Here is a 56,410-nt window from a genome sequence, read left to right on the forward strand (position 1 = left end):
ATCCATAAAAGTCCGTTTGGAGTTTATCCAACCGGGCTTTTATTTATTTTACCGCAAATAGCGGAGATCACGCATCATGATTCAGCTATGAATAAAAAAACAAAGAGCCAGCATGAGCGTAATACAGCCCCGTTCTCGCTGGCTCTTTGTCTTGCTTAAGGCGTTCGAACACTCATTTCCCCCAAACTTTTGAACACATAACCTTGCCGACGCGCTTCATCGATAATGCTGGCCAACGCATCCGTGTTATCTTTGGAAATCGAATGAAGCAAGATAACCGCTCCAGGATGAAGCTGCGAAGTTACTTTATCATAGGCGTATTTCGCCCCTCTCTGATCCTTCGTGTCCCAATCCTTGTAGGCGATCGACCAGAATACGTTGATATAGCCGAGCTGTTTGCTTACATCCAACGTCCGTTCGTTAAATATACCCCGTGGGGTACGTAAATATCGCATTTCCTGTTGCCCTGTTACGGCGGTAACCTCTGTCTTGACCTTCGTTAATTCCTCACGAATGCGGTCCGCAGAAATTTGACTCATGTCGGGATGATGCCAAGAATGATTACCGATCAGATGACCTTCTTGCACCATCCGCTTCAGCAGCTCGGGTTGACTTGTGACGTAGTGGCCTGTGACAAAGAAAATGGCGGGCACCTGCTTTTGTTTCAGCACGTCCAGAATTCGGGACGTATACCCATTCTCATAGCCGTTATCAAAAGTTAAATATAATTCTTTTTGGGAAGTATCTCCGGTGAAGATCGCTTCATATTTTTGCAGCAATGATTTAAAGCCTTCTTCATCGATGGAGGGTAACTGGCCGTTTACGCTTTTTTTAAATCCGAAATGATAGGGTCCGTCAGCATAGGCTGGAATGGCTGAGATCGAGAACTGGCTAACCAGGGCCAGTGCCACAGTGAGGACGAAGTAGCAGATCCGTTTCAAAATAGGTTCACTCCTTACGGTCAGATTAGCAACGTAGACAAAGCTGCCACGCCGTTCATACACTGTATTGTGCCACCGTCTGGAACGGATATGTGTTATCCGCTAAAGGTGCCGAGGGGGTGTAGTGGTTGATTTCCCATAGTCTGGGTATTGCTGAGGGGGGATCGAAGGTTGAACCACCCTGGTAATCAGATGACGGAAATAGATGTGGATAGCCGATTTGAGTCCTTGATGTATATCGTGGAGAGCCATGTAAATAATGAAAACATAATCCCACTGAATTTAAACATAATAACTGTAGATCGATGAGGTCCGAAATGAGGTCAGAATATGCATCAGCGCATGAGGTTTAAGGCGTTAGGGAATAGTTGCATTCTTGTGTAAATCTGCTATAATGTTTTTAAAGTCAAAGAAAGTCAAAGTCAGAAACAAGACTAAACCTTTGACGTTTTCTTCAACTTTAGTCGTGGAGGTCAAATGGATGCGCAATGTTTCAGAAGTCATTGAACAGTATCTGAAGCAAATTTTGCAGCAGAGCCCCGACGGCGTGGTCGAGATCCAGCGCAATGAACTGGCCGATCAATTCAATTGCGTTCCATCGCAAATCAATTATGTGATCAGTACCCGCTTTACCTTGGAGAAAGGTTACGTTGTCGAAAGCAAGCGCGGCGGCGGAGGGTACATACGCATTCAGAAAATCGGGCTGCATTCGCAGGGTACGGTGCTCGACTTTATTTTCCAGAATATAGGCACGCACATCGACCAGACCGCATCTGAAGGGCTCTTGTATCAACTCGAGGAAGGCAAGTACATTACCCGGCGGGAAGCATGCTTGATGAAAGCGGCGATGGCCCGTGAAGTGTTGGCCTTAAAGCTGCCGCTGCGGGACGAAATTCGCGCCAAGCTGTTGAAAGCGATGCTGATATCGCTGCTGGGCAAATAATTAACCTTCAATTCATGAACTGAAGGAGGGGCCGTCTTGATCTGTCAGGAATGCGGAAAGAAACAAGCGACGCTTCACTTTACGAAAATACTGAATGGCGAGAAAACCGAATTTCACATTTGCGAAACATGCGCCAGAGAGAAGGGGGAGCTCATTCCGGGCACTCCGAACGGATTTTCAATCCACAACCTGCTGAGCGGGCTTCTTGATTTCGAGCCGTCTTCGCACAATGCGTCTGCTTCTAAAATTCAACCTACACGCTGCGAACACTGCGGCTTGACGTACAGTCAGTTCAGCAAAGTCGGAAGATTCGGCTGCAGCGAGTGTTACAAGCATTTTACAGAGAAACTGGATCCGTTGTTCAAGCGGGTTCACGGCAATATTGTGCACACGGGCAAGGTTCCGAAACGATCAGGCGGGTTAATTCAATATAAACGCGAAATCGACTCGCTGAAGAAAGAACTGCTTGTGCGCATTGAGAAAGAAGAATTTGAGCAAGCGGCAAAGATCCGAGATCAAATTCGGGAATTGGAACGAAAAATATCAGAAGCTTAAACGATGGACGATAGAGAGGAGGATTCCTAATGGCGGAAGTGCACCGCTTTACGGAAAATGCGTTAAGCGATTGGATGAAGGGAGATGGCCCGGACTCGGATATCGTCATCAGCAGCCGAATCCGTATCGCCCGCAACGTGAGAGCGTACCCGTTCCCTATGCTGGCGACGAACCAACAATCCAAGGAAGTGCTCGATAAAGTATCCGAAGTGCTTGGGAACGAAGAACTCGATACGATCAGCCGGTTTACGCTGCTCCCGTTGTCCGAATTGGATGAGTTGAAGCGAAGGGTGCTCGTGGAGAAACACTTGATCAGTCCGGCGCTCGCTAACGAGTCGCGGAACGGCGCGGTCATTTTGTCCGACAACGAATCGATCAGCATCATGGTGAATGAAGAGGACCATCTTCGAATACAATGCTTGTGCCCCGGTTTTCAGATTAAGGAAGCGTGGGACTTGGCGAATCAGATCGACGATTTGTTCGAAAGCCATCTGGAGTACGCGTTTGATGAGAAACGGGGCTACATGACAAGCTGTCCGACTAACGTGGGAACCGGCATTCGAGCCTCGGTCATGATTCATTTGCCGGCGCTTGTGCTAACGCAGCAAATTAACCGGATTTTGTCGGCCATCACACAGGTGGGGCTGGCGGTGAGAGGACTGTACGGGGAAGGCAGCGAGGCACTGGGCAATTTATTCCAAATTTCGAATCAAATTACGCTGGGTCAATCGGAAGAAGAAATTATCGATAACCTGCACAGTGTCGTCCGGCAAATCATTGAGCATGAACGGGCGGCACGCCAAAAGCTGGCGCAAGAAAGCAGAGCGAAGCTGCTCGACCGGGTAAGCCGTTCTTTCGGAATTTTATCGTATGCGGCTATTATGGATTCCAAGGAAGCGGCCCAGCGGCTTTCAGATGTGCGGCTAGGCATTGATATGGGCTTTATCAAGAAAGTGTCTCCTCAGGCTCTGAATGAACTGCTGGTGATGACGCAACCAGGTTTTTTGCAGCAAACAGCAGGAGAAAAGCTATCGCCTGAAGAAAGAGACATTAGAAGAGCGCAGCTGATCCGGGATAAAATGTCCGAATCGGATGAAGCTCGCTGACATCAGGATAAGCCTCGTCTTGTGGATAACGCAGCATAAATAAAATGTATACCAATCTTGGAGGTGTTACTCATGATGTTTGGCAGATTTACGGAACGTGCGCAGAAAGTGCTCTCTTTGGCTCAAGAGGAAGCAGTCCGATTGGGTCATAACAATATCGGAACCGAGCATATTTTACTCGGACTGATTCGCGAAGGCGAAGGGATCGCGGCTAAAGCTTTGATCGCGCTCGGCCTCGGCCTGGAGAAAATTCAAGACGAAGTCGAATCGCTCATCGGCCGCGGTCAAGAACAACCTACCAATATCGCCTACACGCCTCGTGCGAAAAAGGTAATTGAGCTGTCGATGGACGAAGCCCGCAAACTCGGCCATACGTATGTCGGCACCGAACACATTCTGCTCGGCCTGATTCGCGAAGGCGAGGGCGTGGCGGCGCGCGTGCTTAACAACCTCGGCGTCAGCCTTAACAAGGCGCGTCAGCAAGTGCTGCAGCTGCTGGGCAGCAGCGAGGTCGTATCGCCGAGCCACGGCAATCCCGTTAACGTGAATACGCCGACGCTGGATGGCCTAGCGCGTGATTTGACGGCTTACGCGAAGGAAGGCAATCTGGATCCGGTTATCGGCCGGAGCAAAGAGATTGAGCGCGTCATCCAAGTGCTGAGCCGCCGGACCAAGAACAACCCGGTCTTGATCGGGGAGCCCGGGGTGGGTAAAACGGCGATTGCCGAAGGCCTCGCGCAAAAAATAGTGGCTAATGAAATTCCGGAGACACTGCGAGACAAACGCGTCATGACCCTTGACATGGGTTCGGTGGTGGCCGGAACGAAATACCGCGGTGAATTTGAAGATCGCCTTAAAAAAATCATGGACGAAATTCGTCAAGCCGGGAACATCATTCTGTTCATCGACGAGCTGCATACGCTCATCGGCGCAGGAGGTGCAGAAGGCGCGATCGACGCTTCCAACATCCTGAAGCCGGCGCTGGCTCGCGGCGAGCTGCAATGCATCGGCGCGACGACGCTTGACGAGTATCGCAAATATATCGAGAAGGACGCGGCGCTTGAAAGACGCTTCCAGCCGATTACGGTCGATCAGCCGTCGCCGGAAGAAGCGATCCAAATCCTGCACGGTTTGCGCGATCGCTATGAAGCGCATCACCGCGTGAAAATTACGGACGAAGCCATTGAGCAAGCGGTCAAACTGTCCGATCGTTACATTACGGACCGGTTCTTACCGGACAAAGCAATCGACTTGATTGACGAAGCGAGCTCCAAAGTAAGACTTCGCTCATACACGGTACCGCCGGATTTGAAAAATATGGAAAATAGGCTCGAGGATATCCGCAAAGAGAAGGATGCTGCGGTGCAAAGCCAAGAGTTCGAGAAGGCGGCATCCCTCCGCGATACCGAGCAAAAGCTGCGCGAAGAGCTCGATTCCACGAAGAACGAGTGGAAAGAGAAGCAAGGCCGCACCGATTCCGAGGTAACGCCGGAGGATATTGCACAGGTGGTCGCCAGCTGGACCGGCATCCCGGTAGTCAAATTGGCCGAAGAGGAAACGGAACGCCTGCTCAAAATGGAATCGATTCTGCATGACCGCGTTATCGGTCAAGACGAAGCGGTGAAAGCCGTCAGCCGTGCGATCCGCCGTGCGAGAGCCGGTCTGAAAGACCCGAAACGCCCGATGGGCTCGTTCATCTTCCTTGGCCCGACCGGGGTCGGGAAAACAGAGCTGGCGCGTGCGCTGGCCGAGTCCCTCTTCGGCGACGAGAACGCGGTAATCCGGATCGACATGTCCGAGTACATGGAGAAGCACTCGACATCCCGTCTGGTCGGCGCGCCTCCGGGATATGTCGGTTATGAGGAAGGCGGCCAGTTGACCGAGAAGGTCCGCCGCAAGCCGTACTCGGTTGTCCTGCTCGACGAGATCGAGAAGGCGCACCCGGAAGTGTTCAACATCCTGCTTCAAGTGCTCGAGGACGGCCGTCTGACCGATTCCAAAGGCCGTACGGTCGACTTCCGCAATACGTTGATTATTATGACCTCCAACGTCGGCGCGGACGTCATTAAGAAAAATTCGACGCTGGGCTTTACCGCGGCGCACGATGCGGGCAGAGACTACAATAACATGAAAGACAAAGTGATGGGCGAGCTGAAGAAAAGCTTCCGTCCGGAATTCTTGAACCGGATCGACGAAATCATCGTCTTCCATTCGCTCGACGAAACGCATATCGCGCAAATCGTAACCTTGATGGCCGACGAGCTGCGTAAACGTCTTAAGGAGCAGGACGTCGACTTCGTGCTGACGGACTCCGCGAAGGCGTTCTTGGCTAAAGAGGGCTTCGATCCGAGCTTTGGAGCCAGACCGCTGCGCCGGGCCATTCAGAAGCATATCGAGGACCGCTTGTCCGAAGAGCTGCTTCGCGGAAACATCTCGAAAGGCGATACATTAACGATTGATGAGAAGGATGGCGAACTTGTCGTTCAACGAAATCAAAGCGTAGGCACGGAAGCCTAGGAAACAGATTTTCCCGCTGTCGGGTATACCGGCAGCGGGTTTTTTCTTTATTTGCATACAGCTTTGGACGAAAGCTTTTTTTATTTTGCCTGACAAGGCTATAAGGGTTTTCAAGGATTCTTAGGCATGGTAAACTTTGTAATGGAACTTAAGTCGGGAGAAGAAATATGAGCAAAACGAAAACGAAATTTTATTGCCAGCAATGCGGGTATGAATCGCCGAAATGGCTGGGCAAGTGTCCTGGCTGTGAAGCATGGAATACGTTCGTCGAAGAAGTGGAGACGGTCAGCAAGAGCAGGGGCTCGCACACTTCGATTACCAATAAGAAAGAAAAAGCGATTTCGATCATAGACATAGAAAGCAGTGAAGAAGCCAGGATTGTCACGCGGAACAAGGAGTTGAACCGGGTGCTCGGCGGAGGCTTGGTGCCGGGCTCGTTAATTTTGGTCGGAGGCGATCCGGGTATCGGGAAATCGACGCTGCTGCTTCAAACCTCGCATGAGCTCACGGCGCAGATGTTAAAGGTGCTGTACATCTCGGGCGAGGAATCGGTACGGCAGACCAAGCTGCGCGCGGATCGCCTGCAGGCGGTATCGCCCCTTCTGTTCGTGCTGAGCGAGACGAATGTGGAATTTATCGAGGCGGCGATCGAAGAGGTGCAGCCCGATTTTATCGTTATCGATTCGATTCAGACCGTGTACCATCCGGCCGTGGCGTCAGCACCGGGAAGCGTCTCCCAAGTTCGCGAGTGCACCGGGCATTTTATGCGGATCGCCAAGGTTAAAGGTATCGCAACCGTACTTGTTGGCCATGTTACTAAGGAAGGGGCTATCGCTGGGCCTCGTCTCCTCGAACATATGGTCGATTGCGTTCTGTATTTTGAAGGAGAGCGGCATCATTCATACCGGGTGCTTCGGGCCGTTAAGAATCGATTCGGCTCGACGAACGAAATCGGGATTTTCGAAATGCGCGAAAGCGGGTTGGTCGAAGTCGACAATCCGTCCGAGCTGTTCTTGTCCGAGCGCCCGCTCGGCGTTGCCGGCTCGACGGTCGTCGCCAGCATGGAGGGGACCCGGCCTGTGCTTGTGGAGCTGCAGGCGTTGATTTCAACGACGAACTTTCCGTCCCCGAGGCGTATGGCGACCGGATATGATCACAACCGGCTCTCGTTAATTATAGCCGTACTGGAGAAGCGGATGGGCATGTTTCTCCAAAATCAAGACGCATATCTGAACGTGGCGGGCGGGGTGAAGCTGGATGAGCCGGCCGTCGATTTGGCGGTTGCCGTCAGCATCGCATCAAGTTTTCGCGATCAGCCTACCCAGCCGTTCGATGTTGTATTCGGTGAAGTGGGATTGACCGGGGAAGTGCGCGGCGTGTCCCGCGTCGATCAGCGCGTCCGTGAAGCTCAGAAGCTTGGCTTCAAACGGGTCATTATGCCTCAGAAAAGTTTAAAAGGTTGGACACCCCCGAAGGGGATCGAAATCATTGGCGTGCAGACCGTTGCGGAAGCGCTGTCCGCCGCTTTAGTTTAGTCGTCAGGAGGGACATCTTTGAGCAAGGAAGATCTAAAACGCGACGTAATGAGCCAATTATTGCAACTGGTGTCGCCGGGCACCCCGTTTCGGGACGGACTCGAGAATGTGCTGCGCGCCAAAACGGGCGGGTTGATCGTAGTCGGCTACAGTCCGGAGGTCATGGAAATTGTGGATGGGGGATTTTCCATTAACTGTGATTTTTCCCCGAATTATTTATATGAATTGGCTAAAATGGATGGCGCGATCATTCTCAGCGAGGACTTGAAACGTATTTTGTATGCCAACACGCAGCTTATCCCCGATTCCTCGATTTCCTCTTCGGAAACCGGGATCCGGCATCGTACGGCCGAACGGGTAGCGAAGCAAACCTCGAAGCTCGTCGTGTCCATTTCCCAGCGGCGTAATGTCATTACGTTGTACCAAGGAAATCTTCGGTATGCGTTGAAGGACATCGGCGTCATACTAACGAAGGCCAACCAGGCGATCCAAACGCTTGAGAAATATAAGTCTGTGCTCGATCAGGATATGACGAATCTGGGAGCTTCCGAATTCGAGGAGCTCGTTACGCTGCACGACGTCACCAGCGTCATCCAACGGATTGAAATGGTGCTGCGGATTAAAGCGGAGATTAATCGATATATCAACGAACTCGGCAACGAGGGGCGTTTGATCAGCATGCAGCTCGAGGAATTGGTAGGCAATACAGAACGCGAGGCTTATTTGCTCGTCAAAGATTATATTAAGGAATGCAACGAAGAGAAGGTCAGGGACGTGTTCGCACAGTTGAAACGGCTTGCCAGCGATGAAATTCTCGATCATGCGCAGATCTCAAGATTGCTCGGCTATCCGCATATTTCCGCCGGCGCGGAAGAAATCGTGTCGCCGCGCGGCTACCGCGTGTTGAACAAAATTCCTCGGCTGCCGTCGATTATCATCAATAATCTGATTGAACGCTTCCGGCAGCTTCCGCACCTTATGATGGCGACCATCGATGAGCTGGATGAAGTGGACGGGATCGGCGAAGTGCGGGCCCGGACCATAAAAGAAGGCTTGAAGCGTATCCAAGATCAGGTACTCATTGACAGACATATCTAACTTGCATACAATCATAAGGTGGCCTCATATACATATTGGTATTGGGGCACAGTAAAACCAGAGGTGGATCAAATACATGATAGCAAAATCTCTCCCGAACCTGTTCACGATTGGGAATCTTTTTCTGGGTATTATCGCGATTATCTCCGTATTTAACAATAAACCTGAGCTTGCGGCTATCATGGTGATCGTGGCGATGCTGCTTGACGGTTTGGACGGTCGCGTAGCAAGGGCGCTTAATGCGCAAAGCGAATTCGGCAAAGAACTGGATTCGTTGTCCGATGTCATCTCGTTCGGCGTTGCCCCGGCATTCATTATGTATGTCGTCGCTTTCACGGAGCTGAATGCAGCTGCCGCTTGGATCGTCACCGCCATCTTCCCCATTTGCGGGGCTTTGCGTCTCGCTCGCTTCAATGTAGTTGCCGGAACGCCGGGTTACTTTATCGGCTTGCCGATTCCAGCTGCAGGCGGCGTTCTGTGTACGCTTGCGCTGTTTCACCAAGAACTGAATACGATCGTGCTTGCGTTGTCGACGCTGCTCTTGTCCTATTTAATGATCAGCACCGTGAAGTATCCGAACTTTAAGAAAATCGGTATCCCGAAAGCGGCGATTTGGATTACGCCGGTCGTCGTGATTGCCGCCGTCGTCCTGGCGATTCAATTCCCGGGTACCTTATCCAAGATGATCTTCGTACCGCTGCTGTTATATGCGCTGTACGGGCTAAAAAAAAACGTTGATCGAGTCTTCTTCTTCCTCCGCCGCAAACGAAAAAAAGCGGTAGATGAGCCGGAGTCCAAGACCACGGCCATCTAAACGGAACAAAGCGAAAATGAAAAGCATTTATTTTCCGAAAGGGAAATAAATGCTTTTTTGCATTTTCTTACCTAGGCTACGATTAGGCAGAGAGCTTTTGGTTCATAATTGTAACTAGAATGCAAAATAGGATTTTATGGAGGTGAAGACTATGATGAAAAAATGGTTCCAGCTCTTGTTTGCCGTCGTCGGGGGAGCATTGGGGAACGGGTGGAGTGATACGTTAGGTAAACCTTTTTTTGAAGTCATAGCATCAGTCATCGGGATAGAAACGATCCAAGGACAAGCCGTTTGGATGTTCGCGATCGGCGCGCTTGTGTTTTATTCCGTAAGCGGATGGACGCTCGCATATTTGCTGCGGATGATCCGCAGCGGAGAAGAGCGTGTCGCTCACGTGCCGGTTACCGATTTGTTAGCCGGTACGACCGGTATGGGCGTAGGACTGCTCGTGTCTTCGCTGATCTTGCAGCCGCTTGAGCGCTCGGGCTTTTCCAATCCGCTCTTGCATATGCTGTGTATCGGCGTGCTGGCGTACGCCGGCTATAGGCTGGGGACGGTCAAAAAAGAAGAGCTCGTGGCTATGCTGGAAAAGCGCGCCGGGGATCGGACACGCCGGGCCCCTGGTGAAGTGAAAGGTTTTGAGGAACACAAAATTTTAGATACGAGCGTCATCATCGATGGGCGAATCGCCGACATCTGCAAGACCGGTTTTATTGAGGGGACGTTGGTCATACCCGAATTCGTACTGGAGGAACTGCAGCATATTGCCGATTCCTCCGATTTGCTGAAGCGCAACCGGGGACGCCGAGGGCTTGATATTTTGAACAAAATTCAAAAGGAGCTCGACGTTAAGGTATTGATCTATGAAGGAGACTTCGAAGAAATCTCCGAAGTGGACAGCAAGCTGGTGAAGCTGGCGAAAGTGCTGCAGGGCAAAGTGATTACGAACGATTTCAACCTGAATAAGGTGTGCGAGCTTCAGGGCGTCTCGGTGCTGAACATTAACGACTTGGCCAATGCGGTCAAGCCGGTCGTGCTGCCGGGCGAGGAGATTCTCGTTCAGGTGATTAAGGACGGTAAAGAGCACGGTCAAGGCGTCGCTTATTTGGATGACGGCACGATGATTGTCGTGGAAGGCGGACGCGATTTTATCGGAACGACGCTGGATGTGCTGGTGACAAGCGTGCTGCAGACGTCGGCAGGCCGGATGATTTTCGCCAAACCGAAACTATTGGAAAAAGCGCTCTAAAGCGTTATGATAGAGAGGATGCGTTTTTCCGGGGTAAGCAGATGAAGCGAGAATGCGGGCTGCGAGGAAAACGCCAGACGGTTTGGGCAGGTGGACGGTTTGAACACAGGCGTTGGCGTCGTCATTGTGGCGGCCGGTAAAGGTACGCGCATGGGCACGCGGGAAAGCAAACAATATTTGCAGTTAGACGACAAGCCGATTCTGGTTCATACATTATCGGCGTTCGATCGGATGCCGTTCGTGGACGAAATCGTGCTGGTGACGGGAGCGGGCGATGTAGACCGCTGCCGGTCTTATGTGAGGGCATACGGTCTCTCTAAAGTAACCGCAATCCTCGCAGGCGGGAAGGAACGCCAGGATTCCGTCTGTCAAGGGCTGTCGGCGCTGGGGGACCGCGTCGAATGGGTGCTCGTTCACGATGGCGTGCGCCCGTTTGCAGCGGAAACGCATGTTCGGGCTTGCTTGCGGCAAGCCGAATTGACGGAAGCGGCGGTGCTTGCCGTACCGGTGAAGGATACGATCAAAATCGTGAACAGAGAAGGCGTCATAGAGGCGACGCCGGACCGCAGCAGCTTGTGGGCGATTCAAACCCCGCAAGCTTTTCGTCTTGCCTTGCTGTTGGAGGCGCATGCGAAAGCGCGAGAAGAAGGCTTCACGGGTACGGACGACGCGATGCTGGTGGAACGGCTCGGGCGGCAGGTATCGGTTGTCGAAAGTGATTATTATAACATTAAGATTACGACGCCGGAGGATTTGCCTTGGGCGGCGTGGATACTACGAAACGTCAGGGGAGAGGGAAGCCAATGATTCGCGTAGGGCAAGGGTTTGATGTGCACCAATTGGTCGAGGGCCGCAAATGCATCATCGGAGGCGTCGAAATTCCTTATGAGAAAGGACTGCTCGGTCATTCCGATGCGGATGTGCTGCTGCATGCGTTAAGCGACGCTATTCTCGGCGCTCTGGCGATGGGGGATATCGGCAAGCATTTTCCGGATACGGATGCGGAATTCAAGGATGCGGACAGCTACAAGCTGCTGCTGCACATATGGAAGCTGGCGACGGAAGCGGGGTATCGGCTCGGCAACGCGGATTGTACGATCATCGCGCAGAAGCCGAAGATGGCTCCATACATTCCGGCTATGGTGGAACGGATTGCCGCTGCGCTCGGCGCGGAAGCGTCGCAGGTGAACGTCAAGGCGACGACCACCGAGCAGCTCGGCTTTACCGGACGAGGGGAAGGCATCGCCGCGCAGGCGATTGTCTGTCTGGTTCAAGGTGTGCTATCATAACGAGTATTAGTTTCAAGGGAGACGGAAGGAGAATGGGGTCATGGCAAATATTCGCGTAAGGTATGCGCCGAGTCCGACCGGACATTTACATATCGGGGGCGCCCGTACCGCATTGTTCGACTATTTATATGCCCGCAAGCATGAGGGGCAGTTCATTATACGCTTCGAGGATACCGATCAGAGTCGGCACGTGGAGTCCGGTGTGGATAGTCAGTTGGAAGGCCTGCGCTGGCTCGGCATCGATTGGGACGAGAGCGTCGACATCGGCGGACCGTACGGGCCTTACCGGCAGACCGAACGGCTCGATCTGTATCAACCGTTCGTGGAGCAGCTGCTGCGCGAAGGGAACGCCTATCCTTGCTTCTGTACGGAGGCCGAGCTGGAGGCGGAGCGCGCCGAGCAGGAAGCGGCCGGCCATACGCCGATGTATTCGGGCAAATGCCGTCACTTGACAGCGGAGCAAGCGGAAGCTTACCGGGCCGAAGGGCGCAAGCCGTCCATCCGTTTTCGCGTGCCGGCCAATAAAGTGATTGCGTTCGAAGATCGCATCCGGGAGCATGTCGAGTTCGAGTCCGCGGGTATCGGCGACTTTATTATCGTCCGCCCGGACGGGATTCCGACCTATAACTTTGCCGTGATCCTGGACGATCACTTGATGAAAATCACGCTCGTCATCCGCGGCGAGGAGCATCTGACGAATACGCCGCGTCAAATTATGATGTACGAAGCGCTTGGACTTCCGACGCCGGAATTCGCGCATTTATCGCTCATTCTGAACCAGGACCGCAAGAAAATGAGCAAGCGCGACGAGTCGATCATTCAATTCATCGAGCAGTACAAAGCGCTCGGCTACCTGCCGGAAGCGGTGATGAACTTTATCGCGCTGTTGGGCTGGTCCCCGAAAGGCGAAGAGGAAATTTTCAGCAAGGACGAGCTGATTGCCCAGTTCGACTTGGACCGTGTGTCCAAAAGCCCGGCCGTGTTCGATATGGATAAGCTTAACTGGATGAATAATTTATATATTAAAAAAGCCGATCCGGAGAGAATCGTAACGCTTGCGCTGCCGCATCTGCAGCAGGCCGGACGGTTGCCTGCGACGCTGAGCGACGAACAGACCGAGTGGGTCCGCGCGTTGGTGGGGCTGTATCAGGATCAACTTCGGTACGCGGCGGAAATCGTACCGGTCTCCGAGCTGTTCTTCCGCGAGGACGTGCAGCTGGATGACGAGGCGAAGGCTATGCTCGCCGAAGAACACGCCCCGATCGTGCTCGGCAGCTTCCAGAAGCAGGTGGAAGGCGCATCTGACTTCAGTGTGGACACGATTAAAGCCTTGGTCAAAGCGGTCCAGACGGAAACCGGCTATAAAGGCAAACCTCTCTTTATGACGATCCGCGTCGCTTTGACCGGCCAAATGCACGGTCCGGACCTGAATATGACGATCCGTCTTCTGGGCCGGGATACCGTGCTTGCACGTCTGAAGAAGTTATTGTAATGCGTCTAGTTTTCTGCTAACATCTTAAACAATACCATATGCCAACGGCGACGAACGGGAAAGTACGCAGATATGAGGATTCCCAGAGAGGACGACCGGCTTAGACGGCCGGCTGCGAGTTGTCCATTCCTTATTCGGCGGAAGTGCACCCGGGAGCCGTAAAGACGATCTGACTTTCAGCGGAGACCAGGGTTATCCGCTGTCGCTCATCAGGGTAGTTTTTACCGTAGCGTTCACGATACGAACGATGAAGATGGGAGTGACGGGCCGCGCGAAGCTGCGGGTTCGTTCAACCAAGCAGAGTGGAACCGCGAAGAACAACGCCTCTGCAGCCGAATCGGGCTGCAGGGGTTTTTTGTTATCGCGGCATTTTATCAAGGTTCAGGGGAAGTGGGGTCCCAGCTATGTTCAGCAGAATGAAAGAAGACATCGATACGATATTTGAGAATGACCCTGCCGCGCGAGGCTGGTTCGAGGTTGTATTTACTTACTCCGGTTTGCATGCGCTATGGGCGCACCGGGTGGGGCATTGGTTTTATAAGAAGCGCTGGTTTACGATCGCACGAATCATTTCTCAAGTCAGCCGCTTCATGACAGGCATAGAGATTCATCCGGGGGCGAAGATCGGCAGAAGGTTTTTCATCGACCACGGCATGGGTGTGGTGATCGGGGAAACGTGCGAGATCGGGGACGACGTGCTGCTGTATCACGGGGTGACGCTCGGGGGTACGGGGAAAGAGAAGGGCAAACGGCATCCGACACTCGGTAACAATGTCGTCATCTCGGCCGGAGCCAAGGTTCTGGGCTCCTTCACGGTCGGAGAAAATTCAAGGATCGGCTCGAACGCGGTCGTGCTGTCGGAAGTGCCGCCGAACAGTACGGTGGTCGGCATCCCGGGACGGATCGTGAAGCGGGACGGGGTGCGCGTCGGACGGCTGGAGCACAACAATTTGCCGGATCCGGTCATCGAGATGTTCCGCCAACTGCAGGAGCAGGTCGATGAACTGAAAACGAAAGTGACGCACCTGGAATCGGAACGAAAGAACGGAGGAAGCGAATCTCATGACGCTTAAGATTTACAATACGTTAACCCGCAACAAGGATGAGTTTAAGCCGCTCACAGCGGGACAAGTAAACATGTACGTATGCGGGCCGACGGTTTACGACTATATTCATATCGGCAATGCACGGCCGGTCATCTTCTTCGACGTGGTGCGTCGATATCTCGAATCGATCGGGTACAACGTGAAGTATGTCGTTAATTTTACGGATGTGGACGATAAGCTGATTAAGAAGGCGGCAGAAATGGGAACGACGGTTCCTGAAGTAGCCGACTTGTTCGTGCAAAAGTATTATGAAGATACGAAAGGGCTCGGCGTTCGTGAAGCGACCGTGCATCCGCGAGTGACCCAAAATATGGGCGAGATTATCGCGTTCATCTCGGGCCTTGAAGCCAAAGGGCTTGCCTATGAAGCGGGAGGCGACGTATTCTTCCGCACGTCGAAGTTTGCGGAATACGGCAAGCTGTCGCAGCAAAATCTCGACGAACTGCAGTTCGGTATCCGTGTCGATGTCGATCAGCGCAAAGAGAACCCGCAAGATTTCGTGCTCTGGAAAGCGGCGAAGCCCGGTGAAATCAGCTGGTCGAGCCCTTGGGGCGACGGCCGCCCCGGGTGGCACATCGAGTGTTCCGCCATGGTTCGCAAATATTTGGGCGAGACGATCGATATTCACGGCGGGGGACAGGATTTGACATTCCCGCACCACGAATGCGAAATCGCGCAATCCGAAGGTTTAACCGGGCATCAGATGGCTAATTACTGGATGCATAACGGGTTCGTCAATATCAATAATGAGAAAATGTCGAAATCGCTCGGCAACGGCATAACCGTACACCAGCTCTTGAAGACGATTCCCGCGCAAGTCATTCGTTATTTCATGCTGTCGGGCCATTACCGCAACCCGCTCAATTTCAGCGACGAGGCCGTGGAGCAGGCCAAAGGCAGCTTAGCCCGCATTGAAAACTGTATCTCCGCGCTGAAGCATCGCCTGAAATCCGCAGCGGCGGAAACGGGGGGCGCTCCCGCTGCAGCGGATCCCGCGATTGCAGTAGCGGTTCAGGACGTGAAGGCGCAATTCGAAGCGAAAATGAACGACGACTTCAATACGCCGGATGCGATTACCGCCGTATTCGAATTAGTCAATGTGGCCAACCCTTACGCTAACCGCGAGGAAGTGAATGCGGCTACGCTGGAGCTTTTGCTGCAGCAGTTTGCGGCGATGGACGATGTGCTCGGCATTCTGGCGCCCGAAGCGGACGATTTGCTTGACGAAGAAATCGAGCAGCTGATCGCCGACCGTACCGAAGCCCGCAAAAGCAAGAACTGGGCTCGTGCGGATGAAATTCGCGATCTATTGACTGAACGCGGCATCGTGCTGGAAGATACGGCTCAGGGCATTCGTTGGCGGCGCAAATGACGGGGAATGGACGAGACGAGTTGAAGCCTGAAGTTGGAAGTGAATCGAGAAGTAACACTGAATCGAAACGTGATCCAGGACCGGAACCGGATCCATTCGGCGTTAACCTGTTTGCGTTTCCGCCGGCCCGCGAGCCGCGGCTGTTGAACCCTCTGGTGCTCGCGTACATGGGAGACGCCGTGTACGAGGTGTTTATCCGGCAATATGTGGTGTCGCAAACGAACCACAAGCCGAATCATTTGCATCGGCTCGCGACTCGGTACGTATCGGCCAAAGCGCAGGCCAAATCGTTAACGCGGTGGCTTCCTCTGTTGACGGAGGAGGAGACGGACATCGTGAAGCGCGGCCGCAACGCCAAGTCCGCTACGAAGGCGAAGAACGCGGACGTGCTCGAATACCGGCACAGCACCGCGTTCGAATGCTTGATCGGTTATTTATATTACATGCGCCGTTGGGAACGGCTGCTGTTCTTGCTGAACTTGTCGTTGGAGCGGGAAGAAGAAGCTGAACTCAAGAAATCTAAACTATAACGAGAGGACGACCTGCATGGAAGAAATCATTGGGGGCAAGCATTCCGTGTTGGAAGCGCTGCGTTCCGGCCGCACGATCAATAAAATATGGGTGGCCGAGCAGGCGCAAAAACAGCTGACGCAGCCGATCATCGCGGAGGCTAAGCAGCAAGGGGTTATCGTCCAGTTCGCCGATAAGCGGAAGCTGGATCAAATGGCCGGGGACATTCAGCATCAGGGCGTCGTCGCGCAGGTGGCTGCGTACGACTACGTAGACGTCGAGGATTTGCTTGCGCGCGCGGCGGAGAAGAATGAGACGCCGTTCCTGCTCATTTTGGACGAAATCGAAGATCCGCACAATCTCGGTTCGATTCTGCGGACGGCCGACTGCACGGGCGTACATGGCGTGATTATTCCGAAGCGGCGGTCCGTCGGATTGACAGCGACCGTCTCCAAGACATCGGCCGGCGCCGTTGAATACGTGCCGGTTGCGCGGGTCACGAACTTGGCGCAGACGATCGAGCAGTTGAAGCAGCAGGGCGTCTGGATCGCCGGTGCGGACGTGGGCGCCAAGGCTCCGCTTTACCAGACGAACTTAAATTTGCCGCTGGCGATCGTGATCGGCAACGAGGGCAAAGGCATTGGCCGGCTCATTCGGGAAAAGTGCGACTTTCTTCTGCAGCTGCCGATGTTCGGTCAAATCAATTCACTGAACGCGTCGGTTGCCGCTTCCGTCTTTATGTACGAAGTGGTGCGCCAACGGCTTGCGGCACAGTGAGCGGCCACAGCCGGTTTGATCTCGGCGGGTGGTCGGCATGATCCAAGAAATTTTGATTGTGGACGGGTACAACATTATCGGAGCGTGGCCGGAGCTGCAGAAGCTGAAGGAAATCCGGCTCGAAGAAGCGCGGGACCGGTTGATTCAGATCATGGCGGAATACCAGTCGTACTCCGGGATGAAGGTCATTCTCGTCTTTGATGCTTACTTTGTACCCGGGCTGGGCGGTAAATACACACAGAGCAAGCTCCCCATCTATTTTACGAAAGAGAAAGAAACGGCGGACGAGCTGATTGAAAGATTAGTGGTCACCCATATCGGGCGGCGTAAGCAGATTTATGTAGCGACTTCGGATATGACCGAGCAGCACGTCATCTTCGGCAAGGGAGCCTACCGGGTTCCGGCCAGCGAGCTGCTGGTGAAGGTTCGCCTTGCGCGTCAGGAAATCCGGCGTAAGATCAAGGATGAGGCCGAAACCAAGCGAAATACGTTCGACAGCCGCTTAAGCGACGAGCAGCGCAAACGGCTCGAGGATTGGCGGCGTGAGCGATAAAATAGCGTAAGGCCGTGGGCTTTGAAGCTTTTGCTAGCGCGAATTTTATTGACGATGTTAGGTTACATAATGTATACTAATCCTATCTTTCAAGCGCAGGCCGGAGGGATTGTGGTGAGTGTCGACTTCAAAGAATTGAGAATGTACGAATACGACCTCAAGGCAGACGAAGATGTAGTCGAAGCGGTCCGCGAAGGCGATAGCGATGCGCTGGAATACTTGATTAACAAGTATCGAAACTTCGTACGCGCCAAGGCACGATCTTATTTTTTGATCGGAGCCGATCGAGAAGATATCGTACAGGAAGGCATGATCGGGCTGTACAAGTCCATTCGCGACTTCCGCGGCGATAAGCTTGCCTCTTTCAAAGCATTTGCCGAGCTCTGCATTACCCGTCAGATCATCACGGCTATCAAGACAGCCACCCGCCAGAAGCATATCCCACTTAACTCTTACGTTTCCTTGGACAAGCCGATCTACGATGAAGATTCAGATCGAACGTTGCTGGATGTCATTTGCGGTTCCCGCGTATCCGATCCGGAAGAACTGATTATTAATCAAGAGGAATTCAGCGGTCTGGAAGACAAGATGGGCGAGATTTTGAGCGATCTCGAGCGCAAAGTGCTGATGCTGTATTTGGACGGAAGATCCTATCAAGAAATTGCTGTAGATTTGGATCGCCATGTCAAGTCTATTGACAACGCCCTGCAGCGCGTTAAACGCAAATTGGAGAGATATTTGGAAGTTCGCGACGCATAAAGTAGGCACCTTTCCTCTACCCGAGAAGGTGCCCTTTTTTGTGCCGTTGACCGCTGCGGGTGGTTTAACAGCCCCGTTGACGGTCCATACTGGTAATAACGAGCATGACAGGTGTAATCCTTTTTCCTTGACATGAAGTATGCCGTGTGCTAAAGTGTTCAGGTAGCCTTAAAACGAGTAGGCGTTTTTTTGCTGGTCGCATAAGGTTGTAAATCAAAGGCTGGTCCGTAGGAGGTGTACATCATGCGGGTGATCATCACGTTAGCGTGCACAAACTGCAAGCAGAGAAACTATACGTCTTCCAAAAATAAGCGCAACCATCCTGACCGCATGGAGCTCAAGAAATATTGCAAATTTTGCAATGAACAAACGGCTCATCGCGAAACTCGCTAGTTTTTTGGAGGTGTAGTTGTGTCCTTTTTAGCTAAAGTGAAGCAGGGATTCGGCAGCACGTTTTCTTTTTTTGGGGACGCTTGGTCCGAGTTGAAAAAAGTGAAATGGCCCAGCCGTAAAGAGCTGATTAGTTACACGCTGGTCGTGTTGTTTACGGTCATCTTCGTGACGGTGTACTTCTACGTTCTGGACTTAGGGATTTCTGAGCTGCTTCGCCTCGTGTTTCAATAATTCAGGCTGATTGGTGGCGCTAATGGGAATGGAAAAAAGATGGTACGTCGTACATACCTATTCCGGGTATGAAAACAAGGTGAAGGCCAATTTAGAAAAACGTGTGGAATCCATGGACATGAAGGACAAGATCTTTCGCGTGCTCGTGCCTATGGAAGAAGAGCTTGTGAACAAAGACGGTAAGAAAAAGACCGTAATGCGTAAAGTATACCCGGGATACGTGCTGGTGGAGATGATCCAAACGGACGATTCCTGGTATGTTGTGCGCAATACGCCTGGCGTTACCGGCTTTGTCGGGTCGACCGGTTCCGGTTCGAAACCGACGGCTTTGCTTCCTGAAGAAGTAGAGTCGATTCTCAAGCATATGGGCATGGAAGAACCGAAACCGAAGATCGATTTCGAACTGAAAGAGACGGTTCGCGTGAAGGTCGGTCCGTTCGCCAACTTCGTTGGGTCCGTGGAAGAAATTCTGGTCGACAAAAGCAAGCTGAAGGTGCACGTCAATATGTTTGGCAGGGAAACGCCGTTGGAGCTTGACTACCATCAGGTGGAAAAGCTGTAACATGATCGTCTGTCATACTACGAACGAGGAGGTGTCACACAATGGCAAAAAAAGTTATCAAAATGGTAAAACTGCAAGTTCCAGCAGGTAAAGCGAATCCGGCGCCGCCGATCGGTCCGGCACTCGGTCAAGCAGGCGTTAACATCATGGCGTTCTGCAAAGAGTTCAACGCTCGTACCGCAGATCAAGCAGGTTTGATCATTCCGGTCGTAATCACGGTTTTCGAAGACCGTTCTTTCACGTTCGAGACAAAAACGCCTCCGGCTGCCGTTCTTTTGCGCGTAGCTGCAAAGATCGAAAAAGGATCCGGCGAACCGAACAAGAAGAAAGTCGCAACCGTAAAACGCTCGCAAGTGCGCGAAATCGCCGAGCAAAAAATGCCTGACCTGAACGCTGCATCCGTCGAGGCTGCTATGCGTATGATCGAAGGTACGGCTCGCAGCATGGGCGTAGTCATCGAGGACTAATCGAAGGCTGCCATGCTTAAGTTTTCCTCGTCGGAGGAGAACTTCAACCAGTGGGAGGATATTCCGCTAATACCACATAGGAGGACTGCAAAGTGGCTAAACACGGCAAAAAATACTTGGAAGCTTCCAAGTTGATCGACGCCGACACGTTCTATGAGCCGCTCGAAGCTATCGAGTTGGTTAAGAAGACGGCGGTAGCCAAATTCGACGAAACCGTCGAAGTGGCTGTGCGCTTGGGCGTAGACCCGAGAAAACAAGACCAAGCTGTTCGCGGCGTGGTTGTATTGCCTCACGGTACAGGTAAAACCAAACGTGTTCTTGTATTCGCAAAAGGCGAAAAAGCTAAAGAAGCGGAAGCGGCTGGCGCTGATTTCGTAGGCGATCAAGACATGATCAATAAAATCCAACAAGGTTGGTTCGACTTCGATGTCTGCGTAGCTACGCCGGACATGATGAGTGAAGTCGGTAAACTCGGTCGTATCTTGGGTGGTAAAGGTTTGATGCCTAACCCTAAAGCGGGCACTGTTACGTTTGACGTAGCGAAAGCCGTTCAGGAAATCAAGGCTGGTAAAATCGAATACCGTCTGGATAAAGCCGGACAAATCCATGCTCCGATCGGGAAAGTTTCCTTCGACGCCGAGAAGCTCGCAGAAAACTTCAAAGCCCTGATCGACGCGTTGAACAGAGCGAAACCGGCAGCTGCCAAAGGGGTATACCTGAAGAACATCGCGGTATCCTCGACGATGGGTCCGAGCGCTCGCATCAACGTAGCGAACCAACGATAAGGAACAGCTTGCCAGTTGACTTTCAAGGTCAGGCGTGCTAACCTAATTAGGTTCAATAACAAGTGAATATGCTTACCGTAGACAGCAGGTGCTCGGATGCTCCAAGCTTAATCTCCTGCCGAGGTGTTATGATAAACGTTCGATATTCGAAGCTTTACGGCTAGTGAATATGGGAATCATCATGCCTTCGCGTTGTCTGCGAAGGCATTTTCGTTTTCAGGCGAAGATGTTTTCGACAGACGCTCGGCTAGTGCGGACGATGTTTACGATAAGTTTCGGGTTACAAGGAGAATGCTTAGGAAGACGGTTACGGTTTTCTATCGAAAACTTGGCAGATGCTTTCGAAGCAGTTTTCTGACGAAAACTTGTAGGAGGTGCAAAAATGGCAAACGCAAAAATCATTGAGCAAAAAGCGGCTCAGGTGACGGAAGTATCCGAAAAACTGAAAGCAAGCTCCTGCGCGATTGTTGCGGACTACCGCGGTTTGAACGTAGCTCAAGTGACTGAGCTTCGTAAACAATTGCGTGAAGCCGGCATTGAGTTCCAAGTATTGAAAAATACGTTGGTACGCCGCGCGACAGCAACTGCAGAATTGACGGAACTGGACTCGTTCTTGAGCGGTCCTACCGCAATTGCATTCAGCAAAGACGACATTATCGCTCCTGCCAAAATCCTGACGGATTTTGCTAAGAAGAACGATAAATTGGAAGTTAAAGCAGGCGTGGTTGAAGGCAAAGTTGTAGACTTCAATCAAATCAAAGCATTGGCTGAACTGCCTTCCCGCGAAGGTCTTCTGTCCATGTTGCTCAGCGTGCTCCAAGCTCCAGTGCGCAACTTCGCCCTTGCGGTTAAAGCTGTCGCTGAGAAGCAAGAAGGCGGCGCGCAAGCGTAATACAAGCCGTACCTGTGCAAGACCACAAACTAAAACATCTTAATTAAGATAATGGAGGTTTAACCATGAGCAAAGAGCAAATCTTGGAAGCCATTAAAGGCATGACAGTATTGGAACTGAACGACCTGGTTAAAGCAATCGAAGAAGAATTCGGCGTAACTGCAGCAGCTCCAGTAGCTGTCGTTGCAGGCGCTGGCGCAGCAGCAGTCGAAGAGCAAACTGAATTCGACGTCATCTTGAACAACGCTGGTGCATCCAAAATCAACGTTATCAAAGTTGTTCGCGAAATCACAGGCCTCGGCTTGAAAGAAGCAAAAGATCTCGTAGACAACGCTCCGAAAGCGTTGAAAGAGAAAGTATCCAAAGAAGAAGCAGAAGCTGTAAAAGCAAAATTGGAAGAAGCAGGCGCTTCCGTAGAAGTGAAGTAATTAACTTCCAAACGCACCCCTTGTTCGAGGACGACCTCTGCAAGGGGTTTTGCTTTTGTCTGCAAAAAAGAATGGGAGGATTCGCGCATGGCGGAACACTATTACACGTCTAAGCCAAGTGTAGAGCATGATTTGCATCGGATTGAGGAGACGCTGCGCGGGCATAAGTTTGTATTTATGACGGATGCGGGCGTATTTTCCAAAAAAGGTGTCGATTTCGGATCGAAGCTTCTCGTGGAGACGGTTGAATTGACGCCCCAAGCTAAAGTGCTGGATGTTGGATGCGGATACGGGCCGATAGGTCTAGCCGCTGCTTGGATCGCGGCGCAAGGTCATGTCACGATGCTGGATATCAACGAACGAGCGATATCTTTGGCTAGAAGGAATGCGGAGCATAACCGCATTGCCAATGTGACGATTGTACAAAGCGATCTGCTTGCCGCGGTGAAAGGCCAGTTTTTCGATGCGGTGCTTACGAATCCTCCGATTCGTGCAGGAAAAGAGACGGTGCATCGCATATTCGAGCAAGCGCATGAAGCCTTGCTGGAAGGCGGGGCGCTATGGGTCGTCATTCAGAAGAAGCAGGGCGCGCCTTCGGCTTACGCGAAGCTCGAATCTCTCTTTTCGCAAGTGGAAGAAGTGGAACGGGACCGCGGCTATTGGATCATCAAGGCGACGAAATAGCGATAGAACGAGCTGGTGCAATCGCATCTTTCCGTTTTTCGCCGATGATGGGAATTATGTTGACTTGTATTTTGCACTGTGTTATTATAGTAAAATGTCAGCATTATGATTGGGTAATTTGTCTTTAGTTCACTAAAATGTCAAGAAGTTTTTTATGCCTCGGTTGAATAAAATTTAAACATCTGACGTATAATGTTTAGATTTTACGTAAACCCTACAAGGTATGTAGAAAATTGTGGTAACAATGAAGTGAAAAAAAGGTCTATTAATTTGCATCAGGATTAGAAGCTTCTACAAGAAGTTTGACTTCGCGAGTGCTTGAGTCGAGAAGGCTTCCCGCAGAGGCTTTTATTTTGTTCTATTGAGTAGACATGAGGGGTGAATCTAAGTTGGCGGGTCATCTTGTTCAATTAGGTCGACGTAAACGCAGGTCTTACGCTCGGATTCATGAGGTTTTGGAAGTGCCAAACCTTATTGAAATTCAACAAAAATCATATCAATGGTTTTTGGATGAGGGATTGCGCGAAATGTTTCAAGATATTTCCCCGATTCAGGATTTTACGGGGAATTTGGTGTTGGAATTTATCGACTATTCTCTCGGAGAGCCGAAGTATTCGGTGGATGAGTCCAAGGAACGTGATGTGACCTTCGCAGCGCCGCTTCGAGTGAAAGTGCGCCTGATCAACAAAGAAACCGGAGAGGTTAAAGAACAGGAAGTGTTCATGGGAGACTTCCCTCTGATGACCGAAACGGGAACTTTCATTATTAACGGTGCGGAACGGGTTATCGTCAGTCAGCTGGTTCGATCCCCCAGCGTCTATTTCAGCACCAAGGTCGACAAAAACGGGAAGAAAACCTATACGGCTACAGTCATTCCGAACCGCGGCGCATGGCTCGAGCTCGAGACGGATGCCAAGGACATTATTTATGTTCGGATCGATCGTACGCGGAAAATTCCGGTTACCGTATTGCTTCGCGCACTCGGCTTTGGAACGGATGCGGAAATTATCGATTTGCTCGGCGACGATGAATATATTCGCAACACCTTGGATAAAGACAATACGGACTCTACCGACAAGGCTCTGATCGAAATTTATGAGCGTCTTCGTCCGGGTGAGCCGCCTACGCTCGATAACGCCAGAAGCTTGCTGGTCGCGCGTTTCTTCGACCCGAAGCGATACGATCTGGCTAACGTAGGCCGTTACAAAATTAATAAGAAGCTTCATATTAAAAATCGCTTGTTCAATCAGCGTTTAGCTGAAACGCTCGTTGACCCGGGCACAGGCGAAATCATTGCGGAAGCCGGTCAGTTGATCGATCGACGATTGCTCGACACGATTCTTCCATTCCTGGAAGATAGCGTAGGCTTCAAAGAGTACAACATCACGAATGGCGTGGTGGAGAATGATCGAATCCCGCTGCAGTGCATCAATGTTTACTCGCCGATCGAAGACGGCAAAGTCGTGAAAGTGATTGCTAACGGTAAAATCGACAAAACCGTCAAGCACATTACACCTGCCGACATCATTGCGTCTATTAATTACTTTATGGACTTGCTGCATGGAATCGGCAGCACCGACGATATCGACCATCTCGGGAACCGTCGTCTCCGCTCCGTAGGCGAGCTGCTCCAGAACCAATTCCGGATCGGTTTGTCCCGGATGGAGCGTGTCGTTCGTGAACGGATGTCCATTCAAGACGTCAACACGATTACCCCGCAGCAGCTGATCAACATTCGTCCGGTCATTGCGTCGATTAAAGAGTTTTTCGGAAGCTCGCAGTTGTCCCAGTTTATGGACCAAACGAATCCGTTGGCCGAACTGACGCATAAACGGCGCTTATCCGCTCTCGGACCAGGTGGTTTGACCCGTGAGCGCGCAGGCTTTGAAGTCCGCGACGTGCATCACTCCCATTATGGACGGATGTGCCCGATCGAGACGCCAGAGGGTCCGAACATCGGTTTGATCAACTCCTTGTCGACGTTCGCGCGCGTGAATGAGTTTGGATTTATCGAGGCGCCTTATCGTCGCGTCGATCCCAACACGGGAGTCGTTACGGATGAGATTTCGTATTTGACAGCCGATGAAGAGGATAACTACGTTGTCGCTCAGGCGAATGCCGAACTGACCGAAGACGGCAAGTTTGCCAACGATACGGTCATTGTTCGTTACAAAGACGATAACTTGAGAATTGCCAAAGACCGCGTCGACTATATGGACGTTTCTCCGAAACAGGTCGTATCCGTCGCGACGGCGCTCATTCCGTTCTTGGAGAACGATGACTCGAACCGTGCCCTCATGGGATCGAACATGCAGCGTCAGGCCGTACCTTTGCTCATTCCGAAGGCGCCGCTCGTCGGGACGGGAATGGAGCATAAGTCGGCGAAAGATTCCGGTGTATGTATCGTTTCCAAAGTGAACGGGGTTGTAGAGAAGGTTTCCGCCAACGAGATCTGGGTGCGCCGTCAGGAAATTGTAGATGGCCGCGTCGTTAATGGCGATATCATTAAACATAAATTGCATAAATTTTTACGTTCTAACCAAGGGACTTGCATCAACCAACGTCCGATTTGCCATAAAGGCGAGCAAGTCCGTGTCGGCGACATTCTAGCCGACGGGCCTTCGACGGAACAAGGCGAATTGGCGCTTGGCCGCAACGTGGTCGTAGCCTTCATGACATGGGAAGGGTACAACTACGAGGATGCGATTTTGCTGAGCGAACGACTGGTGAAGGAAGATGTGTATACTTCCATTCACATTGAAGAATACGAATCCGAAGCGCGTGATACGAAGCTCGGACCGGAAGAAATTACGCGCGATATCCCGAACGTCGGGGAAGATGCGTTGAAGAACCTTGACGAACGCGGAATTATCCGTGTCGGCGCGGAAATCGCCGCAGGCGATATCCTGGTCGGTAAAGTAACGCCGAAAGGCGTGACCGAGCTGACGGCGGAAGAACGTTTGCTTCATGCGATCTTCGGCGAGAAGGCGCGTGAAGTTCGCGACACGTCCCTCCGCGTGCCGCATGGTACGGATGGTATCGTCGTTGACGTGAAGGTGTTTACCCGCGAGAACGGAGACGAGCTGCCGCCGGGCGTCAATCAACTGGTTCGTGTCTATATTGCCCAAAAACGGAAAATTTCCGAGGGCGATAAGATGGCCGGTCGTCACGGCAACAAAGGTGTCGTTGCCCGCATCTTACCGGAAGAGGACATGCCGTTCCTTCCGGACGGTACGCCTGTTGAAGTTGTTTTGAACCCGCTCGGCGTTCCTTCGCGGATGAACATCGGTCAAGTTCTTGAGGTTCACTTGGGCATGGCTGCGAGATATCTCGGCATCCATACCGCTACGCCTGTATTCGACGGCGCTCGCGAATACGACGTGTTCGATACGATGGAAGAAGCCGGCATGCAGCGCAACGGTAAGACGCTTCTGTTTGACGGCCGCACCGGCGATCCGTTCGAACGGGAAGTTACCGTCGGCGTCATGTATATGATCAAGCTTGCGCACATGGTTGACGATAAAATCCATGCGCGCTCCACAGGTCCATACTCGCTCGTTACGCAACAGCCGCTTGGCGGTAAGGCCCAGTTCGGCGGCCAGCGTTTCGGGGAGATGGAAGTATGGGCGCTTGAGGCCTATGGTGCCGCCTATACGCTGCAGGAAATATTGACCGTTAAATCCGATGACGTCGTCGGCCGCGTGAAAACGTACGAATCGATCGTCAAGGGCGAGAATGTGCCGGAACCTGGCGTACCGGAGTCGTTCAAGGTTTTGATCAAGGAACTTCAAAGCTTGGGGATGGACGTGAAGATTCTCTCCGAGAACGAAGAAGAGATCGAAATGAAAGAAATGGACGACGAAGACGAAGTGACAAGCGACAAGCTGAACTTGAATTTAGAAGGCGCAGAGATGGGTGTAGAGTAAGCTCTGCCAGCAGAATAAGCATTGTGCCTTGGGTGCTAACCGGCATCTAAGGCACATATCGATACGGCGCATGCGTCCGATAGCGTTTTGACAGACAAAACATGGAGGAGGGTTGCTCCTTGATCGACGTCAACAATTTTGAGTTCATGAAAATCGGTTTGGCTTCCCCGGACAAGATCCGTTCGTGGTCCCGCGGCGAAGTGAAGAAGCCGGAGACAATCAACTATAGAACTTTGAAGCCGGAAAAAGAAGGTCTGTTTTGCGAGAAAATTTTCGGACCGACCAAGGACTGGGAATGTCATTGCGGTAAGTACAAACGTGTCCGTTACAAAGGGGTCGTGTGCGATCGCTGCGGCGTTGAAGTGACGCGCCAGAAAGTTCGCCGCGAGCGGATGGGGCATATCGAACTTGCCGCTCCAGTATCGCATATTTGGTACTTCAAAGGTATTCCTAGCCGTATGGGGCTTGCGCTCGATATGTCTCCGCGTTCCTTGGAAGAAATCATTTACTTCGCTTCCTATGTGGTCACCGATCCGGGTGATACGCCGCTGGAGAAAAAACAGCTGTTGTCTGAGAAGGAATACCGCAGCTATCGCGAGAAATACGGCTACGCCTTCCAAGCCGGTATGGGCGCGGAAGCCGTTAAGAAGCTGCTGCAGGATATCGATATCGAGAAAGAAGTCGATATGCTGAAGGAAGAGCTTAAGACGGCCCAAGGTCAACGCCGTAACCGTGCGATTAAGCGTCTTGAAGTCATGGAGGCGTTCCGGAATTCCAAAAATATGCCGGAGTGGATGGTGCTCGACGTACTGCCGGTCATCCCGCCGGAGCTTCGTCCGATGGTTCAGTTGGACGGCGGCCGCTTTGCGACCTCCGACTTGAACGATTTGTATCGCCGCGTGATTAACCGGAACAACCGGTTGAAGCGTCTGCTCGATCTCGGCGCGCCGGACATCATCGTGCAGAACGAGAAACGGATGCTCCAGGAAGCCGTTGACGCTTTGATCGACAACGGCCGCCGCGGCCGTCCGGTAACGGGTCCGGGGAACCGGCCGTTGAAATCCCTCAGTCATATGCTGAAAGGGAAGCAAGGACGTTTCCGTCAAAACCTGCTCGGTAAACGGGTAGACTATTCCGGTCGTTCCGTTATCGTAGTTGGGCCGAGCCTGAAGATGTACCAGTGCGGTCTTCCTAAGGAAATGGCACTTGAATTGTTTAAGCCCTTCGTCATGAAGGAGCTTGTTAATAAAGGTCTTGCGCATAACATCAAGAGCGCGAAGCGCAAAGTGGAACGCGTAAGTCCGGAAGTTTGGGACGTGCTCGAAGAAGTCATTAAAGAGCATCCGGTTCTGTTGAACCGTGCCCCTACCCTTCACCGTTTGGGCATTCAGGCGTTCGAACCGATTCTGGTCGAAGGCCGCGCCATTAAGCTTCACCCGCTCGTCTGTACGGCATACAATGCCGACTTCGACGGCGACCAAATGGCGGTGCACGTGCCGTTGTCGGCGGAAGCGCAGGCCGAAGCCCGCGTACTGATGCTGGCGTCCGGGAACATCTTGAACCCGAAAGACGGTAAGCCGGTTGTTACGCCTTCGCAGGATATGGTTCTCGGAAGCTTCTATCTGACAACGGAGAACAAAAACTCTAAGGGCTCACTAACGATCATTCGTACGGTAGCGGAAGCGGTGTCGATGTATCATCGCGGCGACGCTTCGCTTCATGCCCGTGTTGCGATCCCGGCGAAAGCGCTGGGTAAAACCAGCTTTACGCCAGAGCAGCAGGAAGCGATATTGATTACTACGGTCGGTAAAATCATTTTCAATGAGATTTATCCGAAAGATTTCCCGTATATCAACGAAGCGACGAAAGCGAACTTGTTGAACGGTGTATCCGACAACTATTTCGTGTTCGAGAAGGGCGGAGACATCCGCGCCAAGATGGAAGAGCTGCCGGAGACGAAAGCCGTAGGTAAAGACTACCTCGGTACGATCATCGCAGAATGCTTCCGTCGATATCATACGACCCAAACATCGATCATTCTCGACAATATTAAACAGCTTGGGTTCACGTACTCGACGCGTGCGGGGATTACGATCGCGGTAGCCGACGTTACGGTACCTACCGAGAAGGATCAGATTCTGGCTGAGTCCGACGAGAAAGTCAAAGTCGTGACGAACCAGTACCGCCGCGGTTTGATCACCGATGACGAGCGTTATGACCGTGTCATCGCGATCTGGAGCAAGGCGAAGGACGAAATTACCGATATTCTGATGAAATCGCTCGACAAATACAATTCCATCAACATGATGGTGGAATCCAAAGCACGGGGTAACAAATCGCAGATCACCCAGCTGGGCGGTATGCGCGGTCTGATGGCGAATCCGTCGGGTAAAATCATGGAGTTGCCGATCAAATCGAACTTCCGCGAAGGCCTGACCGTCTTGGAGTACTTTATCTCCACGCACGGAGCGCGTAAAGGTTTGGCGGATACGGCGCTTCGTACGGCGGATTCCGGTTACCTGACGCGTCGTCTAGTCGACGTGGCGCAGGACGTTATCGTTCGCGATGAAGACTGCGGTACGGACAAAGGTTTCATGGTCAGCACGATTCGCGACGGGAAAGAGATCATTGAAGATCTGTACGACCGGATTGAAGGCCGTTATTCCTTTGAAACGGTTCGCCATCCGCAAACCGGCGAAATCCTGGTATCCCGCAATGAGCTGATCGAAGCCTCGATCGCTGATAAAATCATCGCGGCGAACGTAGAACGTATTCAAATTCGTTCCGTACTGAGCTGCCGTTCCAAGCATGGCGTATGTAAAAAATGTTACGGACGCAACCTGGCTACGGGTCAACACGTTGAAATCGGGGAAGCGGTCGGTATTATTGCCGCCCAATCCATCGGCGAACCGGGTACCCAGCTCACGATGCGTACGTTCCATACCGGCGGCGTTGCCGGCGACGATATTACACAAGGTTTGCCACGGATTCAGGAGTTGTTCGAGGCTCGGAATCCGAAGGGGCAAGCGATCATTTCGGAGATCGACGGCGTGGTTAAGGAAATTCGCGAAGCGAAAGACCGCCGCGAGATTGAAGTGCAGGGCGAAGCCGAATCCAAAACGTATGCGGTGCCGTACGGCTCTCGGATTCGCGTGACCGTGAACCAGAACGTAGAAGCCGGCGACGAGCTGACAGAAGGCTCCATCGACCCGAAAGAAATGCTGCGCATCAAAGGGATTCGCGGTGTGCAAAACTATATCCTGCAAGAGGTTCAACGCGTTTACCGGAATCAAGGGGTAGAAATCAACGACAAGCACGTTGAGGTTATGATCCGTCAGATGCTGCGCAAAATTCGCATCGTAGATGCCGGTAATACCACGCTGCTTCCAGGTTCGTTCGTCGATATTCATGAATATGAAGAAGCGAACAAGGTGGCGCTCTTTGCAGGCGAAGAACCGGCTGTAGCCAAACCCGTATTGCTCGGGATTACGAAAGCGTCGCTCGAAACCGACTCCTTCTTGTCGGCCGCATCTTTCCAAGAGACGACTCGCGTACTTACGGACGCTGCCATCAAAGGGAAGGTCGACCAGTTGCTCGGCTTGAAAGAGAACGTCATTATCGGCAAACTGATTCCGGCAGGTACGGGAATGAGCCGTTACCGCAATATTCGGATCACCGATCCGAATGCCGAGCCGGAGGATGAACAGACCGACGAGGCGCCGGAAGCAGTAACTGTTGAATAGAATATGAATTGAAATGCGCCGTTTGCTTTCTTGCCATCTGTAAAAATTGCGAGAAAGCGAGCGGCGATTCTTGACACGATATAAGCGAAGTGCTAATATATCAAAGTGTGCCATTTTACATGCCTCGTCACCTGTCATTCGGAGGGGATTCAACCTGAGTCTCGATAAAGTAAAGCAGGCTGCGAAATTGACAATAGGCACCAAGCAAGCGATGAAGCTGGTGGAGCTAGGAGAGGCCACGGAAGTTTTTATTGCTAAAGATGCAGATCCGCGGATCACGATAAAAATGGTTAACCTCTGCAAGAAAATGGGGGTTAAAGTCACTTACGTGGAATCCATGAATATGTTAGGTAAAGCGTGTGGCATCGAAGTAGGCGCCGCTATGGCGGCTGTAGTGAATGAATAAAGAGCCGACGTTTTTGTTCGGGAAAATGCAACAAACTCCCGGGCAAAAACGTTTCCTATGTTCATTTACGATTCGCCTGGATCTGTGGGCTTGAAAAAACGGAAGAACATTCATTTTGAAGGAGGTGGCCACAATGCCAACAATTAACCAGCTCGTTCGTAAAGGACGCCAAGCGAAAGTAGTTAAATCCAAATCCCCAGCTCTTCAAAGAGGCTTCAACGCTTTGAAAAGAGAGCAAACGGATATCAGCTCCCCTCAAAAACGCGGTGTATGTACTCGTGTAGGTACAATGACACCGAAAAAACCGAACTCCGCACTTCGTAAATATGCGCGTGTTCGTTTGACTAACCGTGTTGAGGTAACAGCTTACATCCCGGGTATCGGACACAACCTGCAAGAGCACAGCGTCGTTCTGATCCGCGGCGGTCGGGTAAAAGACCTTCCAGGGGTACGTTACCACATCGTTCGCGGCGCGCTCGATACTGCAGGCGTGAACAACCGTAAGCAAGCTCGTTCCAAGTACGGCGCGAAACGCCCGAAAGTGAAAAAGTAATTTTTTATTTTAAAAAATCGAATGCACTTTTTGAGAAAGGGGGATAACTATGCCTCGTAAAGGTCCAGTTACTCGCAGAGACGTATTGCCAGATCCGGTATACAACAGCAAATTGGTTACTCGTTTGATCAACCGCATCATGATTGACGGTAAAAGAGGAGTAGCACAATCTATTCTGTACAATGCCTTCAATCTGATTCAAGAGCGTACAGGTAAAGATCCGATGGAAGTGTTTGAACAAGCCATCAAGAACATCATGCCTGTCCTCGAAGTCAAAGCTCGCCGTGTGGGGGGCGCCAACTATCAAGTTCCGATCGAAGTTCGTCCGGAGCGCCGCTCCACTTTGGGACTTCGTTGGCTCGTCAACTACTCCCGTCTTCGCGGTGAGAAGACGATGGAAGAAAGATTGGCTGCCGAAATCATGGATGCCAGCAACAACACTGGTGCTTCCGTGAAAAAACGTGAAGATACGCACAAAATGGCTGAAGCCAACAAAGCGTTCGCACACTATCGTTGGTAAAATACAATTCCTATTTTTAGGAAGGAGACAACCTGATGGCTAGACAGTTCTCCTTGAAAGATACGCGTAACATCGGGATTATGGCGCATATCGATGCTGGTAAGACGACTACAACTGAGCGTATCTTGTTCTATACAGGCCGCGTGCACAAAATCGGTGAAGTTCACGAAGGTGCAGCTACGATGGACTGGATGGAGCAAGAGCAAGAGCGCGGAATCACGATTACTTCCGCTGCTACAACAGCTCAATGGAAAGATCACCGCATCAATATTATCGACACCCCGGGACACGTTGACTTCACAGTTGAGGTTGAGCGTTCCCTCCGCGTATTGGACGGAGCAGTAGGCGTATTCAGTGCCAAAGAAGGCGTTGAGCCGCAATCGGAAACCGTTTGGAGACAAGCGGACCGTTATGGTGTTCCACGGATTGCTTATGTCAATAAAATGGACATCATCGGCGCAGACTTCTTGCAAGTTATCGAATCGATGCGCGCGAAGCTTGGTGCGAACGCAGTTGCTATCCAACTGCCGATCGGTGCCGAGAATGATTTCAAAGGCGTTATCGATTTGATCGAGCGTAGAGCCTATGTGTACAAAGACGATTTGGGTAAAGATCCTATTGAGTCTGATGTACCTGCGGAATACGCAGATAAAGTCGAGGAGCTTCGCTCTGAGCTTGTCGAGAAAGTTGCAGAACTGGACGAAGAGCTTATGATGAAATACCTCGAAGGCGAAGAGCTGACGATCGAAGAAATTAAAGGTGCATTGCGCAAAGGCGTTTGTTCCGTTAGTATCTTCCCGGTCATCTGCGGCTCGTCTTACCGTAACAAAGGCGTTCAAATGATGCTGGATGCAGTTATTGATTACCTGCCGTCTCCACTCGATGTACCGGACATCAAAGGTACGCTGGACGACGGTACGGAAGTTGTTCGCAAATCCTCTGACGATCAACCGTTTGCGGCACTTGCGTTCAAAATCATGACGGATCCGTTTGTCGGTAAATTGACGTTCTTCCGCGTATATTCCGGTGTATTGAACTCCGGTTCCTACGTATTGAACGCAACGAAAGGCAAACGTGAACGGATCGGCCGTATTCTCCAAATGCACGCGAACAGCCGCCAAGAGATCAGCGAAGTTTACTCCGGTGATATCGCAGCTGCCGTTGGCCTGAAGGATACCGTTACCGGCGATACGCTGTGTGATGAGAAAAACCCGGTCGTTCTCGAATCCATGAACTTCCCAGAGCCGGTTATCCAGCTCGCAGTTGAGCCGAAAACAAAAGCCGACCAAGATAAAATGGGCGTTGCTTTGGCCAAGCTCTCCGAGGAAGATCCGACTTTCCGCGCACACACGGACGAAGAAACAGGCCAAACGATTATATCCGGTATGGGTGAGCTTCACCTTGAGATTATCGTTGACCGTATGCTTCGCGAGTTCAAGGTAGAAACTAACGTGGGTAAACCGCAGGTTGCTTACCGTGAAACGTTCCGTCAACCGGCTAGAGTCGAAGGCAAGTTCGTTCGCCAATCCGGTGGCCGTGGTCAATACGGACATTGTTGGGTGGAGTTCGAACCGCTTGAGCCGGGAACTGGCTTCCAGTTCGAAAGCAAAATCGTGGGTGGATCGATTCCTAAGGAATTCGTTGCTCCGATCCAAGCGGGTATTGAAGAGTCTATGAAAAACGGCGTATACGCAGGCTTCCCGCTTGTGGATATCAAAGCTACCGTCGTTGACGGATCTTACCATGACGTCGACTCCTCGGAGATGGCGTTTAAGATTGCCGGTTCGATGGCACTTAAAGCAGCGGCTGAGAAGTGTAAACCGGTATTGCTTGAGCCGATCATGAAAGTCGAAGTTACCGTTCCGGAAGAGTACATGGGCGACGTTATGGGCGACCTGAACTCCCGCCGCGGACGTATCGAAGGTATGGATGCGCGTTTCGGCGCACAAATCATTCGTGCCAAGGTGCCTTTGTCTGAAATGTTCGGTTACTCCACAACTTTGCGTTCCCGTACGCAAGGCCGTGGCGTATACTCGATGGAAATCTCGCACTATGAAGAAGTACCTAAGTCGATTGCGGAAGAAATCGTCGCAAAAAACAAAGGTGCCTAATATAAATCCCATTATCTAAGGAGGCAATCCACTCATGGCAAAAGCGAAATTTGAACGCAATAAGCCGCACGTTAACATTGGTACGATCGGTCACGTTGACCATGGTAAAACAACGTTGACAGCGGCAATCACAACTGTATTGTCAAAAAAATACGGCGGTGCCGCTGTAGCATTTGACCAAATCGATAAAGCTCCAGAAGAGCGCGAGCGCGGTATCACGATCTCCACTGCGCACGTTGAATATGAAACGCCTAACCGCCACTACGCACACGTAGACTGCCCAGGCCACGCCGACTATGTTAAAAACATGATCACCGGCGCAGCACAAATGGACGGCGCGATCCTGGTTGTATCCGCAGCTGACGGCCCTATGCCGCAAACTCGCGAGCACATCCTGTTGTCCCGCCAAGTAGGCGTGCCTTACATCGTCGTATTCTTGAACAAATGCGACATGGTTGAAGACGAAGAGTTGCTTGAACTGGTTGAAATGGAAGTTCGCGACCTTCTTAACGAGTATGAGTTCCCTGGCGACGACACTCCGATCGTTCGCGGCGCAGCTCGTGAAGCTCTTCAAAACCCAGACGGTCCTTGGGCTGACAAAATCGTTGAGCTGTTCGAGCACATCGACACTTACATCCCAACGCCTGAGCGCGATACAGACAAGCCTTTCCTGATGCCGGTAGAGGACGTGTTCACGATCACTGGTCGTGGTACCGTTGCTACAGGTCGTGTAGAGCGCGGTGTAATTAAAGTCGGCGATGAGGTCGAAATCATCGGTCTTCAAGAAGACACTCGCAAATCCGTTGTTACGGGCGTAGAGATGTTCCGTAAATTGCTTGATTCCGCACAAGCTGGCGACAACGTTGGCGCATTGCTTCGCGGTGTAGACCGTAAAGATATCGAGCGTGGTCAAGTATTGGCTAAACCGGGTTCGGTTAAGCCTCACACGAACTTCACGGCTCAAATCTACGTTCTGACTAAAGAAGAGGGTGGCCGTCACAAGCCTTTCTTCACAGGTTACCGTCCGCAGTTCTACTTCCGTACAACTGACGTTACGGGTATCATCAACTTGCCGGAAGGCACAGAGATGGTTATGCCTGGCGACAACATCACGGTAACGGTTGAGCTGATCTCGCCAATCGCTATCGAAGAAGGTACTCGCTTCGCAATTCGCGAAGGCGGCCGTACAGTTGGCGCCGGTGCCGTTGCTTCCATCCAAAAATAATTGCAGTTTCCAATCCCTTCATCTAAATAGATGAAGGGATTATTTATTTTTAGGCAAAAGTCGCTTTTCTTCTTGCTTTTTGTTTCAATATTTAATATAATAGTGAACGTTGGTCTGTGACGTTGCGATGATGTGAGAGGTTGCTGACACACCCGGCTCCTTTGCCATAGGGGCGGTCGTCAGGAGATTTTCACGGAGTATGTCCGATACTAAATTGGGCGATAGAAGGAGGGAATACTATGGCAAAGCAAAAGATTCGTATTCGTTTGAAGGCTTATGATCACAGAGTTTTGGATCAATCCGCTGAGAAAATTGTGGACACAGCCAAGCGTTCCGGTGCTGGAGTGTCTGGTCCGATTCCGCTTCCAACCGAGAAGCAAATCATCACGATCTTGCGCGCGGTACACAAGTACAAAGATTCGCGCGAGCAATTCGAAATGCGTACGCATAAGCGTTTGATCGATATCGTCAATCCGACGCCGCAAACCGTTGATGCGTTGATGCGTTTGGATCTGCCGTCCGGTGTGGACATCGAAATCAAACTGTAATATACACATTGTGGATAAACTTAAAGCAAGAGAGGAAAAGAGGTGTCAACGATGACTAAAGGTATCTTAGGTAAGAAACTTGGGATGACTCAAGTGTTTACTCCCGAAGGATTGGTTGTACCGGTTACCGTAATCCAGGCAGGTCCTTGCACCGTGCTGCAAAAGAAAGATGCGGAGAATGACGGTTACGAAGCCATCCAAATCGGTTTTGAAGAGAAGAAAGAACACAGAGCGAATAAACCGGAGTTGGGCCATGCGAAGAAAGCTGGAGCAACACCTAAGCGCTACATTAAAGAGATTCGCGGTATTGAGATTGCTGGTTATGAAGTTGGCCAGGAAATCAAAGCCGATCTATTCTCCGAAGGCGAATTCGTTGATGTAACTGGAACATCCAAAGGTAAAGGGTTCCAAGGTAATATCAAAAGACATAACCAATCCAGAGGTCCAATGGCTCACGGTTCCCGTTATCACCGCGGTCCTGGTTCCATGGGTTCGATCCAAGCTAACCGTGTTCCGAAGGGTAAAAACCTGCCAGGACATATGGGTACGGAAACTGTAACTATCCAGAAGCTTGAAGTGGTTAAAGTCGATGCTGAGCGTAACGTGCTCTTGATTAAAGGCTCCATTCCGGGTCCTAAAAATAGCTTCGTAACCGTTAAATCTACGGTGAAGAAGTAAGAAAGCAAGAAAGGAGGATAACAAATGCCAAAAGTAGCAGTATTTAATGTTAGTGGTTCGCAAGTTGGCGAATTGGAATTGGCGGATAGCGTGTTTGGTATCGAACCGCATGCTTACGCGTTAAACCAGGCGGTGCTTTTGCAACGCGCTTCGCTTCGCATGGGAACTCATAAAGTTAAAGGGCGTTCCGAAGTTCGCGGCGGCGGTCGTAAGCCTTGGAAACAAAAAGGTACGGGTCGTGCGCGTCAAGGTAGTATCCGCTCTCCGCAATGGAAAGGCGGCGGCGTCGTTTTCGGACCGACACCTCGCAGCTATTCGTTCAAATTGCCAAAGAAAGTACGTCGCTTGGCGATTAAATCCGCGTTGTCTTCCAAGGTGCTGGCAAGTGAGATTATCGTATTGGATCAGCTTCAATTGGCAGCTCCAAAAACGAAAGATTTCGCAGCGATCTTGAACAACTTGAAAGTAGAACGTAAGGCTTTGGTCGTAACGGCAGCTTATGACGAGAACGTAGCGTTGTCCGCGCGTAATATCCCAGGCGTGAAGTTTGTCTCGGCTGAAGGTATTAATGTGCTTGACGTTATGGTGTACGACAAGCTGATCATTACGAAAGATGCGGTGCAAAAAGTAGAGGAGGTGTTTGCGTAATGAAAAACCCTCGCGATATTATTAAGCGCCCGATCATTACTGAACGTACCAGCGAAATGATGGCTGAGAAGAAATATGTGTTCGAGGTTGATATCCGTTCCAACAAAACGGAAGTCAAACAAGCGATCGAGCAAATTTTCAAAGTGAAAGTAACCAATGTAAATACATTGAGAATGCCGGCTAAGCCTAAGCGTTACGGTCGTTACTCCGGATATACGTCCGAGTGGAAAAAAGCGATTGTTACTCTTACGCCAGACAGCAAAGAACTCGAATTTTTCGAGTCCGTCTAAAGCATAATTTTTGAAGTAAGGAGGGAATCCACGTGCCAATCAAAAAATATAAGCCTACGTCCCCGGCCAGACGTGCGATGTCGGTTTCGACATTCGAAGAAATCACAACATCGACGCCGGAGAAATCGCTTTTGGCTCCTCTGAGCAAAAAAGCGGGTCGTAACAACCAAGGTAAAATTACGGTTCGTCACCAAGGCGGCGGACATAAGCGTAAATACCGCATTATCGATTTCAAACGGAATAAAGATGGAATACCCGGTCGCGTTGCTACAATCGAGTATGATCCGAACCGTTCCGCTAACATCGCGCTGATCCATTACGTGGATGGCGAAAAACGCTACATCATCGCTCCTAAAGGCTTGAAAGTGGGCGACCAAGTCGTATCCGGTCCGGATGCAGACATCAAGGTAGGTAACGCGCTTCCGCTCGAGAATATCCCGGTCGGTACGGTTATCCACAATATTGAGTTGAAACCTGGCAAAGGCGGCCAATTGGTTCGCGCTGCCGGTACAGAAGCTCAGTTGCTCGGTAAAGAAGATCAATACGTAACGATTCGTTTGTCTTCCGGCGAAATGAGAAAAATCCTCAAAGTTTGCCGCGCAACGGTCGGTTCCGTAGGTAACGAAGATTACGAACTTGTCAAAATCGGTAAAGCAGGACGTTCCCGTTGGCTCGGTCAAAGACCGGAAGTTCGCGGTTCCGTCATGAACCCGAACGATCACCCGCACGGTGGTGGTGAAGGCCGCTCCCCGATCGGTCGTAAATCTCCAATGTCTCCATGGGGCAAACCGACGCTCGGATACAAAACACGGAAGAAAAACAAAGCTTCCAACCAATACATTGTACGTCGCCGTACGAAGTAATAGACTTACCGTTTGGCTTAAAGAAGGGAGGAACGAAGCATGGGTCGCAGTTTGAAAAAAGGGCCGTTTATCGATGGCTATCTTTTGAAGAAAGTGGAAGACATGAATGCAGCAACCAAGAAACAAGTGATCAAAACTTGGTCCCGCCGCTCCACTATTTTCCCGCAATTCATCGGACACACATTTGCCGTTTATGACGGTAGAAAGCATGTTCCGGTTTATGTAACGGAAGATATGGTAGGACATAAGCTTGGTGAATTCGCGCCAACCCGTACGTACAAAGGTCACGACGACGATAAGAAAACGGGTAAACGCTAAGATTGAACGTGACATAGATTCAGTTTGTGAACGAGAGGAGGTACATCCATGCAACAAGCTAAAGCCATTGCAAGATACGTACGCATTGCTCCCCGTAAAGCTCAGCTCGTGGTTGACTTGATCCGCGGCAAGCAAGTGGGCGAAGCGATTGCAATTTTGCGTCATACGCCTAAGTCGGCATCTCCGATCATCGAGAAGCTGCTGAACTCGGCCGTTGCGAATGCGGAGCATAACTACTCCCTGGATCCTAACAGCCTGGTGATTTCCCAAGTGTTTGTCGATCAAGGACCGACTTTGAAGAGATTCCGTCCTCGCGCTATGGGTCGTGCGAGCCGCATCAATAAACGTACCAGCCACATTACATTAGTGGTATCTGAGAAATAAGGAGGGACAACGTGTGGGCCAAAAAGTAAACCCGGTAGGACTTAGAATCGGTATTATTCGCGATTGGGAGTCCAAATGGTATGCCGGCAAAGATTTCGGCGATTTGTTGATGGAAGACGTTAAAATTCGCGAATATTTGAAGCAAAAATTGAAAGAATCCGCCGTTTCCCGCATCGAAATCGAGCGTGCGGCTAACCGCGTGAACGTTACGATTCATACGGCGAAACCAGGTATGGTTATCGGTAAAGGCGGTTCCGAAGTAGAAGTGATCCGCGCCTACCTGTCCAAGCTGACGAACGGCAAGAAAGTACACATCAATATCAGTGAAGTAAAATCCCCTGACCTGGATGCGATTCTGGTCGCTGAGAGCATTGCACAACAATTGGAGCGTCGCGTATCGTTCCGTCGTGCGTTGAAACAAGCGATTCAAAGATCGATGAGATCCGGCGCTAAAGGGATTAAAACATCGGTTAGCGGTCGTTTGGGCGGAGCGGAAATCGCCAGAACGGAAGGCTACAGCGAAGGTACGGTGCCGCTGCACACGCTGCGTGCGGACATCGACTACGGAACGGCTGAAGCTCACACCACGTACGGACGGATCGGCGTAAAAGTTTGGATCTATCGTGGCGAAGTTCTTCCAACGGCTAAGAAAAAGGCTGCTACGGAAGGAGGCAACTAATCATGTTAGTTCCTAAACGTGTAAAACACCGCAAAGAGCACCGCGGCAGCATGAGCGGTCGCGCAAAAGGCGGTCAGGAAGTACATTTCGGCGAATACGGTTTGCAAGCTGTGGAACCGGCTTGGGTAACCAACCGTCAAATCGAAGCTGCCCGTATCGCGATGACTCGTTATATTAAGCGGGGCGGTAAAGTTTGGATCAAAATTTTCCCTTCCAAACCGATTACCCAAAAGCCGCTTGAAGTTCGGATGGGTAGCGGTAAAGGTAACGTAGAGAAATGGGTTGCAGTCGTAAAACCAGGTAAAGTTCTGTTCGAACTTGCCGGCGTTAGCGAAGAAATCGCCCGTGAAGCTATGCGTCTCGCCTCTCACAAGCTGCCGATCAAGACGAAGTTTGTGAAAAGAGAAGAACTGGGTGGTGAAGCAAATGAAAGCTAGTGAATTTCGCAACTTAACCACTGCTGAGATCGAACAAAAGATTGCCGGATTTAAAGAGCAACTCTTTAACCTCCGTTTTCAACTGGCTACAGGTCAACTGGATAATCCCGTACAGATTCAAAAAGTACGCAAAGAGATTGCTCGGGCAAAGACTGTTTTGCGTGAAAGAGAATTGGGAATCACTAGTTAATGAATTTGAGAGGAGGATCTCGCAATGGCTGAACGCAACGAGCGTAAAACGCAAGTGGGCAAAGTCGTGAGCGACAAAATGGATAAAACCATCGTTGTTGCTGTAGAAACTTACAAAAAACACGATTTGTATCACAAGCGCATTAAATATACGAAAAAGTTCAAAGCGCATGATGAGAACAACGAAGCTAAAATCGGCGATGTTGTAAAAATCATGGAAACTCGTCCGCTCTCCAAGGATAAACGTTGGAGATTGGTTGAAGTGGTTGAAAAAGCGGTTATCGTTTAATATATGCATCTGGCATCAATTCCGGAAGGAGGGAATACACAATGATTCAACCATTTACTCGATTGAACGTAGCTGACAACTCTGGTGCGAAGTCGCTGATGTGTATCCGTGTGTTGGGTGGTACGGGTCGTCGTACAGCTAACATTGGCGATTTGATCATCTGCTCGGTGAAAGAAGCAACACCAGGCGGCGTTGTCAAAAAGGGTGACGTTGTTAAAGCTGTAGTGGTACGCACGAGACGCGGTGCTCGTCGTAAGGACGGATCCTACATCAGCTTTGACGAGAATGCAGCGGTTATCGTAAAAGAAGATAAGAGCCCGCGCGGCACACGTATCTTTGGACCGGTAGCTCGTGAACTTCGTGACAGAGACTTCATGAAAATCGTTTCTCTGGCGCCTGAAGTTATCTAATTGATCGAAACAGATGCTGGCTTTCAATCGAAAGCCTAAGATTTTTCTTACGAAGCGGTTTTCTAACGAAAGCCTGTAGGAGGTGTAAATCCAAATGCCAAAACAACCGAAAAAACTCGAGTCCCACAACAATAAATTGCACGTCAAGAAAGACGACACGGTTTTTGTTATCACAGGTAAAGACAAAGGGAAGAAAGGCCGCGTAATCGCAGCTTACCCGCGTCAAAACCGCGTGCTGGTCGAGGGCGTAAACATGATCAAGAAACATGCGAAACCTTCGCAAGCAAATCCGCAAGGCGGAATTCTTACGCAAGAGGCTCCAATTCACGTTTCCAACGTGATGCTGGTTGATCCGAAAAGCGGCCAACCGACTCGTATTGGTTACAAAGTATTGGATAGCGGTAAAAAAGTTCGCGTTGCGAAAAAATCCGGCGAGATTATCGATTAATTGAGAAGGTAAGAAAGGAGGTACACAAACTCATGGCAGCAAGAATGAAAGATCGTTTTCTGAACGAAGTTACACCAGCGTTGATCCAAAAGTTCAACTACACCACGGTTATGCAAGTTCCGAAAATCGAGAAAGTGGTTATCAACATGGGTGTGGGCGAAGCGGTTTCCAACTCCAAAGTGCTTGATACCGCCGTTTCCGATCTTCAGTTGATCGCCGGTCAAAAACCGGTTATCACAAGAGCGAAAAAATCCATCGCAGGCTTTAAACTGCGTGAAAATATGCCAATCGGCGTGAAAGTAACGCTGCGCGGCGAGCGTATGTATCACTTCCTGGACAAACTGTTCAACGTGGCCCTTCCGCGCGTACGTGACTTCCGCGGCGTATCCACGAAAGCTTTCGACGGCCGCGGTAACTACACGCTTGGCTTGAAAGAGCAGCTCATTTTCCCTGAAGTTGAGTATGACAAAGTGGACAAAGTCCGCGGTATGGACATCGTAATCGTCACAACGGCGAAAACAGACGAAGAATCCCGCGAATTGCTGACGCAGCTCGGCATGCCGTTCGCGAAATAATTAGCTTACGATACGGGTTTCACTGGAACCTATGGAGGTGTTAACGAGAGTGGCAAAAACTTCGATGAAGATTAAGCAGCAGCGTGCTCCGAAATTTAAAGTGCAGGCATATACGCGCTGCGAACGCTGCGGTCGTCCCCATTCGGTATTGCGTAAATTCAAAATTTGCAGAATTTGCTTCCGCGAATTGGCATACAAAGGTCAAATTCCTGGCGTTAAAAAAGCAAGCTGGTAAAACTCAAAGTTTCGGGAAGGAGGTTTACAACACATGGTTATGTCCGATCCAATTGCAGATATGCTTACACGCATTCGCAACGCTAACGTTGTTCGTCATGAGACTGTGGAAATTCCGGCTTCGAAGATCAAGCGCGAGATCGCTGAGATCCTCAAGAAGGAAGGCTTCATCCGTGACGCTGAATATATCGAAGACAGCAAGCAAGGTATCATTCGCTTGTTCCTGAAATACGGCTCCAACAATGAGCGTGTTATCACAGGATTGAAAAGAATCAGCAAACCAGGTCTTCGCGTTTATGCGAAAAGCCAAGAAGTACCTCGCGTACTGGGCGGCCTCGGCATCGCGATTCTCTCGACGTCCAAGGGCGTTATGACAGATAAAGAAGCTCGTCAATCGAAAGCTGGCGGAGAGGTTATCTGCTACGTTTGGTAATATCGATTTTTAAAGAACGGAGGTGCACAACATGTCCCGTATTGGTCGCAAACCAATCACGATCCCTAGCGGAGTTAACGTAACACTTGACAACACATTGATTACGGTTAAAGGACCGAAAGGAACTTTGAGCCGTGAACTGCACAAAGATATGAAAGTAAGTGTTCAAGAAGACGTCATCAACGTAGAGCGTCCTTCTGACAATAAATTGCATCGCTCCCTTCATGGTACGACGCGCAGCGTCGTTCAGAACATGGTGAGCGGGGTAACTGACGGTTTCGTCAAAAATCTCGATCTCGTTGGCGTAGGTTACCGTGCGAACAAATCCGGCAACAAGCTGGTTTTGAACGTTGGTTACTCTCACCCGGTTGAAATCGAGCCGGCAACTGGCATTGAGTTCGAAGTGCCAACCAACACGAAAATCATCGTAAGAGGAATCGATAAAGAGCTGGTCGGTGCTACCGCAGCTAAAATCCGTTCCGTACGTGAACCTGAGCCGTATAAAGGCAAAGGAATTAAGTACGAAGGCGAACGTATTCTTCGTAAAGAAGGTAAAGCCGGTAAGAAGAAATAAGGCAGCTTAAGAGTCTAAGCTGAACCGATTGCTTCGACATCGATCTCGAAAGGAGTGACCTCGAATGATTACTAAAAGCGACAAGAACAAAGCGCGTTTGAAAAGACATCTTCGCGTTCGTAAGAAAATTCAAGGAACGGCTGAGCGCCCGCGCCTCAACATTTTCCGTTCTTCCAAGCATATGTACGCTCAATTGATCGACGATGTGAAGGGCGTAACAATCGCTGCTGCTTCCACACAAGATAAAGAGCTGAAAGAAGGCCTCGGCAACGGCGGCAACGTAGACGCAGCAGCTAAAGTCGGTTCTTTAATCGCAGAACGTGCGAAAAAAGCCGGCGTTGTGAAGGTCGTTTTCGACCGCGGCGGATACTTGTACCATGGTCGTGTTAAAGCACTTGCAGACGCTGCTCGCGAAGCAGGTCTTGAATTCTAAACCAATCTACACATAAGGAGGTAAAAGACTTGCGTATTGATCCCAATACTTTAGAGCTGACTGAAAAAGTCGTTCACATTAACCGCGTTGCTAAAGTTGTAAAAGGCGGTCGTCGTTTTAGCTTTAGCGCACTTGTTGTTGTGGGCGATGGCAAAGGTTGGGTAGGCGCTGGAATCGGTAAAGCTTCCGAGGTACCTGATGCGATTCGTAAAGGTATCGAAGATGCTAAGAAAAACCTGATCCATGTTCCTATCGTCGGAACAACAATTCCTCACCTGGTGACCGGACATTTTGGCGCGGGTAGAGTTCTTTTGAAACCTGCTTCCAAAGGTACAGGAGTTATTGCAGGCGGTCCGGTTCGTGCGGTGCTTGAGCTGGCGGGCGTAGGCGACATCTTGACGAAGTCGCTTGGATCCTCGAACTCCATCAACATGGTTAACGCTACACTGGAAGGCTTAGAGCGCCTGAAGCGTGCGGAAGATGTTGCTAAGCTTCGCGGTAAAACCGTAGAAGAACTTTTAGGTTAGGAGGGATACCATGGCTAAGCAATTGCAAATTACCCTCAAACGCAGTCTGATCGGCCGTCCTGAGACACAACGTCGTACGGTTACGGCACTTGGACTTCGCAAACTTCATCAATCGGTAACACAAGCAGACAATGCGGCAATCCGCGGTATGGTCAGCCAAGTGAATCACCTGGTCGAAGTTAAAGAAATCGAAGCTTAAGATTTGAACATATAGCTAGAGGAGGTGCAAACGATGAAATTGCATGAACTTACTTCTGTCCCTGGTTCCCGTCAATCCCGTAAGCGTGTAGGCCGCGGTATCGGTAGCGGCATGGGTAAAACGTCAACTCGCGGTCATAAGGGTCAAAATGCTCGTTCCGGCGGCGGTGTTCGTCCTGGTTTCGAGGGCGGTCAAAACCCGCTTTATCGTCGCTTGCCAAAACGTGGATTTACCAACCAGTTCCGCAAAGAGTATGCAACTGTAAACGTTGAGGACTTGAACAAGTTCGCAAGCGGTACGGAAGTCACTCCTGAGCTTTTGATGGAATCCGGCGTTGTTAAAAACCCGTTGAGCGGCATCAAAATTTTAGGAAACGGCGAAATCACGGTTCAACTGAATGTAAAGGCGAGCAAATTCTCCCAATCTGCGGTAGAGAAAATTACAGCTGCCGGCGGTAAAACCGAGGTGATTTAATGTTCCGTACCATATCCAATATTATGAAAGTAGACGATCTGAGGAAACGGATCCTGTTCACGCTGCTTGTGTTGATCGTCTACAGAATTGGTGCTTTTATTCCGGTACCTAACATCAACACAGAGATTCTAAAGCTTCAAGATCAAGCCAGCACGAGTGGAGTGTTCGCGTTGTTGAACACTTTCTCCGGTGGTGCGCTGTTCCAATTTTCGATCTTCGCGATGACGATTACACCGTATATTACGGCATCGATCATCGTTCAGCTGTTGTCGATGGACGTCATCCCGACGTTCACCCAATGGGCCAAAGAAGGCGAAGTGGGCCGCAAGAAGCTTAGTCAAATTACCCGTTACGGGACCATCGTGTTAGGGCTTATACAAGCATTTAGTTTTGCGATCGGTTTTAACCGGCTTTACACGGGTCTGGTTATTAACCCGAATTTCACGACATATGCTTTAATCGCCATCGTGCTCACGGCTGGTACAGCATTTCTGATGTGGTTAGGGGAACAAATCACCGAAAATGGCATTGGAAATGGTATTTCCATTATCATCTTCGCGGGTATTGTCGCTGCGATTCCGACAGGTATCGGTCAAATTTACCAAACGCAATTTGCCGATGCCGGAGATGCGCTGTTCCTTAATATTCTTAAGGTGCTGATCATTCTCATCGTCGTTATCGCGTTGATTGCCGGTGTCATTTTCGTTCAGCAAGGAGTTCGTAAGATCCCTGTTCAATACGCTAAACGCGTAGTCGGACGTAAAATGTTCGGCGGACAATCCACGCACATTCCGCTTAAAGTGAATGCTGCGGGCGTTATTCCCGTCATCTTCGCGTTGTCGCTGCTCGTTTTCCCTCCAACCATTGCAAGCTTTTGGAGAGGGAATGGCGTCGCGGAATGGATCATTACAAACTTGAGCCATACGGCACCTCTCGGCATGGTACTGTACGTTCTGCTGATTATCGGCTTTACGTACTTCTACACGTTCGTGCAGTTTAACCCTGTACAAATGGCCGAGCAGATGAAAAAGAACGGCGGATACATTCCAGGCATTCGCCCGGGGAAAAACACGGAAGTGTACTTTACCCGAGTGATGACTCGAATCACCCTTTCCGGTGCGTTGTTCTTGGCCGCGGTATCGATTATTCCGATGATTTTCGCCGCAATCGCCGGTTTGCCGCAGTCGGTTCAAATTGGCGGTACTTCCTTACTTATCGTAGTCGGTGTAGGTTTGGAAACGATGAAAACCATCGAAAGCCAATTGATCAAACGCCATTACAAAGGCTTCATTAATAAATAGCAAATAGGTTCTGATAGTGAACTCATATAATACCTATGACGCTGACGAACCAACGTTCATCGGCGTCGCATGGGTTGAAGGAAATTCACGGTAACGCGAATTTGATGAGAGCTATCGGCACCTATTGTGCTGTTAGCATCGAACGATGCAAGTGGGGGAGGAAGTCACGGTGAATATCATCTTTATGGGGCCTCCTGGTGCAGGTAAAGGAACGCAAGCGGAACGAATCGTTGATGAGTTCCAGATTCCGCATATCTCCACCGGTGATGCATTCCGGCTTGCCATGAAGCAAGAAACGCCGCTTGGCGTCGAAGCTAAGAAGTATGTCGATCAAGGGTTGCTTGTACCGGATGAGATCACGATCGGTATTGTCCGTGATCGAGTGTCTCAGCCAGATTGCGATAAAGGATTTTTACTCGACGGATTTCCGAGAACGATCTCTCAAGCCGAAGCGCTTGACGGGATTGCCGCGGAACTTGGCAAAAGCATCGATCATGTGATTAACCTCGCGGTCGATCGCGATTTGCTGCTCGCCCGTTTGACGGGTCGTCGTATTTGTAAATCTTGCGGTGCAACGTATCATGTCTTGTTTAACCCACCTGCGCGTGACAATGTTTGCGACAAATGTTCGGGTGAATTGTATCAGCGTTCGGATGATACCGAAGAAAAAGTAGGGACTCGTTTGGACGAGTATATCAATAAAACCGCTCCTCTTCTGGAGTATTATCGTAACAAGGGAATATTGCGTGAGGTTAACGGTGAGCAAGAAATTAACACGGTCACTGCACAAATCAGTTCACTATTGCGAGGGCAAGCGTAATGATCATTTGTAAATCAGCAGCTGAACTGGAGTTCATGCGCGAGGCGGGCCGTATTGTGGCCGAGACGCATCGTTTGCTGCAAAAAGCCATTCAGCCCGATATTACAACGAAAGAGCTCGATCAGATCGCAGAAAACTTTATTCGCAGTCAGGGTGCAATTCCATCTTTTAAAGGCTACAATGGTTTTCCCGGAAGCATCTGCGCTTCGGTGAATGATGAATTGGTTCACGGTATTCCCGGTCAGCGCAAGCTGAAAGACGGTGACATCATCAGTATCGACATCGGTGCTCAATATAAAGGATATCATGGCGATTCCGCCTGGACATATGGCGTCGGCACGATCTCCGAAACGGCGAGCAAATTGCTCGACGTCACGGAACGCTCGTTGTTCGCAGGGCTGGCAGTAGCCGGACCCGACGTCAGGCTGTATACGATATCCAATGCCATTCAAAGATGCGCAGAGAATGAAGGATTTTCGATTGTTCGAGAGTATGTAGGTCACGGCATCGGAACGGAGCTCCATGAGGAGCCGCAAATACCGAACTATGGCATCGCCGGTCATGGACCGCGCTTGAAGCCGGGGATGGTGCTTGCGATCGAACCGATGGTTAATGTGGGTGAACGTTACGTCCGAACGCTTGAAGACAATTGGACGGTGGTCACGGTGGATGGCACACTGTGCGCACATTTCGAACACACCATCGCTATAACGCAAGACGGTTACGAGATTTTAACGTTGCCTGGTGCTTAGAAGCGGATGGAACCAACGAATGAACCTCATATCGGACAAATCGTAAGGGTGAATCGGGGACGGGATTCCGGGAAGTACGCCGTCATAATCGGCGTCGTAGACCAACGATACGTGTGGATTGCAGACGGCGGCAAACGGAAATTCGATGAACCTAAGAAGAAAAATCTCATTCATCTCGAGCTTCTTCCGGCAATTAGCTCCGAAGTGGCCGACAGTCTCCGCGAGACGGGCCGAGTTACCAACGGAAAGCTTCGATTTGCTTTGACTCAGGCAGTGAACCATTTATCGCACGATGCGCAAGAGAAAGGAGAATGACTGTGGCCAAAGAAGATGTAATTGAAGTTGAAGGTACAGTGATTGAACCTCTTCCGAATGCAATGTTCAAGGTAGAACTGGAGAACGGTCATAAGATACTTGCTCATGTATCCGGAAAAATCAGAATGCACTTTATCCGCATTTTGCCGGGTGACAAAGTGACGGTTGAACTTTCGCCGTATGATTTGACCAGAGGCCGTATAACCTATCGTTTTAAATAGATGAACTTGTAGCAAGAGAAGTTAAACCATATGCTTACGAAGCAGCTTTCCTCGCGGAAAGCTGAGCAAAATCCTTACGAAGTCAGTTTTCCTGCGGAAAACTAAGACCATGCTTATGAAGCAGCTTTCCTTACGGAAAGCTTTGAGGAGGTAACCACCATGAAGGTTAGACCGTCGGTCAAACCGATTTGCGAAAAATGCAAAGTCATTCGCCGCAAAGGCAACGTTATGGTAATTTGCGAAAATCCGAAACATAAACAAAAACAAGGCTAAGGAGGTGCTCGTTTAATGGCACGTATTGCTGGTGTAGACTTACCCCGTGACAAACGCGTGATCATCGCTTTGACTTACATCTTCGGGATCGGCAACACAACGGCTGCGAAGATCGTCGCTCAAACCGGTATCAATCCGGACACTCGCGTTCGCGATCTGACAGAAGACGAAGTGAGCAAAATCCGCGAGGTTATCGACAAAACGCTGAAAGTGGAAGGCGACCTGCGTCGTGAAATCTCGTTGAACATCAAACGTCTGATTGAGATCGGATGTTATCGTGGCGTTCGCCACCGCCGCGGCTTGCCGGTTCGCGGTCAACGTACTAAAACAAATGCTCGTACGCGTAAAGGTCCTCGTCGTACGGTAGCGAATAAGAAAAAATAGTAAAGGGGGGTAACGCTTAAAATGGCTAAACCTAAAAAAGTAGTTCGTACGAAACGTCGCGATCGGAAAAATATCGACAGTGGAGTAGCTCATATCCGCTCTACATTCAACAACACGATTGTTACCATCACTGACCCGCACGGAAATGCGATTTCTTGGGCAAGCGCCGGTAACCTCGGTTTTAAAGGTTCCCGTAAAAGCACTCCGTTCGCCGCACAAATGGCAGCTGAGTCTGCAGCGAAAGCGGCAATGGAGCATGGGATGAAGGCCGTAGAGGTCATGGTTAAAGGACCAGGTGCAGGCCGTGAAGCAGCGATTCGTTCGCTTCAAGCTGCAGGTCTTGAAGTAAACCTGATTAAAGACGTGACTCCGATCCCTCACAACGGTTGCCGTCCTCCGAAACGTCGTCGTGTCTAATCCAGGATCGCTAAGCCCGGGTGGTATAAATATCCAAATGGTGTCTATACTATTTGGATAGGTATACTGCACGTTTTATGCGTCTTAAGTTATCCAGAAGGAAACGACGTTTGAAGGAGGGTTTACAATGATCGAAATCGAAAAGCCGAAAATAGAAACCGTATCATTAAGTGATGACGGCACATATGGCAAATTTGTCGTGGAGCCTTTGGAAAGAGGCTATGGAACTACGCTCGGCAACTCATTACGCAGAATATTGCTGTCTTCCCTTCCGGGTGCGGCGGTTAATTCCGTTCAAATCGACGGCGTCCTGCACGAGTTCTCCACGGTTCCGGGTGTCATGGAAGATGTTACGGAAATCATCCTGAACCTTAAAGGCTTGTCGCTTAAGATCCATTCCGATGAGGAAAAGGTTCTTGAGATCGACGCCGAAGGTGAAGGGGCTGTTGTGGCTGGCGATATTCGCGGCGATAGCGATGTGGAGATCTTAAACCCGGATCTGCACATTGCTACGCTGTCCTCCGATGCACGGCTTCACATGCGAATTCATGCGAACCGCGGCCGCGGATACGTATCGGCAGACAAGAACAAGAGAGAGGATCAGCCGATCGGCGTGATTCCGATCGATTCGATCTATACTCCGATTACTCGTGTCAATTACAGCGTAGAAAATACGCGCGTCGGCCAAGTTACCAACTATGACAAACTCACACTTGAAGTATGGTCTGACGGCAGTATTCGACCGGAAGAAGCGGTAAGCTTGGGCGCCAAAATCTTGACGGAGCATCTGATGCTCTTCGTCGGTCTGACCGATGAAGCGAAAGACGCCGAGATTATGGTTGAGAAAGAAGAGGACAAGAAGGAGAAAGTACTCGAGATGACGATCGAGGAACTCGACCTGTCTGTTCGTTCTTATAACTGCCTGAAGCGTGCCGGCATCAATACGGTACAAGAATTGATTACGAAAACGGAAGAAGATATGATGAAGGTCCGCAATTTGGGACGCAAATCTCTCGAAGAAGTTCAAGAAAAGCTCGAAGAGCTCGGACTTGGACTAAGAATGGAAGATTAACAGAAGGAGGTTGCACAGATGGCTGCATACAAAAAGTTAAATCGTGACTCCAGCTCGCGTAAAGCATTGTTTCGTGACCTGGTAACCGACTTATTTATACATGAGCGCATTCAAACGACAGAAGCGAAAGCAAAAGAGTTGCGTTCGATCGCAGAAAAATTGATCACGTTGGCTAAACGGGGAGATCTTCACGCTCGTCGTCAAGTCGCTACTTTCGTTCGTCGTGAACAAGCGAACGAAAATCAAGACGCGATTCAAAAACTTTTCTCCGATTTGGCTCCTCGCTACGCTGAGCGTCAAGGCGGATACACACGTATCCTGAAGCTTGGACCGCGTCGCGGTGATGCTGCGCCTATGGTTTACTTGGAACTGGTTGACCGGGCATAAGAGAAAAAGGTTGTGAAAGGGTGGACGGGATCTTTTGATTCTGATGAAACCCTTTTTTTGTACGTATGTGCGCCTTGATTCCAGTCCCAGTTCACGGAGGGCTCGTCGTGAGAAATATTTGCATGACGGTAAGCTACGATGGAACGTCTTACAACGGCTTTCAATCGCAGCCAGGACTAAACACGGTACAAGACCGACTTGAGCGTGCCATTGCTTTACTGGCGGGCGAAGAGGTCAAAATAACGGCATCCGGACGTACGGATGCCGGGGTGCACGCACGAGGACAGGTGTTTAACTTTCTAACATCTTCCCAAATTCCGCTGAACCGTTGGTGCATGGCCATTAATGCCAGACTTCCGGATGATATACGGGTTTGGGATGCGAGGCAGGTAGCGGACGATTTTCACTCCCGGAGATGGGCCAAGCGGAAAACGTATCGTTATTCGATACGCGTCGGTAAGTATATGGACCCGCTAAGACGTCATATGGAGTTTTATCACCCTACAGCGCTTCGCATAGACGCGATGAGAGAAGCGCTGACCTACGTAGAGGGCGAGCATGATTTCACTTCTTTCTGCTCCATCAGAACGGTGGCTCCGAGCCGTATTCGAACGATATACGAAGCGCGGCTGGAGACAGAAGAGGCGGACAAGCACCTGCAATCCAGCGTGTTCCATATTTATTTGACCGGGAACGGTTTTTTATACAATATGGTTCGGATCATTGTCGGGACGTTGATGCAGATCGGTGAAGGCAAGCGGGAAGCTTCGCACATGAAAGCGATTCTCGAAGCCAGAAATCGCGGTTTGGCCGGTCCGACGGCAATGGCGCACGGTCTTATGCTGTGGGAAGTTTTTTATGAGGATTCGCCGATAATTACTTGATTCCTTGGATGGGATATAGTATATTATTAGATGGTGTTTCTTTGACTGGCTACCCCACGGCCCCGGGTCTTGAAACCGATGAATAAGTATATGAATGAATGTGATGAAGATAGATCTAGGAGGAACATTTACATGCGTACCACATATATGGCGAAGCCAAATGAAGTAGAACGCAAATGGTACATCATCGATGCGACCGGCAAAACGCTTGGCCGTCTTGCCAGCGAAGCGGCTGCCATTTTGCGCGGCAAACATAAACCTGAATTTACTCCGCATGTGGACACTGGCGATTTCGTTATTGTCATCAACGCTGAGAAAATTCACCTGACAGGCAAAAAGCTCCAAAACAAAAAATACTATCGTCACTCCCTGTATCCGGGCGGTTTGAAAGTAGCTACCGCACAAGAGCTTCTGAATACGAAGCCTGAGCGCGTATTGGAGTCGGCGATCCACGGCATGCTTCCGAAAAACCGTTTGGGCAGCCGTCTGAAAACAAAGCTTAACGTATATGCCGGTTCGGAACATCCGCATCAAGCACAACAACCTGAAGTTTGGGAACTTCGCGGTTAATAAAGGGAGGACTGTCTTGTGGCACAAGTACAATATTATGGCACCGGCCGTCGTAAGCACTCGGTAGCACGCGTACGTTTAGTACCGGGCGAAGGCCGTATCGTAATCAATAAACGCGAGCTGGACGAATACTTCGGCTTGGAAACATTGAAACTGATCGTAAAACAACCGTTGAACTTGACAGAGACGTTGTCGAAATACGACGTTTTGGTTCTTGCTCATGGCGGCGGGATCTCCGGACAAGCCGGCGCGATCCGTCACGGAATTTCCCGTGCGCTTTTGAAAGCAGATCCGGAATACCGCGGTCTTCTGAAAAGAGCCGGATTCCTGACTCGCGACCCTCGTATGAAAGAGCGTAAAAAGTACGGCTTGAAAGCCGCTCGTCGCGCTCCTCAGTTCTCGAAACGTTAATTTGCAACAGCAAAGCCTTTCCGATTATCTTCATCGGAAAGGCTTTTTTCAATCCCATCTTGCACCGTTTAGGCAAATCCCTAATATGATGCAAAATGGCGAAGTACAAAAATTTTAAATTGACAAAAAGTCCGTATCAATTATAATTATTAATAAATCACTAAAATCTTATTATTATACTCGGGATTATCTCGCGGGAGGTTCATCAGACTATGAATTTGTTTGAAAAAGAAGCATTGATTACTAAAGCTGCCGAAGAATTTGAGAACAAGACTCCACAGGAACTTTTAGCCTGGGCGGTAGAAAGATTCCCGAATATCACCTTAGCCTGTAGTTTCGGAGCTGAAGACGTCGTCCTCGTCGACATGCTCCAAAAAGTTAGTCCGAAGACGGACATTTTCTACCTGGACACGAATGTGCACTTCAAAGAGACCTATGAAACGCGTGACCGTTTGCAGCAGCATTACGGCCTTGAATTCGTACAAGTACTGCCGAAACTGACGCTTGAGGAGCAAGCTGCCGCGCATGGAGATCAACTTTGGAAAAACGACCCGACTCAATGCTGCAACATTCGTAAAGTAGAACCGTTGACGGACATCTTGAAAAACTACGACGCCTGGATCACCGGCATTCGCCGAGATCAAGCGCCAACACGCGCGAATGCGAAGAAAGTCGAATATGATGTGAAGTTCGGACTGGTGAAGTTTAACCCGCTGGCCGATTGGACCTCTGAAGACGTATGGAACTATATTCGCTCCAACAACATCATATACAACCAACTGCACGACCAAAACTACCCTAGCATCGGTTGCGAGCATTGCACCAAACCGGTAGCGCCAGGCGAGGATCCGCGAGCAGGCCGTTGGGCGGGCTTCGAGAAGACCGAGTGCGGTCTGCACAAATAACGTATACTTAGAATAACGATCATTCGGCAGGAGGAAGCGGAGTCATGGGAACAACGATACAACCGCATGGCGGCACGTTGATTAATCGTGTTGTAGACGGCGGCGAAAGAGAACAGCTTTTAAACCGGGCGGCAGGACTGCATCAGCTGCGCATTAACACTTGGGCTATTTCCGATCTGGACTTGATCGGTGTCGGTGCTTTTTCGCCCTTAACCGGATTTATGGTTGAGCAGGATTATCATTCGGTCGTAGAGCGCATGCGACTGGCCGACGGGACGGTTTGGAGCATCCCCATCACGCTGGGCATAGATGAGAAGGAAGCTGCATCGCTGCAAATCGGCCAAGAGGTTGCCCTTGTAGGCGAATCTGACGGTATTACGTACGGACTCATTAAGGTAGAGAGCATCTACCAAGTCGATCAGAACCACGAAGCGGTCAAAGTCTTCAAGACCGACGACCCGGCTCATCCGGGCGTGCAGAAGCTTTTCACCAAGCCGTCCACTTATATCGGGGGTCCGGTTCAAGTATTGAATCGTCCGAAGCCGGAAAAGTTCGAAGATTTTTACTTCGATCCATCGGAAACTCGCCGTATTTTCGCAGAGAAAGGCTGGAAGACGGTTGTCGGTTTCCAAACGCGTAATCCGGTTCACCGGGCGCATGAATACATTCAGAAAAGCGCCATGGAGATCGTCGATGCGCTGTTCCTGAATCCGCTAGTCGGGGAAACGAAGTCCGATGATATTTCCGCTGAGATTCGGATGAAAAGTTACTTGGTTCTCTTGGAAAACTATTATCCGCAAGACCGCGTGTTTTTGGGTGTGTTCCCTGCCGCTATGCGCTATGCGGGACCGCGTGAAGCGATCTTCCATGCTATGGTTCGCAAAAACTACGGGTGCTCGCACTTTATCGTCGGCCGGGACCACGCCGGCGTTGGCGATTACTACGGCACCTACGAAGCACAGGAAATTTTCAGCAACTTTACGGCTGAAGAGCTTGGGATTACTCCTTTGTTCTTCGAACATAGCTTCTTCTGCACCAAGTGCGGCAACATGGCCTCCAGCAAAACATGCCCGCATCCGTCATCGGATCATCTGCATCTTTCCGGTACCAAGGTTCGCGCGCTGCTGCGCGACGGTCAATGTCCGCCGCCGCAGTTCACCCGTCCGGAAGTGGCGGAAGTGCTGATCGAAGGCATGAAAGAGCCTGAGTATCAGGTATAAGCATAAGGTATAATTGTCCACCTCGTCCCATATAGATGAAAGAGAGTCTATGGGAAGGCGAGGTGGATTTTTCATGTTCCGAAGAAGAAAGAGGGTCGTTGTCTGGCTAACCATGCACAGCGGGCTGAAAATCGTCATGTCCGCGCTGCTAGTGGCGTTAATGCTATTTATGTTTACATATGAACTGCCCGCAAGCAAAACGTGGACCTACTGGACGACGCCCCTTTCCGGCAAAATCATCGCCTTGGACCCGGGACATGGGGGGCCGGACGGAGGCGCTAGCAGTAAGGAAGGCTTGGTGGAGAAGGAAGTGAATCTGGCGATAACGCTTAACTTGCGCGATTATTTGCAACAAGCGGGGGCGTTAGTGGTCATGACGCGAGAGGACGATCGCGACTTGGCCGATCCTTCAACCAAAGGGTACAGCAAAAGAAAAACCGAAGACCTGCTGAACCGTGCACAATTTATTTCACAGCAAAAGGCTGATATGTTCATCAGTATACATATGAACGCCATCCCTTCGACGAAATGGACTGGGGCGCAAACGTTCTTTTATCGAGGTAATCATGCGGATAACCATACCCTTGCCACATTGATTCAGGAAGAGATTAAGAAAAATTTGAAAAATACCGATCGGATCGCCAAACAAGCGGACAAGGAAATTTATTTGCTGAAAGCAATGAAAATCCCGAGCGCGCTAGTAGAAGTCGGATTCCTTTCCAACCCGGCCGAAGCCAAACAGCTTGGAGATCCGACGTATCAGAAGAAGGTAGCCGCATCGATATACCAAGGCATCATTCGTTACTATTCCGGTGAAAAAGTGGGAAGCCCATAAAAATGTGGTATAATAGCCTCAGTGTATCGATCCATTAAATTTGAATAGAACGGCTGAGGTGACACTGTGCTGACCAGAGAACAATTACTTGCATCGGCAAGCGAACTGCGAGATCCTGTTTTCGGACTCGGGCTTGTCGAATTGAACTTTATTCGCGATATGATGGTGAAGGAAAACCAAGTATCGGCTACCGTGCTTCTGTCGGTAGAGGACGATGCTTATAAGAATCGCCTGCAAGAACAAATCACCCAGGCGTTCAAAGGCAGTGGAGCGGACCATGTGCATTTACGCTTCCGTCAGATCTCGGACTTTGAACGCAGCGAGGCGGAACGTAAGCGTCCCGCGAACGATCACACCCAGCAGTCACAGCCTGCAGCGGCGCCTAACACCCCGTCACCCGGCGTCAATGTGCTGGATCCGCATTCAGGTGTAACATTCATCGCAATTGCCAGCGGAAAGGGCGGTGTCGGA

At 50.5% G+C, this 56,410-nt stretch carries 71 protein-coding genes and 1 other annotated feature (1 of these 72 cut by a window edge); of the genes, 70 read left to right on the forward strand and 1 reads right to left on the reverse strand.

Annotation, left to right across the window (positions count from 1 at the left end; all coding sequences use genetic code 11):
- Positions 1-155: 155 nt before the first annotated feature.
- Positions 156-911, reverse strand: coding sequence for a delta-lactam-biosynthetic de-N-acetylase (gene pdaA, locus FKP33_RS19195; RefSeq protein WP_236595711.1), 756 nt, complete (start codon positions 909-911; stop codon positions 156-158).
- A 511-nt stretch (positions 912-1,422) separates the two neighbouring features.
- On the opposite strand from pdaA, the gene FKP33_RS19200 reads away from it, so the two are divergent.
- The 70 genes from FKP33_RS19200 to FKP33_RS19545 all read left to right on the forward strand — a co-directional run.
- Positions 1,423-1,884 (forward strand): CtsR family transcriptional regulator, encoded by a 462-nt coding sequence (locus FKP33_RS19200; RefSeq protein ID WP_054797071.1) that lies wholly within the window; start codon positions 1,423-1,425, stop codon positions 1,882-1,884.
- Positions 1,885-1,920: 36 nt separating this feature from the next.
- Complete coding sequence (mcsA, locus tag FKP33_RS19205; RefSeq protein ID WP_127608800.1) at positions 1,921-2,439, forward strand: protein-arginine kinase activator protein McsA; 519 nt, start codon at positions 1,921-1,923, stop codon at positions 2,437-2,439.
- A 29-nt stretch (positions 2,440-2,468) separates the two neighbouring features.
- Positions 2,469-3,545: a protein-arginine kinase McsB gene (mcsB, locus tag FKP33_RS19210; protein WP_054797072.1), complete on the forward strand. Its 1,077-nt coding sequence runs from the start codon at positions 2,469-2,471 to the stop codon at positions 3,543-3,545.
- A gap of 72 nt (positions 3,546-3,617) precedes the next feature.
- Positions 3,618-6,062, forward strand: coding sequence for an ATP-dependent protease ATP-binding subunit ClpC (clpC, locus tag FKP33_RS19215; protein ID WP_127608801.1), 2,445 nt, complete (start codon positions 3,618-3,620; stop codon positions 6,060-6,062).
- A 167-nt stretch (positions 6,063-6,229) separates the two neighbouring features.
- A complete protein-coding gene (gene radA / locus FKP33_RS19220; protein ID WP_054797073.1) occupies positions 6,230-7,597 on the forward strand; it encodes a DNA repair protein RadA in 1,368 nt (455 codons plus the stop codon).
- Between the two features lie 48 nt (positions 7,598-7,645).
- A complete protein-coding gene (gene disA, locus FKP33_RS19225) occupies positions 7,646-8,695 on the forward strand; it encodes a DNA integrity scanning diadenylate cyclase DisA (RefSeq protein WP_054799679.1) in 1,050 nt (349 codons plus the stop codon).
- 76 nt (positions 8,696-8,771) lie between these two features.
- The gene (gene pssA / locus FKP33_RS19230; RefSeq protein ID WP_127608802.1) at positions 8,772-9,509 is read left to right on the forward strand and encodes a CDP-diacylglycerol--serine O-phosphatidyltransferase; all 738 of its coding nucleotides are present in this window, start codon (positions 8,772-8,774) and stop codon (positions 9,507-9,509) included.
- A 151-nt stretch (positions 9,510-9,660) separates the two neighbouring features.
- Positions 9,661-10,758 (forward strand): PIN/TRAM domain-containing protein, encoded by a 1,098-nt coding sequence (locus FKP33_RS19235; RefSeq protein WP_141336114.1) that lies wholly within the window; start codon positions 9,661-9,663, stop codon positions 10,756-10,758.
- 99 nt (positions 10,759-10,857) lie between these two features.
- Positions 10,858-11,565 carry a 2-C-methyl-D-erythritol 4-phosphate cytidylyltransferase gene (ispD, locus tag FKP33_RS19240; protein ID WP_141336124.1) on the forward strand — a complete coding sequence of 236 codons (708 nt, stop codon included), beginning with the start codon at positions 10,858-10,860 and terminating at the stop codon, positions 11,563-11,565.
- Positions 11,562-12,047, forward strand: coding sequence for a 2-C-methyl-D-erythritol 2,4-cyclodiphosphate synthase (ispF, locus tag FKP33_RS19245; RefSeq protein WP_054797074.1), 486 nt, complete (start codon positions 11,562-11,564; stop codon positions 12,045-12,047). Before ispD ends, ispF begins: the two co-directional genes overlap by 4 nt.
- Positions 12,048-12,087: 40 nt before the next feature.
- Positions 12,088-13,539 carry a glutamate--tRNA ligase gene (gene gltX / locus FKP33_RS19250; protein WP_141336115.1) on the forward strand — a complete coding sequence of 484 codons (1,452 nt, stop codon included), beginning with the start codon at positions 12,088-12,090 and terminating at the stop codon, positions 13,537-13,539.
- 404 nt (positions 13,540-13,943) lie between these two features.
- Complete coding sequence (gene cysE, locus FKP33_RS19255) at positions 13,944-14,612, forward strand: serine O-acetyltransferase (RefSeq protein WP_127608806.1); 669 nt, start codon at positions 13,944-13,946, stop codon at positions 14,610-14,612.
- A complete protein-coding gene (gene cysS, locus FKP33_RS19260; RefSeq protein ID WP_141336116.1) occupies positions 14,602-16,017 on the forward strand; it encodes a cysteine--tRNA ligase in 1,416 nt (471 codons plus the stop codon). The genes cysE and cysS overlap by 11 nt, the downstream gene beginning before the upstream one ends.
- Entirely contained in the window at positions 16,014-16,547 is a 534-nt protein-coding gene (locus FKP33_RS19265) for a Mini-ribonuclease 3 (protein WP_127608807.1), read from the forward strand. The genes cysS and FKP33_RS19265 overlap by 4 nt, the downstream gene beginning before the upstream one ends.
- Positions 16,548-16,563: 16 nt before the next feature.
- Positions 16,564-17,304 carry a 23S rRNA (guanosine(2251)-2'-O)-methyltransferase RlmB gene (gene rlmB, locus FKP33_RS19270; RefSeq protein ID WP_054797076.1) on the forward strand — a complete coding sequence of 247 codons (741 nt, stop codon included), beginning with the start codon at positions 16,564-16,566 and terminating at the stop codon, positions 17,302-17,304.
- 37 nt (positions 17,305-17,341) lie between these two features.
- Positions 17,342-17,857 (forward strand): NYN domain-containing protein, encoded by a 516-nt coding sequence (locus FKP33_RS19275; RefSeq protein ID WP_054797077.1) that lies wholly within the window; start codon positions 17,342-17,344, stop codon positions 17,855-17,857.
- Between the two features lie 114 nt (positions 17,858-17,971).
- A complete protein-coding gene (sigH, locus tag FKP33_RS19280; RefSeq protein WP_127608808.1) occupies positions 17,972-18,616 on the forward strand; it encodes an RNA polymerase sporulation sigma factor SigH in 645 nt (214 codons plus the stop codon).
- Positions 18,617-18,859: 243 nt separating this feature from the next.
- A complete protein-coding gene (rpmG, locus tag FKP33_RS19285) occupies positions 18,860-19,009 on the forward strand; it encodes a 50S ribosomal protein L33 (protein WP_014372565.1) in 150 nt (49 codons plus the stop codon).
- A gap of 18 nt (positions 19,010-19,027) precedes the next feature.
- The gene (gene secE, locus FKP33_RS19290; RefSeq protein ID WP_127608809.1) at positions 19,028-19,240 is read left to right on the forward strand and encodes a preprotein translocase subunit SecE; all 213 of its coding nucleotides are present in this window, start codon (positions 19,028-19,030) and stop codon (positions 19,238-19,240) included.
- 28 nt (positions 19,241-19,268) lie between these two features.
- Entirely contained in the window at positions 19,269-19,802 is a 534-nt protein-coding gene (gene nusG / locus FKP33_RS19295) for a transcription termination/antitermination protein NusG (RefSeq protein WP_127608810.1), read from the forward strand.
- Between the two features lie 41 nt (positions 19,803-19,843).
- Entirely contained in the window at positions 19,844-20,269 is a 426-nt protein-coding gene (gene rplK, locus FKP33_RS19300) for a 50S ribosomal protein L11 (RefSeq protein WP_127608811.1), read from the forward strand.
- A gap of 92 nt (positions 20,270-20,361) precedes the next feature.
- Complete coding sequence (gene rplA / locus FKP33_RS19305) at positions 20,362-21,054, forward strand: 50S ribosomal protein L1 (RefSeq protein WP_141336117.1); 693 nt, start codon at positions 20,362-20,364, stop codon at positions 21,052-21,054.
- A 57-nt stretch (positions 21,055-21,111) separates the two neighbouring features.
- Positions 21,112-21,276: a sequence feature (ribosomal protein L10 leader region), on the forward strand.
- Positions 21,277-21,436: 160 nt separating this feature from the next.
- Positions 21,437-21,946, forward strand: coding sequence for a 50S ribosomal protein L10 (gene rplJ / locus FKP33_RS19310; protein ID WP_054797079.1), 510 nt, complete (start codon positions 21,437-21,439; stop codon positions 21,944-21,946).
- 65 nt (positions 21,947-22,011) lie between these two features.
- Positions 22,012-22,374, forward strand: coding sequence for a 50S ribosomal protein L7/L12 (gene rplL, locus FKP33_RS19315; protein WP_054797080.1), 363 nt, complete (start codon positions 22,012-22,014; stop codon positions 22,372-22,374).
- 87 nt (positions 22,375-22,461) lie between these two features.
- Positions 22,462-23,058: a class I SAM-dependent methyltransferase gene (locus tag FKP33_RS19320; RefSeq protein ID WP_127608812.1), complete on the forward strand. Its 597-nt coding sequence runs from the start codon at positions 22,462-22,464 to the stop codon at positions 23,056-23,058.
- 371 nt (positions 23,059-23,429) lie between these two features.
- Positions 23,430-26,984: a DNA-directed RNA polymerase subunit beta gene (rpoB, locus tag FKP33_RS19325; RefSeq protein ID WP_127608813.1), complete on the forward strand. Its 3,555-nt coding sequence runs from the start codon at positions 23,430-23,432 to the stop codon at positions 26,982-26,984.
- 119 nt (positions 26,985-27,103) lie between these two features.
- Positions 27,104-30,727: a DNA-directed RNA polymerase subunit beta' gene (rpoC, locus tag FKP33_RS19330; protein WP_141336118.1), complete on the forward strand. Its 3,624-nt coding sequence runs from the start codon at positions 27,104-27,106 to the stop codon at positions 30,725-30,727.
- A 154-nt stretch (positions 30,728-30,881) separates the two neighbouring features.
- Positions 30,882-31,133 (forward strand): ribosomal L7Ae/L30e/S12e/Gadd45 family protein, encoded by a 252-nt coding sequence (locus tag FKP33_RS19335; RefSeq protein WP_127608832.1) that lies wholly within the window; start codon positions 30,882-30,884, stop codon positions 31,131-31,133.
- 133 nt (positions 31,134-31,266) lie between these two features.
- Positions 31,267-31,686 carry a 30S ribosomal protein S12 gene (rpsL, locus tag FKP33_RS19340; protein ID WP_054797081.1) on the forward strand — a complete coding sequence of 140 codons (420 nt, stop codon included), beginning with the start codon at positions 31,267-31,269 and terminating at the stop codon, positions 31,684-31,686.
- Between the two features lie 49 nt (positions 31,687-31,735).
- Positions 31,736-32,206 (forward strand): 30S ribosomal protein S7, encoded by a 471-nt coding sequence (gene rpsG, locus FKP33_RS19345; protein ID WP_054797082.1) that lies wholly within the window; start codon positions 31,736-31,738, stop codon positions 32,204-32,206.
- 35 nt (positions 32,207-32,241) lie between these two features.
- Positions 32,242-34,317 carry an elongation factor G gene (gene fusA / locus FKP33_RS19350; protein WP_127608815.1) on the forward strand — a complete coding sequence of 692 codons (2,076 nt, stop codon included), beginning with the start codon at positions 32,242-32,244 and terminating at the stop codon, positions 34,315-34,317.
- A 34-nt stretch (positions 34,318-34,351) separates the two neighbouring features.
- Positions 34,352-35,542, forward strand: a complete 1,191-nt coding sequence (tuf, locus tag FKP33_RS19355) for an elongation factor Tu (RefSeq protein ID WP_127608816.1) — start codon at positions 34,352-34,354, stop codon at positions 35,540-35,542.
- A gap of 239 nt (positions 35,543-35,781) precedes the next feature.
- Entirely contained in the window at positions 35,782-36,090 is a 309-nt protein-coding gene (gene rpsJ / locus FKP33_RS19360; RefSeq protein ID WP_013921163.1) for a 30S ribosomal protein S10, read from the forward strand.
- 51 nt (positions 36,091-36,141) lie between these two features.
- A complete protein-coding gene (gene rplC / locus FKP33_RS19365) occupies positions 36,142-36,768 on the forward strand; it encodes a 50S ribosomal protein L3 (RefSeq protein WP_054797084.1) in 627 nt (208 codons plus the stop codon).
- Between the two features lie 24 nt (positions 36,769-36,792).
- Positions 36,793-37,416, forward strand: coding sequence for a 50S ribosomal protein L4 (gene rplD / locus FKP33_RS19370; protein WP_141336119.1), 624 nt, complete (start codon positions 36,793-36,795; stop codon positions 37,414-37,416).
- Positions 37,416-37,706, forward strand: coding sequence for a 50S ribosomal protein L23 (rplW, locus tag FKP33_RS19375; protein ID WP_127608817.1), 291 nt, complete (start codon positions 37,416-37,418; stop codon positions 37,704-37,706). The genes rplD and rplW overlap by 1 nt, the downstream gene beginning before the upstream one ends.
- A gap of 32 nt (positions 37,707-37,738) precedes the next feature.
- Positions 37,739-38,569, forward strand: a complete 831-nt coding sequence (gene rplB / locus FKP33_RS19380; protein WP_141336120.1) for a 50S ribosomal protein L2 — start codon at positions 37,739-37,741, stop codon at positions 38,567-38,569.
- A 39-nt stretch (positions 38,570-38,608) separates the two neighbouring features.
- On the forward strand, positions 38,609-38,887 hold the full coding sequence (gene rpsS, locus FKP33_RS19385) for a 30S ribosomal protein S19 (protein WP_054799674.1): 279 nt from the start codon (positions 38,609-38,611) through the stop codon (positions 38,885-38,887).
- Positions 38,888-38,935: 48 nt separating this feature from the next.
- Positions 38,936-39,271: a 50S ribosomal protein L22 gene (gene rplV, locus FKP33_RS19390; RefSeq protein WP_054797086.1), complete on the forward strand. Its 336-nt coding sequence runs from the start codon at positions 38,936-38,938 to the stop codon at positions 39,269-39,271.
- Positions 39,272-39,284: 13 nt separating this feature from the next.
- Positions 39,285-39,950: a 30S ribosomal protein S3 gene (gene rpsC / locus FKP33_RS19395; protein ID WP_054797087.1), complete on the forward strand. Its 666-nt coding sequence runs from the start codon at positions 39,285-39,287 to the stop codon at positions 39,948-39,950.
- A gap of 2 nt (positions 39,951-39,952) precedes the next feature.
- A complete protein-coding gene (rplP, locus tag FKP33_RS19400) occupies positions 39,953-40,387 on the forward strand; it encodes a 50S ribosomal protein L16 (protein ID WP_054797088.1) in 435 nt (144 codons plus the stop codon).
- Positions 40,377-40,577 (forward strand): 50S ribosomal protein L29, encoded by a 201-nt coding sequence (gene rpmC, locus FKP33_RS19405; protein WP_013921153.1) that lies wholly within the window; start codon positions 40,377-40,379, stop codon positions 40,575-40,577. The genes rplP and rpmC overlap by 11 nt, the downstream gene beginning before the upstream one ends.
- Before the next feature lie 24 nt (positions 40,578-40,601).
- The gene (rpsQ, locus tag FKP33_RS19410; RefSeq protein WP_054797089.1) at positions 40,602-40,865 is read left to right on the forward strand and encodes a 30S ribosomal protein S17; all 264 of its coding nucleotides are present in this window, start codon (positions 40,602-40,604) and stop codon (positions 40,863-40,865) included.
- A gap of 41 nt (positions 40,866-40,906) precedes the next feature.
- Complete coding sequence (gene rplN / locus FKP33_RS19415) at positions 40,907-41,275, forward strand: 50S ribosomal protein L14 (RefSeq protein WP_054797090.1); 369 nt, start codon at positions 40,907-40,909, stop codon at positions 41,273-41,275.
- Positions 41,276-41,369: 94 nt separating this feature from the next.
- Complete coding sequence (gene rplX, locus FKP33_RS19420) at positions 41,370-41,723, forward strand: 50S ribosomal protein L24 (RefSeq protein ID WP_218029647.1); 354 nt, start codon at positions 41,370-41,372, stop codon at positions 41,721-41,723.
- A gap of 32 nt (positions 41,724-41,755) precedes the next feature.
- Positions 41,756-42,298, forward strand: a complete 543-nt coding sequence (rplE, locus tag FKP33_RS19425; RefSeq protein ID WP_054797111.1) for a 50S ribosomal protein L5 — start codon at positions 41,756-41,758, stop codon at positions 42,296-42,298.
- A gap of 49 nt (positions 42,299-42,347) precedes the next feature.
- A complete protein-coding gene (locus tag FKP33_RS19430; RefSeq protein WP_113022649.1) occupies positions 42,348-42,533 on the forward strand; it encodes a type Z 30S ribosomal protein S14 in 186 nt (61 codons plus the stop codon).
- A gap of 33 nt (positions 42,534-42,566) precedes the next feature.
- Entirely contained in the window at positions 42,567-42,965 is a 399-nt protein-coding gene (gene rpsH, locus FKP33_RS19435) for a 30S ribosomal protein S8 (RefSeq protein WP_054797092.1), read from the forward strand.
- A gap of 31 nt (positions 42,966-42,996) precedes the next feature.
- Complete coding sequence (gene rplF, locus FKP33_RS19440; RefSeq protein WP_127608819.1) at positions 42,997-43,539, forward strand: 50S ribosomal protein L6; 543 nt, start codon at positions 42,997-42,999, stop codon at positions 43,537-43,539.
- A gap of 64 nt (positions 43,540-43,603) precedes the next feature.
- Positions 43,604-43,972 carry a 50S ribosomal protein L18 gene (gene rplR, locus FKP33_RS19445; RefSeq protein ID WP_127608820.1) on the forward strand — a complete coding sequence of 123 codons (369 nt, stop codon included), beginning with the start codon at positions 43,604-43,606 and terminating at the stop codon, positions 43,970-43,972.
- 29 nt (positions 43,973-44,001) lie between these two features.
- Positions 44,002-44,499 carry a 30S ribosomal protein S5 gene (gene rpsE / locus FKP33_RS19450; RefSeq protein WP_127608821.1) on the forward strand — a complete coding sequence of 166 codons (498 nt, stop codon included), beginning with the start codon at positions 44,002-44,004 and terminating at the stop codon, positions 44,497-44,499.
- Positions 44,500-44,509: 10 nt separating this feature from the next.
- Positions 44,510-44,698, forward strand: coding sequence for a 50S ribosomal protein L30 (gene rpmD / locus FKP33_RS19455; RefSeq protein WP_127608822.1), 189 nt, complete (start codon positions 44,510-44,512; stop codon positions 44,696-44,698).
- A 33-nt stretch (positions 44,699-44,731) separates the two neighbouring features.
- Positions 44,732-45,172 (forward strand): 50S ribosomal protein L15, encoded by a 441-nt coding sequence (rplO, locus tag FKP33_RS19460; RefSeq protein WP_054797097.1) that lies wholly within the window; start codon positions 44,732-44,734, stop codon positions 45,170-45,172.
- Entirely contained in the window at positions 45,172-46,473 is a 1,302-nt protein-coding gene (gene secY / locus FKP33_RS19465) for a preprotein translocase subunit SecY (protein ID WP_054799670.1), read from the forward strand. Before rplO ends, secY begins: the two co-directional genes overlap by 1 nt.
- 169 nt (positions 46,474-46,642) lie before the next feature.
- On the forward strand, positions 46,643-47,293 hold the full coding sequence (locus FKP33_RS19470; protein ID WP_127608823.1) for an adenylate kinase: 651 nt from the start codon (positions 46,643-46,645) through the stop codon (positions 47,291-47,293).
- Positions 47,293-48,045, forward strand: a complete 753-nt coding sequence (gene map / locus FKP33_RS19475) for a type I methionyl aminopeptidase (RefSeq protein WP_141336121.1) — start codon at positions 47,293-47,295, stop codon at positions 48,043-48,045. Before FKP33_RS19470 ends, map begins: the two co-directional genes overlap by 1 nt.
- A 6-nt stretch (positions 48,046-48,051) precedes the next feature.
- Positions 48,052-48,360, forward strand: a complete 309-nt coding sequence (locus FKP33_RS19480; RefSeq protein ID WP_054797098.1) for a KOW domain-containing RNA-binding protein — start codon at positions 48,052-48,054, stop codon at positions 48,358-48,360.
- Positions 48,361-48,362: 2 nt separating this feature from the next.
- Complete coding sequence (infA, locus tag FKP33_RS19485; RefSeq protein WP_009676800.1) at positions 48,363-48,581, forward strand: translation initiation factor IF-1; 219 nt, start codon at positions 48,363-48,365, stop codon at positions 48,579-48,581.
- Positions 48,582-48,740: 159 nt separating this feature from the next.
- The gene (gene rpmJ / locus FKP33_RS19490) at positions 48,741-48,854 is read left to right on the forward strand and encodes a 50S ribosomal protein L36 (protein ID WP_003333770.1); all 114 of its coding nucleotides are present in this window, start codon (positions 48,741-48,743) and stop codon (positions 48,852-48,854) included.
- Positions 48,855-48,869: 15 nt separating this feature from the next.
- A complete protein-coding gene (rpsM, locus tag FKP33_RS19495) occupies positions 48,870-49,238 on the forward strand; it encodes a 30S ribosomal protein S13 (protein WP_127608825.1) in 369 nt (122 codons plus the stop codon).
- A 21-nt stretch (positions 49,239-49,259) separates the two neighbouring features.
- Positions 49,260-49,655, forward strand: coding sequence for a 30S ribosomal protein S11 (gene rpsK / locus FKP33_RS19500; RefSeq protein WP_013921137.1), 396 nt, complete (start codon positions 49,260-49,262; stop codon positions 49,653-49,655).
- A 127-nt stretch (positions 49,656-49,782) separates the two neighbouring features.
- Positions 49,783-50,727 (forward strand): DNA-directed RNA polymerase subunit alpha, encoded by a 945-nt coding sequence (locus FKP33_RS19505; RefSeq protein WP_054797101.1) that lies wholly within the window; start codon positions 49,783-49,785, stop codon positions 50,725-50,727.
- A gap of 18 nt (positions 50,728-50,745) precedes the next feature.
- Positions 50,746-51,114 (forward strand): 50S ribosomal protein L17, encoded by a 369-nt coding sequence (gene rplQ / locus FKP33_RS19510; RefSeq protein WP_054797102.1) that lies wholly within the window; start codon positions 50,746-50,748, stop codon positions 51,112-51,114.
- A gap of 107 nt (positions 51,115-51,221) precedes the next feature.
- Entirely contained in the window at positions 51,222-51,998 is a 777-nt protein-coding gene (gene truA / locus FKP33_RS19515) for a tRNA pseudouridine(38-40) synthase TruA (protein ID WP_127608826.1), read from the forward strand.
- Positions 51,999-52,130: 132 nt separating this feature from the next.
- Entirely contained in the window at positions 52,131-52,568 is a 438-nt protein-coding gene (gene rplM, locus FKP33_RS19520; RefSeq protein ID WP_054799668.1) for a 50S ribosomal protein L13, read from the forward strand.
- A gap of 18 nt (positions 52,569-52,586) precedes the next feature.
- A complete protein-coding gene (gene rpsI, locus FKP33_RS19525; protein WP_054797104.1) occupies positions 52,587-52,979 on the forward strand; it encodes a 30S ribosomal protein S9 in 393 nt (130 codons plus the stop codon).
- Between the two features lie 212 nt (positions 52,980-53,191).
- Positions 53,192-53,884 (forward strand): phosphoadenylyl-sulfate reductase, encoded by a 693-nt coding sequence (locus FKP33_RS19530; protein WP_054799667.1) that lies wholly within the window; start codon positions 53,192-53,194, stop codon positions 53,882-53,884.
- 44 nt (positions 53,885-53,928) lie between these two features.
- The gene (sat, locus tag FKP33_RS19535; RefSeq protein WP_054799666.1) at positions 53,929-55,104 is read left to right on the forward strand and encodes a sulfate adenylyltransferase; all 1,176 of its coding nucleotides are present in this window, start codon (positions 53,929-53,931) and stop codon (positions 55,102-55,104) included.
- 73 nt (positions 55,105-55,177) lie between these two features.
- Positions 55,178-55,939 carry an N-acetylmuramoyl-L-alanine amidase CwlD gene (gene cwlD / locus FKP33_RS19540; protein ID WP_127608827.1) on the forward strand — a complete coding sequence of 254 codons (762 nt, stop codon included), beginning with the start codon at positions 55,178-55,180 and terminating at the stop codon, positions 55,937-55,939.
- 66 nt (positions 55,940-56,005) lie between these two features.
- Positions 56,006-56,410, forward strand: partial view of an Mrp/NBP35 family ATP-binding protein gene (locus tag FKP33_RS19545; RefSeq protein ID WP_141336122.1) — the 5' portion only. 714 nt of this gene lie beyond the right edge of the window; the window shows 405 of its 1,119 coding nt (coding positions 1-405); the start codon lies at positions 56,006-56,008; the stop codon falls past the right edge of the window.

Source organism: Paenibacillus sp. tmac-D7, assembly GCF_006519665.1.
In the GTDB taxonomy this organism is placed as follows: Bacteria; Bacillota; Bacilli; order Paenibacillales; family NBRC-103111; genus Paenibacillus_G; species Paenibacillus_G validus.

Coding starts and splice junctions, on each gene's coding strand:
- FKP33_RS19200 (WP_054797071.1), top strand. CDS start 1,423: ATGCGCAATGTTTCAGAAGTCATTGAACAGTATCTGAAGCAAATTTTG.
- mcsB (WP_054797072.1), top strand. CDS start 2,469: ATGGCGGAAGTGCACCGCTTTACGGAAAATGCGTTAAGCGATTGGATG.
- clpC (WP_127608801.1), top strand. CDS start 3,618: ATGATGTTTGGCAGATTTACGGAACGTGCGCAGAAAGTGCTCTCTTTG.
- radA (WP_054797073.1), top strand. CDS start 6,230: ATGAGCAAAACGAAAACGAAATTTTATTGCCAGCAATGCGGGTATGAA.
- disA (WP_054799679.1), top strand. CDS start 7,646: ATGAGCCAATTATTGCAACTGGTGTCGCCGGGCACCCCGTTTCGGGAC.
- pssA (WP_127608802.1), top strand. CDS start 8,772: ATGATAGCAAAATCTCTCCCGAACCTGTTCACGATTGGGAATCTTTTT.
- FKP33_RS19235 (WP_141336114.1), top strand. CDS start 9,661: ATGATGAAAAAATGGTTCCAGCTCTTGTTTGCCGTCGTCGGGGGAGCA.
- ispF (WP_054797074.1), top strand. CDS start 11,562: ATGATTCGCGTAGGGCAAGGGTTTGATGTGCACCAATTGGTCGAGGGC.
- gltX (WP_141336115.1), top strand. CDS start 12,088: ATGGCAAATATTCGCGTAAGGTATGCGCCGAGTCCGACCGGACATTTA.
- cysE (WP_127608806.1), top strand. CDS start 13,944: ATGTTCAGCAGAATGAAAGAAGACATCGATACGATATTTGAGAATGAC.
- cysS (WP_141336116.1), top strand. CDS start 14,602: ATGACGCTTAAGATTTACAATACGTTAACCCGCAACAAGGATGAGTTT.
- FKP33_RS19265 (WP_127608807.1), top strand. CDS start 16,014: ATGACGGGGAATGGACGAGACGAGTTGAAGCCTGAAGTTGGAAGTGAA.
- rlmB (WP_054797076.1), top strand. CDS start 16,564: ATGGAAGAAATCATTGGGGGCAAGCATTCCGTGTTGGAAGCGCTGCGT.
- FKP33_RS19275 (WP_054797077.1), top strand. CDS start 17,342: ATGATCCAAGAAATTTTGATTGTGGACGGGTACAACATTATCGGAGCG.
- rpmG (WP_014372565.1), top strand. CDS start 18,860: ATGCGGGTGATCATCACGTTAGCGTGCACAAACTGCAAGCAGAGAAAC.
- nusG (WP_127608810.1), top strand. CDS start 19,269: ATGGAAAAAAGATGGTACGTCGTACATACCTATTCCGGGTATGAAAAC.
- rplK (WP_127608811.1), top strand. CDS start 19,844: ATGGCAAAAAAAGTTATCAAAATGGTAAAACTGCAAGTTCCAGCAGGT.
- rplJ (WP_054797079.1), top strand. CDS start 21,437: ATGGCAAACGCAAAAATCATTGAGCAAAAAGCGGCTCAGGTGACGGAA.
- rplL (WP_054797080.1), top strand. CDS start 22,012: ATGAGCAAAGAGCAAATCTTGGAAGCCATTAAAGGCATGACAGTATTG.
- FKP33_RS19320 (WP_127608812.1), top strand. CDS start 22,462: ATGGCGGAACACTATTACACGTCTAAGCCAAGTGTAGAGCATGATTTG.
- rpoB (WP_127608813.1), top strand. CDS start 23,430: ATGAGGGGTGAATCTAAGTTGGCGGGTCATCTTGTTCAATTAGGTCGA.
- rpsL (WP_054797081.1), top strand. CDS start 31,267: ATGCCAACAATTAACCAGCTCGTTCGTAAAGGACGCCAAGCGAAAGTA.
- rpsG (WP_054797082.1), top strand. CDS start 31,736: ATGCCTCGTAAAGGTCCAGTTACTCGCAGAGACGTATTGCCAGATCCG.
- fusA (WP_127608815.1), top strand. CDS start 32,242: ATGGCTAGACAGTTCTCCTTGAAAGATACGCGTAACATCGGGATTATG.
- tuf (WP_127608816.1), top strand. CDS start 34,352: ATGGCAAAAGCGAAATTTGAACGCAATAAGCCGCACGTTAACATTGGT.
- rpsJ (WP_013921163.1), top strand. CDS start 35,782: ATGGCAAAGCAAAAGATTCGTATTCGTTTGAAGGCTTATGATCACAGA.
- rplC (WP_054797084.1), top strand. CDS start 36,142: ATGACTAAAGGTATCTTAGGTAAGAAACTTGGGATGACTCAAGTGTTT.
- rplD (WP_141336119.1), top strand. CDS start 36,793: ATGCCAAAAGTAGCAGTATTTAATGTTAGTGGTTCGCAAGTTGGCGAA.
- rplW (WP_127608817.1), top strand. CDS start 37,416: ATGAAAAACCCTCGCGATATTATTAAGCGCCCGATCATTACTGAACGT.
- rpsS (WP_054799674.1), top strand. CDS start 38,609: ATGGGTCGCAGTTTGAAAAAAGGGCCGTTTATCGATGGCTATCTTTTG.
- rplV (WP_054797086.1), top strand. CDS start 38,936: ATGCAACAAGCTAAAGCCATTGCAAGATACGTACGCATTGCTCCCCGT.
- rplP (WP_054797088.1), top strand. CDS start 39,953: ATGTTAGTTCCTAAACGTGTAAAACACCGCAAAGAGCACCGCGGCAGC.
- rpmC (WP_013921153.1), top strand. CDS start 40,377: ATGAAAGCTAGTGAATTTCGCAACTTAACCACTGCTGAGATCGAACAA.
- rpsQ (WP_054797089.1), top strand. CDS start 40,602: ATGGCTGAACGCAACGAGCGTAAAACGCAAGTGGGCAAAGTCGTGAGC.
- rplN (WP_054797090.1), top strand. CDS start 40,907: ATGATTCAACCATTTACTCGATTGAACGTAGCTGACAACTCTGGTGCG.
- rplX (WP_218029647.1), top strand. CDS start 41,370: ATGCCAAAACAACCGAAAAAACTCGAGTCCCACAACAATAAATTGCAC.
- rplE (WP_054797111.1), top strand. CDS start 41,756: ATGGCAGCAAGAATGAAAGATCGTTTTCTGAACGAAGTTACACCAGCG.
- rpsH (WP_054797092.1), top strand. CDS start 42,567: ATGGTTATGTCCGATCCAATTGCAGATATGCTTACACGCATTCGCAAC.
- rplF (WP_127608819.1), top strand. CDS start 42,997: ATGTCCCGTATTGGTCGCAAACCAATCACGATCCCTAGCGGAGTTAAC.
- rplR (WP_127608820.1), top strand. CDS start 43,604: ATGATTACTAAAAGCGACAAGAACAAAGCGCGTTTGAAAAGACATCTT.
- rpmD (WP_127608822.1), top strand. CDS start 44,510: ATGGCTAAGCAATTGCAAATTACCCTCAAACGCAGTCTGATCGGCCGT.
- rplO (WP_054797097.1), top strand. CDS start 44,732: ATGAAATTGCATGAACTTACTTCTGTCCCTGGTTCCCGTCAATCCCGT.
- secY (WP_054799670.1), top strand. CDS start 45,172: ATGTTCCGTACCATATCCAATATTATGAAAGTAGACGATCTGAGGAAA.
- map (WP_141336121.1), top strand. CDS start 47,293: ATGATCATTTGTAAATCAGCAGCTGAACTGGAGTTCATGCGCGAGGCG.
- FKP33_RS19480 (WP_054797098.1), top strand. CDS start 48,052: ATGGAACCAACGAATGAACCTCATATCGGACAAATCGTAAGGGTGAAT.
- rpmJ (WP_003333770.1), top strand. CDS start 48,741: ATGAAGGTTAGACCGTCGGTCAAACCGATTTGCGAAAAATGCAAAGTC.
- rpsM (WP_127608825.1), top strand. CDS start 48,870: ATGGCACGTATTGCTGGTGTAGACTTACCCCGTGACAAACGCGTGATC.
- rpsK (WP_013921137.1), top strand. CDS start 49,260: ATGGCTAAACCTAAAAAAGTAGTTCGTACGAAACGTCGCGATCGGAAA.
- FKP33_RS19505 (WP_054797101.1), top strand. CDS start 49,783: ATGATCGAAATCGAAAAGCCGAAAATAGAAACCGTATCATTAAGTGAT.
- rplQ (WP_054797102.1), top strand. CDS start 50,746: ATGGCTGCATACAAAAAGTTAAATCGTGACTCCAGCTCGCGTAAAGCA.
- rplM (WP_054799668.1), top strand. CDS start 52,131: ATGCGTACCACATATATGGCGAAGCCAAATGAAGTAGAACGCAAATGG.
- FKP33_RS19530 (WP_054799667.1), top strand. CDS start 53,192: ATGAATTTGTTTGAAAAAGAAGCATTGATTACTAAAGCTGCCGAAGAA.
- sat (WP_054799666.1), top strand. CDS start 53,929: ATGGGAACAACGATACAACCGCATGGCGGCACGTTGATTAATCGTGTT.
- cwlD (WP_127608827.1), top strand. CDS start 55,178: ATGTTCCGAAGAAGAAAGAGGGTCGTTGTCTGGCTAACCATGCACAGC.